Origin of the sequence: Limnohabitans rimovensis (SeqCode) (assembly GCF_965234775.1) — a bacterium.
Taxonomy (GTDB): Bacteria; Pseudomonadota; Gammaproteobacteria; order Burkholderiales; family Burkholderiaceae_C; genus Limnohabitans; species Limnohabitans rimovensis.
The window spans coordinates 1-55402 of sequence record NZ_OZ248568.1 but is presented as its reverse complement, the minus strand read 5'-3'; the positions used below and the strand labels follow the sequence as shown (position 1 = coordinate 55402).

General features: G+C 60.0%; 55 protein-coding genes (1 of these 55 cut by a window edge). 36 read left to right on the top strand and 19 right to left on the bottom strand.

All coding sequences use genetic code 11. The features are described 5' to 3' along the window. Positions 1 to 1144, top strand: partial view of a spermidine synthase gene (locus AC8GFZ_RS13310; protein ID WP_506645390.1) — the 3' portion only. Its footprint begins 926 nt before the window's first position; the window shows 1144 of its 2070 coding nt (coding positions 927-2070); its start codon lies off the left edge, out of view; its stop codon occupies positions 1142 to 1144. A gap of 55 nt (positions 1145 to 1199) precedes the next feature. On the opposite strand, the gene AC8GFZ_RS13305 is transcribed toward AC8GFZ_RS13310, so the two are convergent. From AC8GFZ_RS13305 to AC8GFZ_RS13290, 4 genes are read right to left on the bottom strand one after another with little or no spacing between them, the layout of a single operon-like run. After that, positions 1200 to 2105 carry a DMT family transporter gene (locus AC8GFZ_RS13305; RefSeq protein WP_506645389.1) on the bottom strand — a complete coding sequence of 302 codons (906 nt, stop codon included), beginning with the start codon at positions 2103 to 2105 and terminating at the stop codon, positions 1200 to 1202. An 18-nt stretch (positions 2106 to 2123) separates the two neighbouring features. Beyond that, the gene (locus tag AC8GFZ_RS13300) at positions 2124 to 3125 is read right to left on the bottom strand and encodes a 2-dehydropantoate 2-reductase (RefSeq protein ID WP_506645388.1); all 1002 of its coding nucleotides are present in this window, start codon (positions 3123 to 3125) and stop codon (positions 2124 to 2126) included. Continuing rightward, the gene (locus tag AC8GFZ_RS13295) at positions 3122 to 3916 is read right to left on the bottom strand and encodes a class II aldolase/adducin family protein (RefSeq protein ID WP_506645387.1); all 795 of its coding nucleotides are present in this window, start codon (positions 3914 to 3916) and stop codon (positions 3122 to 3124) included. Before AC8GFZ_RS13295 ends, AC8GFZ_RS13300 begins: the two co-directional genes overlap by 4 nt. A gap of 12 nt (positions 3917 to 3928) precedes the next feature. Beyond that, positions 3929 to 4747, bottom strand: a complete 819-nt coding sequence (locus tag AC8GFZ_RS13290; RefSeq protein WP_506645386.1) for an aldolase/citrate lyase family protein — start codon at positions 4745 to 4747, stop codon at positions 3929 to 3931. Positions 4748 to 4936: 189 nt separating this feature from the next. Between AC8GFZ_RS13290 and radA the strand changes: the two genes are divergently transcribed. From radA to waaF, 7 genes are all read left to right on the top strand, one after another. Further along, positions 4937 to 6313, top strand: coding sequence for a DNA repair protein RadA (radA, locus tag AC8GFZ_RS13285; RefSeq protein WP_506645385.1), 1377 nt, complete (start codon positions 4937 to 4939; stop codon positions 6311 to 6313). A gap of 190 nt (positions 6314 to 6503) precedes the next feature. Next, the gene (locus tag AC8GFZ_RS13280; RefSeq protein ID WP_506645384.1) at positions 6504 to 6902 is read left to right on the top strand and encodes a DUF1924 domain-containing protein; all 399 of its coding nucleotides are present in this window, start codon (positions 6504 to 6506) and stop codon (positions 6900 to 6902) included. Positions 6903 to 7012: 110 nt separating this feature from the next. Continuing rightward, entirely contained in the window at positions 7013 to 7486 is a 474-nt protein-coding gene (locus AC8GFZ_RS13275) for a diheme cytochrome c (protein WP_506645383.1), read from the top strand. Beyond that, positions 7483 to 8130 carry a cytochrome b/b6 domain-containing protein gene (locus AC8GFZ_RS13270; RefSeq protein WP_506645382.1) on the top strand — a complete coding sequence of 216 codons (648 nt, stop codon included), beginning with the start codon at positions 7483 to 7485 and terminating at the stop codon, positions 8128 to 8130. The genes AC8GFZ_RS13275 and AC8GFZ_RS13270 overlap by 4 nt, the downstream gene beginning before the upstream one ends. 29 nt (positions 8131 to 8159) lie before the next feature. Continuing rightward, on the top strand, positions 8160 to 8615 hold the full coding sequence (locus AC8GFZ_RS13265; RefSeq protein ID WP_506645381.1) for a glycerate kinase: 456 nt from the start codon (positions 8160 to 8162) through the stop codon (positions 8613 to 8615). Positions 8616 to 8668: 53 nt separating this feature from the next. Further along, a complete protein-coding gene (locus AC8GFZ_RS13260) occupies positions 8669 to 8869 on the top strand; it encodes a zinc-finger domain-containing protein (RefSeq protein WP_506645380.1) in 201 nt (66 codons plus the stop codon). A 72-nt stretch (positions 8870 to 8941) separates the two neighbouring features. Beyond that, the gene (gene waaF, locus AC8GFZ_RS13255) at positions 8942 to 10060 is read left to right on the top strand and encodes a lipopolysaccharide heptosyltransferase II (protein WP_506645379.1); all 1119 of its coding nucleotides are present in this window, start codon (positions 8942 to 8944) and stop codon (positions 10058 to 10060) included. Positions 10061 to 10083: 23 nt separating this feature from the next. On the opposite strand, the gene AC8GFZ_RS13250 is transcribed toward waaF, so the two are convergent. Further along, entirely contained in the window at positions 10084 to 11082 is a 999-nt protein-coding gene (locus tag AC8GFZ_RS13250) for an NAD(P)H-dependent flavin oxidoreductase (protein WP_506645378.1), read from the bottom strand. Between the two features lie 9 nt (positions 11083 to 11091). After that, positions 11092 to 12465 carry an AmpG family muropeptide MFS transporter gene (locus AC8GFZ_RS13245; RefSeq protein WP_506645377.1) on the bottom strand — a complete coding sequence of 458 codons (1374 nt, stop codon included), beginning with the start codon at positions 12463 to 12465 and terminating at the stop codon, positions 11092 to 11094. A gap of 54 nt (positions 12466 to 12519) precedes the next feature. On the opposite strand from AC8GFZ_RS13245, the gene AC8GFZ_RS13240 reads away from it, so the two are divergent. Continuing rightward, positions 12520 to 13383 (top strand): M48 family metallopeptidase, encoded by an 864-nt coding sequence (locus tag AC8GFZ_RS13240; RefSeq protein ID WP_506645376.1) that lies wholly within the window; start codon positions 12520 to 12522, stop codon positions 13381 to 13383. Positions 13384 to 13388: 5 nt separating this feature from the next. Here AC8GFZ_RS13240 and AC8GFZ_RS13235 read toward each other — a convergent pair whose 3' ends face one another. The 3 genes from AC8GFZ_RS13235 to AC8GFZ_RS13225 form a co-directional block, all read right to left on the bottom strand. Beyond that, positions 13389 to 14594 (bottom strand): ATP-binding protein, encoded by a 1206-nt coding sequence (locus AC8GFZ_RS13235; protein ID WP_506645375.1) that lies wholly within the window; start codon positions 14592 to 14594, stop codon positions 13389 to 13391. 145 nt (positions 14595 to 14739) lie between these two features. Next, positions 14740 to 15444, bottom strand: coding sequence for a hypothetical protein (locus tag AC8GFZ_RS13230; RefSeq protein ID WP_506645374.1), 705 nt, complete (start codon positions 15442 to 15444; stop codon positions 14740 to 14742). A 92-nt stretch (positions 15445 to 15536) separates the two neighbouring features. Next, a complete protein-coding gene (locus tag AC8GFZ_RS13225; RefSeq protein WP_506645373.1) occupies positions 15537 to 16175 on the bottom strand; it encodes an MBL fold metallo-hydrolase in 639 nt (212 codons plus the stop codon). 152 nt (positions 16176 to 16327) lie between these two features. Between AC8GFZ_RS13225 and AC8GFZ_RS13220 the strand changes: the two genes are divergently transcribed. The 9 genes from AC8GFZ_RS13220 to AC8GFZ_RS13180 are packed head-to-tail and all read left to right on the top strand — an operon-like array spanning position 16328 to position 27561. Beyond that, entirely contained in the window at positions 16328 to 17899 is a 1572-nt protein-coding gene (locus AC8GFZ_RS13220) for an ABC transporter substrate-binding protein (protein ID WP_506645372.1), read from the top strand. Next, positions 17899 to 18918, top strand: coding sequence for an ABC transporter permease (locus AC8GFZ_RS13215; protein ID WP_506645371.1), 1020 nt, complete (start codon positions 17899 to 17901; stop codon positions 18916 to 18918). Before AC8GFZ_RS13220 ends, AC8GFZ_RS13215 begins: the two co-directional genes overlap by 1 nt. After that, positions 18915 to 19808 carry an ABC transporter permease gene (locus AC8GFZ_RS13210; RefSeq protein WP_506645370.1) on the top strand — a complete coding sequence of 298 codons (894 nt, stop codon included), beginning with the start codon at positions 18915 to 18917 and terminating at the stop codon, positions 19806 to 19808. The genes AC8GFZ_RS13215 and AC8GFZ_RS13210 overlap by 4 nt, the downstream gene beginning before the upstream one ends. After that, positions 19805 to 20782, top strand: a complete 978-nt coding sequence (locus AC8GFZ_RS13205; protein ID WP_506645369.1) for an ABC transporter ATP-binding protein — start codon at positions 19805 to 19807, stop codon at positions 20780 to 20782. Before AC8GFZ_RS13210 ends, AC8GFZ_RS13205 begins: the two co-directional genes overlap by 4 nt. Further along, entirely contained in the window at positions 20779 to 21786 is a 1008-nt protein-coding gene (locus AC8GFZ_RS13200) for an oligopeptide/dipeptide ABC transporter ATP-binding protein (RefSeq protein ID WP_506645368.1), read from the top strand. Before AC8GFZ_RS13205 ends, AC8GFZ_RS13200 begins: the two co-directional genes overlap by 4 nt. Before the next feature lie 18 nt (positions 21787 to 21804). Beyond that, a complete protein-coding gene (locus tag AC8GFZ_RS13195) occupies positions 21805 to 22725 on the top strand; it encodes an amidohydrolase family protein (RefSeq protein ID WP_506645367.1) in 921 nt (306 codons plus the stop codon). Continuing rightward, on the top strand, positions 22722 to 24275 hold the full coding sequence (locus AC8GFZ_RS13190; RefSeq protein WP_506645366.1) for an FAD-binding oxidoreductase: 1554 nt from the start codon (positions 22722 to 22724) through the stop codon (positions 24273 to 24275). The genes AC8GFZ_RS13195 and AC8GFZ_RS13190 overlap by 4 nt, the downstream gene beginning before the upstream one ends. After that, positions 24272 to 25975, top strand: a complete 1704-nt coding sequence (locus AC8GFZ_RS13185; RefSeq protein ID WP_506645365.1) for an alpha/beta hydrolase — start codon at positions 24272 to 24274, stop codon at positions 25973 to 25975. Before AC8GFZ_RS13190 ends, AC8GFZ_RS13185 begins: the two co-directional genes overlap by 4 nt. Positions 25976 to 26031: 56 nt before the next feature. Then, a complete protein-coding gene (locus AC8GFZ_RS13180; RefSeq protein ID WP_506645364.1) occupies positions 26032 to 27561 on the top strand; it encodes a class I adenylate-forming enzyme family protein in 1530 nt (509 codons plus the stop codon). Here AC8GFZ_RS13180 and AC8GFZ_RS13175 read toward each other — a convergent pair. Together AC8GFZ_RS13175 and AC8GFZ_RS13170 are read right to left on the bottom strand one after the other, a co-directional pair. Further along, complete coding sequence (locus AC8GFZ_RS13175; protein ID WP_506645523.1) at positions 27558 to 28823, bottom strand: TIGR03862 family flavoprotein; 1266 nt, start codon at positions 28821 to 28823, stop codon at positions 27558 to 27560. The genes AC8GFZ_RS13180 and AC8GFZ_RS13175 overlap by 4 nt on opposite strands. Continuing rightward, on the bottom strand, positions 28823 to 29614 hold the full coding sequence (locus AC8GFZ_RS13170; RefSeq protein WP_506645363.1) for an exodeoxyribonuclease III: 792 nt from the start codon (positions 29612 to 29614) through the stop codon (positions 28823 to 28825). Before AC8GFZ_RS13170 ends, AC8GFZ_RS13175 begins: the two co-directional genes overlap by 1 nt. A gap of 11 nt (positions 29615 to 29625) precedes the next feature. Here AC8GFZ_RS13170 and pyrE point away from each other — a divergent pair, with 11 nt between their 5' ends. From pyrE to AC8GFZ_RS13155, 3 genes are all read left to right on the top strand, one after another. After that, positions 29626 to 30327 (top strand): orotate phosphoribosyltransferase, encoded by a 702-nt coding sequence (gene pyrE, locus AC8GFZ_RS13165; RefSeq protein WP_506645362.1) that lies wholly within the window; start codon positions 29626 to 29628, stop codon positions 30325 to 30327. A gap of 179 nt (positions 30328 to 30506) precedes the next feature. Further along, on the top strand, positions 30507 to 30743 hold the full coding sequence (locus tag AC8GFZ_RS13160; RefSeq protein ID WP_506645361.1) for an antitoxin: 237 nt from the start codon (positions 30507 to 30509) through the stop codon (positions 30741 to 30743). Beyond that, complete coding sequence (locus tag AC8GFZ_RS13155; protein ID WP_506645360.1) at positions 30743 to 31150, top strand: type II toxin-antitoxin system VapC family toxin; 408 nt, start codon at positions 30743 to 30745, stop codon at positions 31148 to 31150. The genes AC8GFZ_RS13160 and AC8GFZ_RS13155 overlap by 1 nt, the downstream gene beginning before the upstream one ends. 286 nt (positions 31151 to 31436) lie before the next feature. Here AC8GFZ_RS13155 and gatB read toward each other — a convergent pair whose 3' ends face one another. The 3 genes from gatB to gatC are packed head-to-tail and all read right to left on the bottom strand — an operon-like array spanning position 31437 to position 34753. Beyond that, positions 31437 to 32936 (bottom strand): Asp-tRNA(Asn)/Glu-tRNA(Gln) amidotransferase subunit GatB, encoded by a 1500-nt coding sequence (gene gatB, locus AC8GFZ_RS13150; protein WP_506645359.1) that lies wholly within the window; start codon positions 32934 to 32936, stop codon positions 31437 to 31439. Further along, a complete protein-coding gene (gene gatA, locus AC8GFZ_RS13145; RefSeq protein ID WP_506645358.1) occupies positions 32933 to 34411 on the bottom strand; it encodes an Asp-tRNA(Asn)/Glu-tRNA(Gln) amidotransferase subunit GatA in 1479 nt (492 codons plus the stop codon). The genes gatB and gatA overlap by 4 nt, the downstream gene beginning before the upstream one ends. 3 nt (positions 34412 to 34414) lie before the next feature. After that, positions 34415 to 34753, bottom strand: coding sequence for an Asp-tRNA(Asn)/Glu-tRNA(Gln) amidotransferase subunit GatC (gatC, locus tag AC8GFZ_RS13140; protein ID WP_506645357.1), 339 nt, complete (start codon positions 34751 to 34753; stop codon positions 34415 to 34417). A gap of 174 nt (positions 34754 to 34927) precedes the next feature. Here gatC and AC8GFZ_RS13135 point away from each other — a divergent pair, with 174 nt between their 5' ends. From AC8GFZ_RS13135 to mrdA, 4 genes are all read left to right on the top strand, one after another. After that, positions 34928 to 35971: a rod shape-determining protein gene (locus AC8GFZ_RS13135; RefSeq protein ID WP_506645356.1), complete on the top strand. Its 1044-nt coding sequence runs from the start codon at positions 34928 to 34930 to the stop codon at positions 35969 to 35971. A 97-nt stretch (positions 35972 to 36068) separates the two neighbouring features. After that, positions 36069 to 36986: a rod shape-determining protein MreC gene (gene mreC / locus AC8GFZ_RS13130; RefSeq protein WP_506645355.1), complete on the top strand. Its 918-nt coding sequence runs from the start codon at positions 36069 to 36071 to the stop codon at positions 36984 to 36986. Next, the gene (mreD, locus tag AC8GFZ_RS13125; RefSeq protein ID WP_506645354.1) at positions 36983 to 37513 is read left to right on the top strand and encodes a rod shape-determining protein MreD; all 531 of its coding nucleotides are present in this window, start codon (positions 36983 to 36985) and stop codon (positions 37511 to 37513) included. The genes mreC and mreD overlap by 4 nt, the downstream gene beginning before the upstream one ends. After that, entirely contained in the window at positions 37510 to 39609 is a 2100-nt protein-coding gene (mrdA, locus tag AC8GFZ_RS13120) for a penicillin-binding protein 2 (protein ID WP_506645353.1), read from the top strand. The genes mreD and mrdA overlap by 4 nt, the downstream gene beginning before the upstream one ends. Here the strand turns inward: mrdA and AC8GFZ_RS13115 are convergent. The 4 genes from AC8GFZ_RS13115 to AC8GFZ_RS13100 form a co-directional block, all read right to left on the bottom strand. Continuing rightward, a complete protein-coding gene (locus tag AC8GFZ_RS13115; RefSeq protein ID WP_506645352.1) occupies positions 39599 to 40357 on the bottom strand; it encodes a sulfite exporter TauE/SafE family protein in 759 nt (252 codons plus the stop codon). The two genes, mrdA and AC8GFZ_RS13115, sit on opposite strands and share 11 nt — an antisense overlap. Before the next feature lie 200 nt (positions 40358 to 40557). Next, the gene (locus AC8GFZ_RS13110; protein WP_506645351.1) at positions 40558 to 42282 is read right to left on the bottom strand and encodes a GMC family oxidoreductase; all 1725 of its coding nucleotides are present in this window, start codon (positions 42280 to 42282) and stop codon (positions 40558 to 40560) included. A gap of 40 nt (positions 42283 to 42322) precedes the next feature. Beyond that, positions 42323 to 43828, bottom strand: coding sequence for a CoA-acylating methylmalonate-semialdehyde dehydrogenase (locus AC8GFZ_RS13105; RefSeq protein WP_506645350.1), 1506 nt, complete (start codon positions 43826 to 43828; stop codon positions 42323 to 42325). 37 nt (positions 43829 to 43865) lie between these two features. Further along, positions 43866 to 44624 carry an SDR family oxidoreductase gene (locus tag AC8GFZ_RS13100; protein WP_506645349.1) on the bottom strand — a complete coding sequence of 253 codons (759 nt, stop codon included), beginning with the start codon at positions 44622 to 44624 and terminating at the stop codon, positions 43866 to 43868. Positions 44625 to 44730: 106 nt separating this feature from the next. Between AC8GFZ_RS13100 and AC8GFZ_RS13095 the strand changes: the two genes are divergently transcribed. Both AC8GFZ_RS13095 and AC8GFZ_RS13090 read left to right on the top strand, forming a co-directional pair. Further along, positions 44731 to 45336: a 2-hydroxychromene-2-carboxylate isomerase gene (locus AC8GFZ_RS13095; protein ID WP_506645348.1), complete on the top strand. Its 606-nt coding sequence runs from the start codon at positions 44731 to 44733 to the stop codon at positions 45334 to 45336. A 62-nt stretch (positions 45337 to 45398) separates the two neighbouring features. Next, positions 45399 to 46088, top strand: coding sequence for a dienelactone hydrolase family protein (locus AC8GFZ_RS13090; protein ID WP_506645347.1), 690 nt, complete (start codon positions 45399 to 45401; stop codon positions 46086 to 46088). A gap of 19 nt (positions 46089 to 46107) precedes the next feature. On the opposite strand, the gene hemB is transcribed toward AC8GFZ_RS13090, so the two are convergent. After that, positions 46108 to 47112, bottom strand: coding sequence for a porphobilinogen synthase (gene hemB, locus AC8GFZ_RS13085; protein ID WP_506645346.1), 1005 nt, complete (start codon positions 47110 to 47112; stop codon positions 46108 to 46110). A gap of 303 nt (positions 47113 to 47415) precedes the next feature. On the opposite strand from hemB, the gene AC8GFZ_RS13080 reads away from it, so the two are divergent. The 9 genes from AC8GFZ_RS13080 to AC8GFZ_RS13040 form a co-directional block, all read left to right on the top strand. Beyond that, on the top strand, positions 47416 to 47838 hold the full coding sequence (locus tag AC8GFZ_RS13080; protein ID WP_506645522.1) for a CopD family protein: 423 nt from the start codon (positions 47416 to 47418) through the stop codon (positions 47836 to 47838). Positions 47839 to 47928: 90 nt separating this feature from the next. After that, positions 47929 to 49062 carry a VanZ family protein gene (locus AC8GFZ_RS13075; RefSeq protein WP_506645345.1) on the top strand — a complete coding sequence of 378 codons (1134 nt, stop codon included), beginning with the start codon at positions 47929 to 47931 and terminating at the stop codon, positions 49060 to 49062. Positions 49063 to 49095: 33 nt separating this feature from the next. Continuing rightward, complete coding sequence (locus AC8GFZ_RS13070) at positions 49096 to 49434, top strand: (2Fe-2S) ferredoxin domain-containing protein (protein ID WP_506645344.1); 339 nt, start codon at positions 49096 to 49098, stop codon at positions 49432 to 49434. Positions 49435 to 49440: 6 nt separating this feature from the next. After that, the gene (locus AC8GFZ_RS13065) at positions 49441 to 50100 is read left to right on the top strand and encodes an alpha/beta hydrolase (protein ID WP_506645343.1); all 660 of its coding nucleotides are present in this window, start codon (positions 49441 to 49443) and stop codon (positions 50098 to 50100) included. Positions 50101 to 50162: 62 nt separating this feature from the next. Next, the gene (locus tag AC8GFZ_RS13060; RefSeq protein WP_506645521.1) at positions 50163 to 51266 is read left to right on the top strand and encodes a D-alanyl-D-alanine carboxypeptidase family protein; all 1104 of its coding nucleotides are present in this window, start codon (positions 50163 to 50165) and stop codon (positions 51264 to 51266) included. Positions 51267 to 51468: 202 nt separating this feature from the next. Then, the gene (gene rpsL / locus AC8GFZ_RS13055) at positions 51469 to 51846 is read left to right on the top strand and encodes a 30S ribosomal protein S12 (protein ID WP_506645342.1); all 378 of its coding nucleotides are present in this window, start codon (positions 51469 to 51471) and stop codon (positions 51844 to 51846) included. A 182-nt stretch (positions 51847 to 52028) separates the two neighbouring features. Beyond that, a complete protein-coding gene (gene rpsG, locus AC8GFZ_RS13050; RefSeq protein ID WP_506645341.1) occupies positions 52029 to 52499 on the top strand; it encodes a 30S ribosomal protein S7 in 471 nt (156 codons plus the stop codon). A gap of 149 nt (positions 52500 to 52648) precedes the next feature. After that, positions 52649 to 54751, top strand: coding sequence for an elongation factor G (gene fusA, locus AC8GFZ_RS13045; RefSeq protein WP_506645340.1), 2103 nt, complete (start codon positions 52649 to 52651; stop codon positions 54749 to 54751). Positions 54752 to 54879: 128 nt separating this feature from the next. Further along, a partial coding sequence (locus AC8GFZ_RS13040) for a GTP-binding protein (protein WP_506645339.1) occupies positions 54880 to 55402 on the top strand: 523 nt, incomplete at its 3' end.

Below are 55402 nucleotides of genomic sequence, written 5' to 3'. Positions count from 1 at the left end.
GCCGATTGCCACCACAGTGGGTCTGAACCTGTGCGCCTTTTTTGTGGTGTGCATGGTTTGTCACGGCGAGTTGGCCAAACAGCAACCCGCCAGCCAACACCTCACCATGTATTACCTGATGCTGTCGGTGGGCGGCTTTTTGGGTGGCTTTTTTGTCGGTGTGGTTGCACCTTATGGTTTTGACAGCAACTACGAGTTGTCGGTGGGCCTGGTGCTCAGCGCGGTGGTGGTGATGGCCGTGTTGCTGGGGCGGTACGGCCAGTGGCCCAAAATTGGCCGTGGGCCTTTGTGGGTGGTGGGCTTGGCCTTGGTGCTGGGCTTGGGCGTGGTACGCGTGCAAGACCACCAGGAAGACAACCAGGGCGTGGCCTGGATGGCGCGCAATTTTTATGGCGCACTCAAGGTGTACGAGGTCACCGATGGCGGTTACCTGAGCATGCTGCACGGCCAAATCATCCACGGCCAGCAATTCACCGATGAACAGCGCCGGCGCCAACCCACCAGTTACTACACGCCAAGCGCTGGTGCTGGCATGGCGCTGCTGGCAAAGGCCGCGCAGGGCCCGCTCAAGGTGGGCGTGGTGGGCGTGGGCGTGGGGACGTTGGTCACCTATGGGCGTGCGGGCGACGAGTACCGCCTGTACGACATCGACCCCTTGGTGATCCAAATGGCCCAGCAAAAATTCACTTACTTGCGCGACACCGCTGCCCGCACCGAAGTGGTCTTGGGCGACGCCCGCTTGCAGCTTGAGCGCGAAAGCGCCCAGGGCTATGACGTGTTGGTGGTCGATGCGTTTTCGGGCGACTCGGTGCCCATTCACCTGCTCACCCGCGAGGCCTTTGCGCTGTACTTCATGCACCTCAAGCCCGACGGCGTGCTGGCCGTGCACATCACCAACCGCTTTTTAGACCTGTTGCCGGTGTTGCAAACCGCCGCCACCCACTTTGGCAAAACCGCCCGCTTGGTCGAGCACGATGGCGATCGCAGCGAACTGTCGTTTTCATCGCGCTGGGTGTTGGTCAGTGGCGACGCCACGTTTTTTGACCAACCCGCCTTGCAAGCCGCCCAAGCCATCGAGCCCCGTGCGGGTTTTGTGCCTTGGCGCGATGACTACAGCAGTTTGTTGTCGGTGCTGAAAAATTAGAGATGGACTGGTGCAAAGGGTGCCTTGACAAGCTTGTAAAGCTGCCGCGATCGCCCTAAGCCTTCCTCAAGCCCAGCGCCATCACCGCGCCCACCACCAACACAGCGCCCAAGATTTGGATGGGGGCGATCTGCTGGCCCAGCACCGCCCAGGCCAACACCAGGGCGAACACGGGTTCGACGTTCATGATGGCCGAGTGGCCGGACACGCCCAGTTTGGGCAGCACGGTGAACATGATGGTGAAGGCCGTGCCATATAAAAAAGTGAGCGCCGCCATGCCGCCCCAGCCCATGGTGGTTTGGGGCCAGTGCGGACCACCTTGACCGGCCATCACGGCCAAGGCCACCACGCCGCTCAAGGACATGGTGGCAATGGTGCGCACCCGCCCGTCCATGCCTTGGGTTTCATGTTGGGTCCACACCAAGGCCAGGCCAAACACGGCGCCAGCGGTGATGGCAAAGGCCACCCCCACACCCATTTGCTGCCATTGGTCGGCCGCGCCCAGGCCAGAGCTGGCACCCATCACATCCAGCGCCAGCGCCAGGCCCAACAAAATGACCGGCATGGCTTGCAGCACCGCGCGTTCGGTGCGCCGACCGTACAGCACGCGGTCCCAAAACGCAGTCCACAGCGGGTAGGTGTTGAAACCCAACAAGGCCAAAGCGACGGGCAAGCGCGCCACCGACGAATACAGGCACTGGCTTTGCAAGCCAATCGCCAAGCCCACGATGAGCAAGCCTTTGCGTTGCGAAGCATTGGCTTGCCAGGGCACGCGGCCCAGCCACACCACCACCGCGAGCACGCTGGCGGTGACCCAGCTGCGCACGGCCACGCCCGTGGCCACGTCCATGCCGTCGTTGAAGGCCAGCCGCGCCGCCACATGGTTGGCGCCCATCATCAAAGCGATGAGCATCAGGGTGAAAAAAGCGACCCAGCCAACGGCCCGGGTGGATGCGGTCATGGGTGGGGTCGGTGCGGTTCAGGTACCGCTGGGCGCGGGGTATAGGCCCAGGCCTTGGGCATGCACGCGGCTCAAGCCCAGCAAGGCATCGGTGAAGGGCGTGTCCACACCGGTGCGTTGACCCAGCTCGCGCACAGCGCTGACCAAGGCGTCAAGTTCTACCGCGCGGTGCGCCTCCACGTCTTGCAGCATGGACGATTTGAAGGCGCCCAGCTTGGCGGTGATGGCGTGGCGGTCTTCGGGCTGTTGTTCGATGGGCAGGCCCAGCTTGGCGCCAATCTGTTGGGCCTCGACCATGACGCGCGACATGAAGGCGCGCACCAGCGGGTCGGCCAGCAGCCGGTCGGTGGTGGCGCCAGTGAAGGCGCTGATGGGGTTGACCGTCATATTGCCCCACAGCTTGTACCAAATGTCTTTTTGGATGTGGGTGGACAAGGTGGCGTCAAACCCCGCCGCGCACAGCAGGGCCACGGTGTGTTCGGCACGTGCGCTGCGCCCACCGAGGGGCTCGCCCACGATCAAACCATTGCCAAAGTGGTGTTTGGCGTGGCCGCGCCCGAGCAAGGCACAGCTGGCATGCACCACGCCGCCCAGCACCTGGGTGGGGGGAATGGCGCGCTCGATCACGCCCTCGGGGTCGATGGTTTGCAGCCGGGTGTGGCCCGCAGCCGCAGATTGGCCGTGCAAAAACCACCAGGGCACACCGTTCATCGCGGTCAGCACCACGGTGTGGGGGCCGATCATCGGGCTGAGTTGTGCTGCCACTTCGCTCAGGGCTGGGGCTTTGAGCGCCACCAGCAACAGGTCTTGCTCGCCCAAATCGTTGGCTTTGTTGCTGGCGTGCACTGGGGCTTGCAGGTGTTGCCCGGCGATGTTCAGTTGCACGCCGTGGGCGTTGATGGCTTGCAAGCTCTCGCCGCGCGCCAACACACTGAGGGCGACAGGGGTATGGGTTTGCTGCGCCAAGCGCGCACCCAGCCAGCAGCCAATGGCGCCGGCGCCAACCAAACCGACCTTCATGCTTGAAAGCCCGCGTCTTGGCGCAGGGCCAAGCGCACCATGGCGTCGAACACGTCTTGCCCCGCGCCATGTGCGGGGTGAAATTGCAGCGCATCTTGGGCGCAGCGCGCGGCCACCTCTGGGCCGATGGGGATGGCGCGGCCCATGGACAGGGTGGCCAGCTGCACATCGCAAGCGCGTTGCAGCGTCCACAGCAGCACAAACGCTTGGGGCAAGGTGCTGCCCCAAGTGAGCAAGCCGTGGTTGCGCAAGATGAGCACCTGCTTGTGGCCCATGTTGCGCAGCAAGCGCGGGCCCTCGTCGGCGTGCACGGTGATGCCTTCAAAGTCGTGATAAGCCACCATGCCATGCAGTTGGGCACTGTAGAAGTTGTCGGGCTGCAAACCGCCTTCATAACAAGCCACGGCCAAGCCTGAGGTGGTGTGGGTGTGCATCACGCAATGGGCCTGATCGAGCGCGGCGTGGATGGCGCTGTGCACCACAAAGCCAGCCGGGTTGACGCGCTGGGCCGAGCCGTCCACCACCTCGCCCTTCAAATTGATTTTCACCAAGTTGCTGGCGGTGACCTCGGAGTAGTGCAGGCCAAAGGGGTTGATCAAAAAATGCTTGTCACCCCCACTCACCGAGTCGGGCACGCGCAAGGTGATGTGGTTGTAAATCATCTCCACCCAGCCGAGCATGGCAAACACCCGGTAGCAAGCGGCCAGATCTTGGCGCGCCGCCCACTCGTCGGGGTGAAAGTGGGCTGGGCAGGGCGGCAGTGCCATGCCGCTGGTGGTGGTGTTTGACATGGCCGTGCCGACTCAGTACGTGCCGCCTTTGGCCGGCGCGGCGCTGGGGGCGCCGGGGTTTTTGAAGCGCTGGCACAAGGCGCTGGTGTGGCGCGCAAGCAGGTTGTTGTCCAAGCCCACGGCCATGAACAAGCCGCCGTGGCTCAAGTAGTGGCGCGACAGGTCTTCATCAGGCGTCAAGATGCCTGGGGCTTTGCCGGCTTTGAGGATGCGGCGAAACGCGTCTTCAATCGCGGCTTTCACCTCGGGGTGGGTTTGATTGCCCACATGGCCCATGGATGCCGACAAATCGGCAGGCCCGATGAACACGCCGTCCACCCCTTCGACAGCGGCAATCGCGTCGAGGTTTTTCAAGGCAGTGGTGGTCTCGGCTTGCACCAGCAAACACACCTGTTGGTTGGCTTCTTGGGCGTATTGCGGGTAACGGCCCCAGCGCGAGGCGCGGGCGCCGCCCATGCCGCGAATGCCGTGCGGCGGGTAACGCATGGCTTCGACCAAGGCTTTGGCTTGTTCGGCGGTGTCGACCATGGGCACCAAGATGGTGGACGCGCCCACGTCCATGTACTGCTTGATCAAGGTGGTGCCGGCGTGGCCGTGGCCCACTGGCACGCGCACGATGGGGTGGGTATCGGGATAGGCAGCGATGATTTGCAACTGCATCAAGATGGATTGCAAGTCGTTGGGTGCATGCTCACCGTCGAGCAACAACCAATCAAAACCGGCACCGGCGCAAATTTCAGTGGAATAGGCGCTGGCCAAACTGGTCCACAGCCCGTATTGCACTTGTTTGTTTTGAATGGCTTGTTTGAAGCGATTGACCGGTGTTTTCATGGTGTCTCCGTTGTCTGACCCGGCGCATCATGGCCTGGGCAAGCTTCGCATCCTACACACACCGATGTGGCGCGCACACCGGGCAAACGCCTTGCCGCCTGGCCCCACACCAAAGCAGGCGACGAAAATCCTTGGGGCCCTCCCCGCGACTACCCCGGCCACTGTCTATTCATACAGTTATCATGCGCCATGGCCAAAGACAAAACCCATTACAGCTGCACCGAGTGCGGCGGCACCAGCCCCAAGTGGCTGGGCAAATGCCCGCATTGCGAGGCTTGGAACACCTTGGTCGAGGCCGTCTCAGCGCCTGACGGCGCGGCCAAAAACCGCTTTGCCCCGCGTGCCGGCTTGGCCCCGGCTTCGGCGGTCACGGCCCTCTCCGACATTGAAGCCCACGACGTGGACCGCACGCCCACCGGCCAAGACGAGCTGGACCGCGTGCTCGGCGGGGGCATGGTCGAAGGCGGCGTGGTGCTGATTGGCGGTGACCCGGGCATTGGCAAATCCACCTTGTTATTGCAGGCCTTGGACGGTTTGCAGCGCAGCGGCCAAACCACCTTGTACGTCACCGGCGAAGAGTCTGGCGCGCAGGTCGCACTGCGGGCGCGGCGCTTGGGCCTGGACAACAGCCGCGTGCAGGTGCTGGCCGAAACCCAGCTCGAAAAAATCATCTCGACCTTGCAAGCGCAGTCGCCGCACATCGCTGTGATCGACTCCATCCAAACTGTTTATTCAGACCAACTCACCAGTGCGCCGGGGTCTGTCGCGCAGGTGCGCGAATGCGCCGCTCACCTCACGCGTTTGGCCAAGGCCAGTGGCATCGCCATTGTGTTGGTCGGTCATGTCACCAAAGAGGGCGCATTGGCAGGACCTCGGGTGCTGGAACACATGGTCGACACGGTGCTCTACTTTGAGGGCGATACGCACAGCAGTTTTCGCTTGGTGCGGGCCATCAAAAACCGCTTTGGCGCGGTGAACGAGATTGGCGTTTTCGCCATGACCGAAAAAGGGCTCAAGGGGGTGAGCAACCCCAGCGCGATTTTTCTCAGCCAACACGCCGAGCCGGTGCCGGGCAGTTGCGTCATGGTCACCTTGGAGGGCACCCGCCCTTTGTTGGTGGAAATCCAAGCGCTGGTTGACAGCGGCGGCCCAAGCCCCCGCCGCTTGAGTGTGGGTCTCGACCGCGACCGTTTGGCCATGTTGCTGGCGGTGCTGCACCGCCACGCCGGTGTGGCTTGCATGGACCAAGACGTGTTTGTCAACGCCGTGGGCGGGGTGCGCATCAGCGAACCTGCTGCCGATTTGGCGGTGTTGCTGGCCATCACCTCCAGCTTGCGTGGCAAGCCCCTGCCCAAGGGCTTCATCGCATTTGGCGAAGTGGGTTTGGCCGGCGAAGTGCGGCCCGCGCCGCGCGGTCAAGAGCGCTTGAAAGAAGCCGCCAAGCTGGGTTTCAGCGTGGCGGTGATCCCCAAGGCCAATGCGCCCAAAAAACCCATCGAGGGCATGACCGTGCACGCGGTCGAGCGGGTGGAAGAGGCCATGGCGGTGGTGCGCGGATTGGGCTGATTCAGCCTGTGATGGCCTCACACACGGCGGCGGCCCCAGGGGTCACTGTTGTGGTGTGAATGACACCCCACTGAGACCAATTGCGCATCGTTTGCGCTGGCGCAAAGTGCGCTGTCTCAGCGACGCCTACAAACGGGGCATGACACATGTCCCCTGGAATGAACTTCCCCCAATATGCACACCATCACCCATGGCCCGCCTCACAGCGCTGGCATGCTTTGCGCTGACACTGGCCAGTGCCACTGCGCCCGCATGGGCGCTGACCCCTGCCGACATGCTGGCGGGCTATGCCCAAGCGTCGGGCCAAGCGCCCCAAGCGGTTCGCGGCCAACAGTTTTTTGGCGCCACCCATGGCAAAGAGTGGAGTTGCAGCACCTGCCACACCAAGCAACCCACTGCCGAGGGCACGCACGCCAGCACCCGCAAGGCCATTACCCCGCTGGCCCCGTCGGCCAACGCCAAACGCTTCACCGACAGCGCCAAAACCGAAAAATGGTTTCGCCGCAACTGCAACGACGTATTGGGCCGCGAATGCACTGCCGCTGAAAAGGCCGATGTGCTGGCCTGGCTGATCGACCTCAAACCATGAAACACAGCTCCCCCATGAAACACATTCGCGTCAACCCGTTACCCACACATCACCCAATGCCATCGCCACAGTTACAGCCTCAACCACAACCACCCCACAAGGGCGACAGCATGAAAACCCATGGGCCCAGCTGGGCCTTGATCGGGGCTTTGTTGGGGACTTTTGGTGGCATGGCCCACGCCGATGATGCGGTGCATGCCCCAGCCTTTGCGCTGTACACCCAAGAGTGCGGCAGTTGCCACATGACCTACCCCACAGGCTTGCTGCCGGCGGCCTCGTGGCAGCAAATCATGCGCAGCCTGAAAACCCATTACGGCCTGGACGCCTCCTTGGACGAGACCAGCCAGTTGACCCTGACTACTTGGCTCACCGCCCATGCGGGCACGGGCAAATACGCGCGTGAAGCCCCCAAGGACCAGCGCATCACGCTGTCGGCGTGGTTTGTGCGCAAACACCGCGCGGGCGAGGTGCCCAAGGCTGTGTGGCGGCGCAAGTCGGTGGGCAGCCCGGCCAATTGCGTGGCCTGCCATGCCGATGCCGAGCGCGGCGACTTCAATGAAGACAAGGTCAGGATTCCCCCATGAGCGATCCATCCAACGCACCGGTTGTGAAGCCCACGCCCCCTGTGGCCGAGGTGTTGGTGTGGGACGTGCCGGTGCGGGTCTTTCACTGGATGCTGGTGTTCAGCGTGGCGGGGGCCTGGCTCAGCGCCGAGAGCGAGCGTTGGCGGTGGTGGCACGAAACCCTGGGTTACACCGCCTTGGGTTTGATGGCGTTTCGCTTCGTTTGGGGTTGGGTGGGTTCGCGCCACGCCCGCTTTGCCGACTTTGTCCGCCCACCCGCCGTGGTTTGGGCCTATGTGCTGAAGATGGTGCGGCTGCGGGCCCCGCGCCATGTGGGCCACAACCCCTTGGGGGCCTGGGCGGTGTTGGCCTTGATCGCTTTGACCTCGCTCACCGGCGTGAGCGGGTGGCTGATCGCCGACGGCGATGCGCCGGGCTGGTTGGAGGAAGCCCACGAGTTGGCCGCCAACGCGTTGATGGCCACCATCGCCGTCCATGTGCTGGGGGTGTTGTTCAGTGGCTGGTTGCACCGCGAAAACCTGGTGCGCGCCATGCTGACCGGGCGCAAACGGGCCACCGCCGATCAAGCCATTTCCGCTGCCTGGGCCGGGCTGGGGGTGGTGATGGTGGTGGCCGTGTTGTGGTTTTGGTGGTCGCAGCGCTGAGGCCCGCTGGCTGCTGAGACAATGGCAGCATGAAGCTGCAACAGATTGGAATTCCCGTGGCCGCCGTGGCTGGTTTGGCCTATGGCTACCACGCCTTGGAATGGATGGGGTTTTTCTTGGTCTTGGGCGGCCTGGTGATGTGGGCCTTGCTGCACTTCACCCGCTTGGTCAAGGTGCTGGAGCGAGCGGCCAACCGCCCCATCGGCCATGTGGACAGCGCGGTCATGCTCAACGCCAAGCTCAAAACCGGGGTCAACTTGATGCATGTGATTGCCCTCACCCGCAGCCTGGGCGAGTTGACCTCGCCCAAAGACGAACAGCCCGAAATTTACCGCTGGCGCGACAACAGCGCATCCCTGGTGACCTGTGTGTTCCAAGGCGGCCGATTGCACAGCTGGGCCTTGGAGCGCCCCGCAGCGACCCCAGACACCGCCCCCAACCAGCCTCCCCCCAGCCTGGGCGGGCCGACCAGCGGCGCACCGTAAAATTGGTGTGTTGACCCACATCTTTTGCCCCACGACCCACAAGGATGCCTGACATGAAAGCGCCGATTGAATTGCTGGCCAAAGACCTCAACGGCCACGGCGGCGTGTTCTGCCCCAACCCCAAAGCCGACATGAAGTTGTGGAACAGCCACCCCAAGGTCTACCTGGATGTGGCCCACACCGGCCACGCCAAGTGCCCGTACTGCAGCACCGAGTACCAGCTCAAAGACGGCGAGCACGTTAGCGCCCACTGAGGCGTTGATCGCCTTGCTGCATCGCTCGACCCCTGGCTTCATGGCCCTCGGCTTGGCCACAGGCCGCCCCCCATGACCCGCTCTTTGTTCATCGCCCCGCAGTGGATTGGCGACGCCGTCATGAGCGAGCCGCTGCTGCGCAGCTTGCACATGCGCGGTGAGGTGGTCACCGTGGCGGCCTTGCCTTGGGTGGCACCGGTGTTTCGCGCCATGGGCGCGGTGGCCGCCGTCATCGAGCTGCCTTTCCAGCACGGCGGTTTGCAGTGGTCGGCGCGGCGCGCCATGGCGCGCCAACTCAAAGGCCAGTTTGACCGGGCCTATGTCGGCCCCAATTCCCTCAAAAGCGCGCTCTTACCGTGGTGGGCGGGCATTCCGGTGCGGATCGGCTACCAAGGCGAGGCGCGCTGGGGCGTGCTGAACCGGCGCTTGCCCAACCCGCCGCGCAACCAGCGCCCGCCCATGGTGGGCCACTACCTGGCCTTGGCCCAAGTCGATGCACCCGCCCACCTGGGCCCGGCTGGCGCGGGCGACTGGGCCAGCTCGGTTTTGGGCGCCACCTCGTTTCAGCCTGGCGCCGGACAGGACAGCGCCATGGGCTTGCGCGCCCCGCGGGTGGACCCGCGACCGCGTTTGCAGCGCAGCCCCGCGCAAATGAAAGCCAGCCTCCACAGCTTGGGCCTGGAGGCGCAGGCCTATGTGGTGATGGTGCCGGGGGCCGAATACGGCCCGGCCAAGCGCTGGCCGGCGGCTCACTTCAGCGCCCTGGCGCGCTCATTGGGCCTGCCCACCGTGCTGATGGGATCGGCCAAAGAGGCCGCGTTGTGCGACAGCATTGCCGCACCCGTCAATGCCGAACAAGCCCAACAGGTGCGCAACCTGGCTGGGCAAACCGACTTGCTCAGCGCGATGGACGTGATGGCCAGCGCCCGGGCCGTGGTGAGCAACGACTCGGGCTTGATGCACGTGGCTGCGGCTTTTGGGGTGGCGCAGGTGGCTTTGTTTGGCTCGTCCAGCCCAGAGCACACGCCCCCGCTCAACCCCCAAGCCCAGGTGCTGTGGCTGGCCCGCGACGACACCTACACCCCAGCCCTCAACTGCGCCCCGTGCTTTGAGCGCCAATGCCCACTGGGCCACACCCGCTGCTTGAACGACATCAGCCCGGAGCGGGTGCGGCAGGCGTTGGGGATGTGAGGATGCTTTTTGTTCCAACCAACTCAAACGCGGATGTGCACCGCCTGCGCCGTGATGCGCGCGATCAAGTCGTGCGCCGCGGGCAGGTCGTGGATCAGGCCGGTGGCTTCGCCCACCGTGGCGTGGGCGCGGTCAAAGTCACCGGCTGCCACGCCGGCTTGGTAGTCGGCGCGGGCGGCTTCTGGGTCGGCGCGCAAGGCGTCGATGCGGTCTTCCCATTGGCGGTGCAAGCCGTTGCGGATGGCGCGAAAGTCGTAAGGGGCGGGCCAATTTTTTTGGCGCAAGATGTCAAACACCGCGCTGCGGGCGGTGCCGTCGCCATCGGTGACCACCGCTTGTTGTTTGGCCGCTTCGCTGGCCAGGCTTTCGCGGCTGGCCCACAGGCGCGAGCCAATCAACGCGCCGTCGGCTCCCAAGGCCAGCGCCGCCGCCAGACCGCGTCCATCGGCCACGCCACCGGCGGCCAGCAGCAGGGTGTGCGGCGCGTGGGCGGCCAGCCAATCGGCGGCCTCGGGCACCAGGGCAAAGGTGCCACGCCCCAGTTGGGCGTTCATGCCATGGCCGCCAGCTTCCATGCCTTGCACCACCAGCACAGCTGCACCGGCTTCCACTGCCCACGGAATTTGCGCCAGGCTTTGCACTTGGCAGATCAGCGGCACGCCTGCCGCTTGCAGCCGGGCGCGGTAGGGGCGCGGGTCGCCAAACGACAGCATGATGGCCGCTGGTCGATGCGCTTGTTCCAGCATGGCGTCCAAGGTGCTGGCGTCTTTATCCAAACGCCAGGTGATGAAGCCGCAGCCAAAGCGCGCCAAGGCCTCGGGCTGGCCGCTCAAAGTTTGTAGCGCCAAGCGGTGTTCGCGCAGCGTCCAATCCAGCTCGCCATAACCCCCGCCCAACAAGCCCAGTGCGCCGGCTTGGGCGCAGGCCGCGCTCAGCGCGCCGCCGCTGGCCAAGGCCATGGGGGCCAAAGCGATGGGGGTGGTCAGGCCAAAGGCCTGGGTGAAGCGGGTGTGCAAATGCATGGCGAGGTCTCAAAAAGGCAATGGGGTTTGGCTGTTGGCTTTGGGCGCGGGGTCATCGCTGCGTTGCGCGCGGCTGGCCAGCCACACCAGCACCAACACCGGCAAGCCGAGCAAGGCGGTGCTGATGAAAAACGCCTCGTAGCCCCAAGCGTCAACATACTGGCCCGAAAAGCCCGCCACAAATTTGGGCAGCAGCAGCATGAGCGAGCTGAACAAGGCGTACTGTGTGGCCGAGTACTGCACGTTGGTGAGCGACGACAAATAGGCGATGAAGGCCGCCGAGGCAATGCCGCTGCTGAGGTTATCGGCCGAGATCACCCAAATCAGCGCGGTCACATCGTGGCCGTGTTGGCCCAGCCAAGCAAACAGCAAGTTGCTCAGGGCCGACAACACAGCGCCGATCATGAGCACGCGCATCACGCCCCAGCGCAGCGCCATCGCGCCACCCACAAACGCACCCAACAAGGTCATCACCACGCCGTACACCTTGGTTACGGCGGCCACCTCTTCTTTGGTGTAACCCATGTCGACATAAAACGGGTTGGCCATGATGCCCATCACCACGTCGCTGATGCGGTAGACCGCGATCAGCGACAGCACCAACACCGCATGCCAGCGGTGGCGTTGCCAAAAGTCGGCAAACGGTGCCACCACGGCGGACTGCAACCATTCGCCCACATTGCGCGCGGGCGCGATGGCCACGGGTGCAGGCTCTTGAGAAAACGCCACCGTCACCAAACCCACCACCATCGACGCGGCCATCACCAAGTAAGCGGCTTGCCAAGCCAGCTGTTGGTAGCCGCTTTGGCCCACGGCCTCTTGGTGGGCGGCGATCCACAGCACGCCAGCGCCGGCCCAAATCATGGCCAGGCGGTAACCGGTTTGGTAGCTCGCGGCCAGTGCGGCTTGAAGCCGTGCATCGGCCGATTCAATGCGAAACGCGTCCAGCGCAATGTCTTGCGTGGCCGACGCAAACGCCACCACCAAAGCGCACACCACCAAGGGCGTCAAGCCATCGCGCGGGTCTTGCCAGGCCATGCCCGCCACCCCGGCCATGATGGCCAATTGCGACAGCAGCAGCCAACTGCGCCGCCGCCCCAGCCAAGGCGTGAGGAACGGCAGGGGCAAGCGGTCCACCAGGGGGGCCCACACCCACTTGAAGCCATAGGCCAAACCGACCCAACTGAGGTGGCCAATGGTGCTGCGGTCAATGCCCGCTTCGCGCAAGCGAAAGCTCAGCGTGCCCAGCACCAACAGCAAAGGCAAACCCGCGGCAAAGCCCAGCGCCAGCATGCGCAAGCTGGCCGGTTGGCCATACACCTTCAGCGTGTCCCACCATTTCACCGGTGCCACCGCAGTGGCTGGACTTGATGTATCGTTCATGGCCCCTATTGTGAAGGGCTTGCACAGCAGTACACCACCATGGCTGGAGGCCTCATGAAACCCACCCCAATGACCGTTGATACCCACCGACGTGGTTTTTTGCGCGGCTGCGCCTTGTGCGCGGCAGGCGCGGGCTTGTTCTCACCTCTGGTGGTGGATGCCCGCGAAGGCGTGGAGGTGGGCAAAGAGTCGGCCTTTGCCAAGCTGGTGCCGGCCGAAGAGGTCGAGGCCACGGCGCGCCAGCAGTATCAGCAAATGCTCAAACAAGCGGCCGAAAAAAAGGCCTTGGGCCCGGACAACCACCCCGAGGTGCTGCGCCTGCGCGGCATTGCCCAGCGCATCATCCCGCACAGCTACGAGTGGAACCCGCGTGCCCGCGAATGGAAGTGGGAGGTCAACCTGATTGGCTCCAACCAAGTGAATGCGTTTTGCATGCCTGGGGGCAAGATCGCTTTCTATTACGGCATCTTGAAAAAACTCAACCTGAGCGACGACGAAGTCGCCATGGTCATGGGCCACGAGGTGGCGCACGCGCTGCGCGAACACGCCCGCGAGCGCATGGGCAAAACCACCGCCACCCAAGGCCTGTCGCGCATTGGTGGTGCGCTGGTGGCGGGCATCTTTGGCATCGACCCACGCATCACCGACATGGTGGCCCAGCAAGGGGCCAATTTGCTCACCTTGAAGTTTGGCCGGGAAGACGAATCCGAGGCCGACCTGATCGGCATGGAGCTGGGGGCCCGCGCCGGTTTTGACCCCCGCTCGGGTGTGACGTTGTGGGAAAAAATGAGCGCCAACAACCAAAACGCCCCACCCGAGTGGATGAGCACCCACCCCTCGGGCAACAGCCGCATCCAAGAAATGCAGGCCAACATGGACAAGGTGCTGCCTTTGTATCAGCGGGCCAAAACGCCTTGAGTGGGCTAATGGGCCTTGAACACATTTGCCAATTCCAGCACAGACGCCACGCTGACCGCATAGGCCGTGTCGGTTTGCAGTGGCCATCCTTGCGCCACCGGGGCCACGACGTAGGCCGCGTCAACGCCCACGTCGGTACAAGCTTGCCAAAAACCTCGGGTGACTTTGGGTGCTGCGGAAAACTTGATTTCAAAGCCCACTTTGCGGCGGCCCCAAGCCACCACCACATCCAACTCGGCCCCGGCGGCGGTGCGGTAAAAACCAATGTCTGCGCCAGCAGGGGCCATGGCGCATATGTGCTCGATCACCAAACCTTCCCATGACGCGCCTGCGCTGGGGTGTCCAGCCAAAGCGTTCAAGTCGCTGATGTGCAACAAGGCATGCAACATGCCGCTGTCACGAACGTACACCTTGGGCGACTTCACCAGGCGCTTTCCCAAGTTGACAAAATGCGGTTCCAAGCGGCGCAACATCATGGTGTCAACCAAAGCGTCCAGATAGCGACCCACCGTGGTATGTGAAATCCCGCCCAAAGCGCCTGCAATTTGTGATGCGTTGAACAATTGCCCGTGCAAGTGCGCAGTCATGCGCCAAAACCGCTGCAAGGTTTGGGCGGGCACATTCAGGCCAAACTCGCGCAAGTCACGGTTGAGAAAGGTGGCCATGAAATCTTGCCGCCAAGCCAAAGACTGCGCATCCGTGGCCGCGGTGAAGCTCAAGGGAAAGCCGCCGCGCAACCACAACTGTTGCAAGGTGTTCAGATCAGTGGTGGCGGCTTGAGCGTCTGGGGCGAGCGGCATCACCTCACTGGCCAAAAAAGGCGTGAGCTCCAAATAACTCACCCGCCCGGCGAGCGATTCAGAGCTTTGTTGTAGCAGTTGGCCAGAGGCCGAGCCGAGCAACAAAAAACGCCCTGCGCGGCGGTCGGCGTCAATCTCGGGGCGCAATTGGGCAAAAAGTTCAGGCACGTACTGCACTTCGTCCAGCACCAGCAGGCGGTCTCGGTGGGCCGCCAAAAAACCGCTGCCCGCGCTTAACTTGGCGCGGTCGGTTTCAAGCTGCAAGTCCAGGTGTAAAGCGGCGGGATGCGCTTGGGCCATCGCCTTGGCCAAGGTGGTTTTGCCCACCTGACGGGGGCCCAGCAGCACCAAGCCGGGCGAATACGACAGCCGTTCATGTGCCGATTGAAAAAGGGCGCGAGAGATGTCCATTGGCAACACCGATATAATTTAACCTTGCATTTTGCCTGTTGAATGGGCAAATTGCAAGGTTAAATGGTGGCAAACCAGCTTCCAAGGCCATGTCGGTCGATGTGTTGCCGCATAACCAGCGAGCCAAGCCGCCCAAAGAGGCCGCTTAAAACACGTAGCCCAAACCGATTTTGATCACCGGCAGGCCCGGCAGTTTGGATGCGTCGTCGTTGAGTTTCTGTTGCTGGGCGGCAATGTCGGCCTGGGCTTGCGAAGTGCTCAGCGCCGTTCCCGTGCCGCTCAAGGTCGCTTTGGGCGAGCCAATGGCCAGCCCCAGGTCGAGCACAAACTTAAAGCCTTTTTCTAGCGGCTTGCCCAAGCCCCAGCCCAGGCCCACATAAGGCATGAAGCTGGGAAACTCAAACTTGCCGCTGAGTTGGTCGTTGGTGATGTTGTAGGTGGTGTTATTGACAGTGATGGTGGTGGCCGACGCCGGCGTGGCCAACATCTGGGCACTGGGCGATTTGAGCAAAGCCCCCACCGTGCCCCGAAACACCCCAGAGAAAGGTCGGTAATCGGCGTACACCCCCAACGTGCCCAAGCTCAGGTCCAGGTTGTAGTTGGTGCCGTCTTGGCTCAGGCTTTGGCTGCGGGTGTAGGTAGAGATGTCAGCGCGCAGGCTCCACTTGTCAGACCAGCCATGCACCACCCCCACCCCCCAGCCGTTCAGCCCCAAGGTGGTGTACATGCCCCAGGTTTTTTGCGACGCCTGCAACTCGTCTAAGGCGGACACCGTGACGGCAGAGGGCGCTGCTTGCGCCATGGCCAAAGCGGGGGCCAGCAGGAGAAGGGGGAGGTGTTTCAGGTTCATGGGGTAAGTCGAGCCAGTGCCCTTGGTAAATCGAAGGGAGCCAGTCTATCAAGGACAAAGGATTCGATTGACAAAAGCTGGCAGGACATGCGTTACGTCCCACCCACATAAGGGTTGCTGCGCCGCTCACGGCCAAAGGTGCTCTCGGGGCCATGGCCGGGGATGAACACCGTGTCGTCGCCCATGGGCCACAGGCGTTGGGTGATGCTGTCGATCAAATCTTGGTGGTTGCCTTGGGGGAAATCGGTGCGGCCAATGCTGCCAGCGAACAGCACATCGCCGACAAAAGCGCGCTGTATTTCGGGCGAATAAAACACCACGTGTCCTGGGGTGTGCCCTGGGCAGTGGCGCACCTGCAAAGTGTGCGCCCCCAAGGTAACGGTGTCGCCGTCACTCAGCCAGCGGGTGGGTGTGAACGCGCGTGAGGGTGGGAAACCATAGTTGGCCGCAGCGTCTTTCAAACCATCAATCCAAAACTGATCGCCGGGGTGTGGCCCGATGATGGGCAATTGCAAGGTCTCAGCCAATTCAGCGGTGCCACCCGCGTGGTCGATGTGCGCATGGGTGATCCAAATCGCCACCAATTTGACGCCCAGTTGTTGGCAAGCGTCTTGGAGCACATCCAGGTCGCCACCCGGGTCGATGATGGCCGCGGTCATGCCCTCGTCCTCCCAGACCACCGAGCAGTTTTGTTGAAAGGGCGTGACGGGGATGGTTTCGTAGTGCAGCATGGGTGTTGAGAGCGAGACAAAAGCCAACCAGATCAACCAGGGTTGGCAAACATCGCAAGATGGGCCGGGGTTGTGATTGTTGCAGGCTCGTAAAAAGTGATAGCTGTTGTAAGCGTTGCAATGCATAGAATGGCCTTTTTTGGAGCATCCCCATGATGAAAACGTTTGCGAAGGCGATGGTTTTGGTGCTCGGCTTGTGGGCAACACTGGCCACACAGGTCGTGGCGCAAGAAAAAACCTTGGTCATGGCCATGTCGGCCACCCCCAAAGGCTTTGACCCTGACATTTGGGTGCCCGGTCAAATTGAGGCGGCGGTAAACCTGTATGAAGGCTTGACGCGCTACGGCACGCGAACCGGCGCCAATGGCAAGTTGGAAGTGGACCCGTCAAAAATAGAACCCCACTTGGCCGAGAGCTGGACCGTTTCGCCCGACGGTAAAACTTACCTTTTCAAGCTCAAGCGAAATGTTCGCAGCCCCTTTGGCAACGAGCTGACAGCGCAAGACATCGTGTGGACGTATGAAAAGTCGGCGGTACAAAAGCGCACGGGCCAGTTCATGCGCACGGCTGCGCGCATCGACAAAATAGAAGCGGTGTCTAAATACGAGGTGCGTTACACACTGAGTGACGCCAACCGCATTTTTTTGGGCGCGCTGACCTTGCACTTGCCCGCCATTTTTGATTCGGTCGAAGCCAAGAAACACGCCACGCCAGAAGACCCCTACGCCACCAAGTGGTTGGCCTTGAACACGGCTGGGTTTGGCCCCTATCACTTGCAGACGCTTCAGGGTGGGCAGCAGGCGGTGTTTGTGGTGAACCCCAATTACGCCTTCAAAAAACCCTATTACACAAAAATGATTTGGCGGGAGGTTCCCTCCCCTGCCACCCGTGTGGCGTTGATTCGCACCGGACAAGTGCAGTACGCAGAGCAAATCCCTTTTCAGCAGTTGACGGCATTGCGTGCCGACAACAGCGTCAAGGTGGAAAGCGTCCCAGGGTTTGGTGGGGCCACGGTGCGGATGAACCCACGTTACCCGCCATTTGACAAGGTCAAGGTCCGTCAGGCCGTGGCTTATGCGACCGACTACGCGGCCATTGGCGAGGCGGTGTTTCTGGGTCAGGGCACGCGCTCGCGCTCCATGCTCAACTCGCCCATTGCCGGTGCAGTCAACGCCTACAAATACGAGACCGACTACAACAAGGCCAAACAATTGCTGGCTGAAGCGGGCTATCCCAACGGCGTGGATGTGACCTTGGAATACAGCACCAATTGGTGGTGGGAAGAGCCCTTGGTGCTGCAAATGCAAGCTTCCTTGGCCAAGGCCGGCATCCGCGTCACGCCCAAAAGAATTCCATCCACCGAGATGTTGGCCCGGCGCACCATCAATGTGTGGACAGTACCGTTTTTGACCCATTTGACATCGAGCTTTGTGCCCGACCCGTCCTACAACATGTTCCTGACCGCGCATTGCCGGGGCTCGTCCAACGTCAACGCCAACTGTGACGCCGCCATGGACAAGCTGATTGACGCGTCTGTCGTTGAGCGCGATCAAAAAAGGTGGTTGTCTTTGTTAGAGCAAGCGCAAAACCTGCAGGCCGACTCCGCCACCTTCGTCGAAACGTTTTTACCGGGCACCCATGAGGTTTTCGCCGCCTGCATGAAGGGTTACGTGTGGAAACCCCACAACCGACTGGTGTGGAAAGATTTGAGTTGCGGTTCTTGATGGGTGAGACAGGCGCTCGCATTGCCAAATTCCTGCTGATGCGGGTGGCGGTGTCGGTGCCTGTCATATTGGGGATTGTTTTTTTGACCTTCATGCTCATCCGCTTGGGTGGGCAAGACCCCGTGGCGATGTTGGCAGGCCCGATGGCCGATGAGGCCATGTTGACGGCCCTCAGGGCTCAGTTGCAACTTGATCAACCCTTGCTGTTGCAATTTGGGCATTACATGCTTCGATTGGCCCAAGGGGATTTGGGGGTTTCATGGCAAGGCGGCATTCCGGTGTGGGGCGAAATACTGCATTTGTTTCCCGCCACTTTGGAGCTGGTGTTGTTGTCGGTGGGCCTGGCCACGCTGATCGGCGTGCCCATTGGCATGCGAGCTGCCACACACCCCAACGGATGGTTTGATCAGATTTCCCGCTTTGGCTCGCTGGCAGGCTTTTCGATGCCCACCTATTGGATGGGTTTGATGGCCATCTTCGTGTTTTTTTATGTTTTGCGTTGGGCCCCCCCGCCCATGGGGCGTTTGTCGATCGAGGTGGTGGCACCAACGGTCGTGACGGGCAGCATTTTGGTGGACTGCATGTTGGAGGGCAATTGGCGTGCCTTGGGCTCAGCCTTGGCGCATTTGGCATTGCCGGTGGCCTGCTTCACCCTCTTGGCTGCGGCCCCGACGATCAAGCAAAGCCGGGCCATTTTGATTGAGATCATGAACAGCGACTATGTGCGCTATGCCCGCGCCAATGGGTTCTCCAAGGCGACGATCCGAAAAATGGCCTTGCGCAATGCGGCCACGCCGTTGCTGACGTTTTTGGGTTCAGAGCTGACGTCTTTGCTGGCGGCAGCGGCCTTGGTGGAATACATTTTTTCTTTGAGTGGCTTGGGCCAATGGGGATTGAACGCCATCTTGCTGGGCGACTTTGCGGTGGTGCAAGGCTATGTTTTGACCTTGGCGCTTTTTTCGGTTTTTATTTTCATGGTCATTGATTTGATCGTGATGCTTTTGGAGCCACGGCGATGAACCCATCCGTGACAACAGTGGCCGCTTCACCCACCCACCGCCATTGGTTGGCCTATCCGCTGGGGCTGGCAAGGCGCAGTCCCACCTTTGTCGTGGGCTTGGGCATCGTGGTATTTTTTTTGCTGCTGGCGGTTTTGGCCCCCGTCATTGCCCCATTCAACCCGACCCAGTCTTTCTCGTATGAGGTCTTGCAAGCCCCCAGTGGTCGATTTTTCTTCGGCAGTGATGGCAATGGCATGGATGTTTTTTCGCGGGTCATCTATGGCAGCCGTTACGCCTTTGGCATTGCCATTCCCGCCGGGCTGATCATGATCGGCATTGGCATGCCTTTGGGGCTGTTGGCGGGCTACAAGGGCGGCTGGCTGGATGAGGTGTTGCTGCGCACCTTGGATGTGTTGCGTGCATTTCCCACCATCATCTTGGCGCTGGCCGTGGTGGCGGCAACGGGCCAAAGCTTGGTCAGCATGGTGGTGGTCATTGGTTTGCTGGACAGCCCTATCTTTGCGCGGGTGGTGCGGGCAGAGGTGTTGACCTTGCGGTCATCGACCTTTGTGCAAGCGGCCATTGCTGTGGGCAATCCCGCTTGGCGGGTGATGTGGGTGCACATCCTGCCCAATGCCATCTTGGGGGCGACAGCACAGCTGCCCATGCGAATGGCGTGGGCCGTGCGCATCAGTGCCACCTTGGCTTTTATCGGCGTGGGCATCCAAGCACCCACGCCGGAGTGGGGCGCCATGATCCGACAAGGTGCCGAATATGTGATCACCGGTGAATGGTGGGCGGCGTTGTTTCCTGGCTTGGCGCTGATGACGCTGGTGCTGGGGTTTAACCTGTTGGGCGACGGCCTGACGGACTTGTTGGACCCCAAACGCAGGGGTGTTGGCAAATGAGTTTGCTATCGGTGGACAACCTGCATGTTCATTTCATTGCCCGGGGCATCAACAACCAACTCCGAACTGCCAAGGCCCTGAATGGGGTGTCGTTTGAATTGGAGCCCGGACAAGTGCTGGGCTTGGTGGGCGAGACCGGTGCGGGAAAGTCATTGACCGCCTTGGCTTTGTTGGGTTTGTTGCGCCCACCTGCCCAAGTGGTGGCAGGAAAGATTCAATTTGAAGGTCAAGAACTGGTGCTGTTGGACAAACCCGGTGGAGGGCCCGCGCGTGGCAAAAGCATCACCTTGATACCGCAGTCGCCCAAAACGTCCCTGGACCCCACGGCCCGCATCGGAGAGCAGCTCATTCGCATCCAGCGTGAACACGGCCAGACCGATATGGCCAAAGCGCATGCCAGGGCCATCGAGATGTTGGAGCAAGTCCAAATCCCAGACCCTGTGCAACGCATGAAGGCCTGGCCCCATGAGTTGTCGGGGGGCATGGCGCAACGCGTTCTGATTGCTGCGGGCCTGATCAACTCACCGCGTTTGGTGATTGCCGATGAGCCGACCACGGGATTGGATTTGACGGTGCAAGCCGAAGTGCTGGACATCTTTAAGCGCTTGGTGTCTGCCAACGGCATGAGCGCCATCATCATCACCCACGATTTGGGCATCGTGGCCCATTATTGCGACCGCATGGCCGTCATGTTTGCGGGAACCATCATTGAAGAAGGGCCGGTGGGCAAGGTGTTTGCTGAGCAAAGGCATCCCTACACCCAAAGCCTGATTGCTTCAACCCCCAAGCAAATTGCGGTGCATGGGTTTGCCAGTGCGGTGGGGTCGCCGCCCAACCTATACGACTTGCCCAGTGGTTGTATTTACAAAGATCGATGCCCCAAGGCACAAGCCGTTTGTGACGCGAGCTTGCCCACCCTTGAGATGGGCGCAACGCACCGCGTGCGGTGTCACATACCGAACGGCAAGCCATGAATCGCCCATTGATCGAACTGCATGAGGTGGTGAAAAAGTTTCCGGCAGATGGGGGCGCTCAGGTCACGGCGGTGGACCGTGTGAGCCTGAGCATCCAGCCGGGTGAATCGGTGGGGTTGGTGGGCGAGAGTGGTTCGGGAAAATCAACCCTGGGATTGCTCATGACCCGCTTGACCCCGGTCAGCTCAGGACGGATCCATTTTGATGGGCAAGACATCACCCACTTGTCGGACGAACAGATGCGCCGGCTTCGTTCGCAAGTTCAAATGGTTTTCCAAGACCCCTGGGGTGCATTGAACCCACGCATGACGGTGGGCCGATCCATGGCGGAGCCCTTAAAGCTGCACACATCATTGAGCGAAACCGAGCGAAAGCAAGCGGTTCATGCGTTGGCTGAGCGGGTGCATTTGCCCATGGCGTCGCTCAATCGGTTTCCGCATGAGTTGTCGGGCGGGCAGTTGCAGCGCGTTTGCATTGCCCGCGCGATCGCATCAAAGCCTCGCTTGCTGGTGCTCGACGAGCCCACCAGTTCACTGGATTTATCGGTTCGTGCCGGCATATTGGAACTGTTGGATGCCATCCGAAAAGAAACCGGCGTGGCGCTGCTCTTGATCAGCCACGATTTGGAAACAGTTGAGTTGATGACACAGCGATTATTGGTTTTGTATTTGGGCAAGGTGGTCGAGCAAGGACCCACCCGAGAGATTTTCAACAACCCCGCGCACCCGTACACGCAAACGCTGATGTCGGCGCATTTGCCCGCCGACCCCAAGGCGGTTTTGTCTCGCCTGCCGACTGTGGGAGAAATACCCAGCCCGTTGAACTTGCCTTCTGGGTGTTTGTTTTCATCGCGTTGCCCGTTGGTGCGACCGCAATGCCAGCAGGTTTTCCCTTCATTTTTCACCCTCAACGGCGGACCCGCACATGCCGCAGCCCATGACGTCGCTTGCAACCGCGTGCCAGACGCAACGAATTGGTTGTCAAGCGCAGCGCAAAGAAGTTAAAACACCAGGAACCCATCCATGAACACGCCCATTCAATCCAGTGCGCCCCATGCCTACCCCTTCAAACCCGAAAACACCAAAAGGGGGTACGGGGCCATTGACATCGTGGTCAACATCTATACGCCCGAGGCGATTGCAGAAAACCGCATTCCCACCGACGCCAACTTCATTGACAAGGTGAGGCTCAACTCGGCTTACAGCAACGGCGTGACCATGGAGCAATACCTGGAAAAAATGGATCGCGCAGGCATAGAGCGCTCATTGCTCATCGCCACCCGCTGTGGCGATTTGCGGGTGCGCGGCTCGACTGAAATTCCGTATGAATGGGTGGCCGAAATATGCGCCAAATACCCCGATCGTTTTTCTGGCTTGGCCGGCTTGGACCCGACCCGAGGCATTGCGGGTTTGAAAGAGTTGGACGTGGCGGTCAAGACATATGGTTTTGTGGGTGCGCATTTTTACCCACATTGGTTTGACGAGGCACCCGACAGTGCGGTCTGGTATCCCTACTACGCCAGGTGCGCCGAATTGGAGATTCCCATCATGATGCAAGTGGGGCACTGCCTGGTGTACCAAAAGGACCGCAGGCTGCCAAACGTCGGGCGCCCCATGACGCTGGACCGGGTGGCCATGCATTTCCCCGAGCTGAATTTGATTGGCATCCATCTGGGTTACCCATGGACCGACGAGATGATCTCGGTGTGCTGGAAGCACCCCAATGTGTACATGGCCGGGGACGCTTATGCGCCCAAACACTGGCCGCCCGCCGTGATTCACTATGCCAACAGCTATGGGCAAGACAAGTTTTTGTTCGGTACCGACTGGAAAGTCATTGACCCCGAGCGCGCCATGTCCGACATCGACAACTTAAATTTTCGTGAACATTCGTTGCGGAAAATTCTTCGCGACAACGCCATGAAACTTTTCAAACTCCCATGAGCCACCCACTGCCCACGGCGCTTTTAGACGCGCTTGCCGCCATTGTGGGCAAGGGCGATTTGTTGCTCGACCCCGTGAGCTGCGCCGCTGCTGCCGCCGACATCTTTGTGTGGCCTGATGCTGTGGCAGCGCAAGCGGTGATTCGCCCTGGGTCCACCGAACAAATGTCGCAAGTGATGCAAGCCTTGGCCCAAAGCGATGTGGCGGTGGTGCCGCGTGGTGCTGGCCTGTCATACACCGCGGGCGTGGTGCCGGCGACGGCGGCCGTGGTGGTGGATTGTTTGCGCTTTAAACAAATACAAGTGTTTGCGCAGGACATGTACGCCATCGTCGGTGCGGGCACCACTTGGCTGGAGCTTTACGAGGCCCTCAAACCCCTTGGCTTGCGTGCTGCACAAATCAGCCCCATCTCTGGCAGCCACAGCACCATTGGGGGCGCCGCATCCCAAAACCTGCCTGGTGGTTTGGAGCACTTCATCGGGCTGACGGTGGTGCTGGCAGACGGCACGGTGGTGACCACGGGGTCGGCGGCCAAAAGCGGGGCCAATGCGTTCGCCCGCTATGCAGGGCCTGACCTGACTGGACTTTTCCTGGGCGACTGCGGTGCTTTTGGCATCAAAACCGAATTGGTGGTTCGCCTCACCGTTGAGCGAGAGGCCGCCTTTGCCTCTTTTCAATTCGACACCCATGAGGACATGTTGGATGCGCTGATTCACTTGCGCCAGCGGGAGTTGGTGACCCGCGCTTTGTCCATGGATCAGCTCAAAGCCAAATCGGCCACCCAAGTGGATGTGGGGGAGGCCTTGGGTGTGGCCAGGGCGGTGATCGGTGAATCCAAGTCGCTGGGTGGGGCGATCAAAGACCTGACCCAATTGGCGTTTGGCAGAGGTGAACTCCAACGGGCCAAGTGGTCACTGCATTTGACGGTTGAGGCGGCCACAACAGAGATGGCCGAATCGCAAATGGCCTTGGCCCGGGGCGTGTGCCAGGGCAAAGGACAAGAGATCGACAACATGATTCCCAAAGCGATGCGGGCCAAACCCTATTCCATCAGGGGTTTGGTGGGCCCAGAGGGTGAGCGCTGGGTGCCTGTGCATGCCATATTGCCGCTCACGCGGGCGCAGGCGTGCATGCGCGATTTGGTGGCCCAACTCCAAAGCCATGAGGACCAGTTTCAAGCGGCGGGGGTGTTTTACTCGTGGATCATTTCCACCTTGGGGGCGTACATCACGATTGAACCCATGTTTTATTGGAAAGACCAGTTGGACGCTGTCCACATGGCGCATTTGTCACCCCGCAACCAAGACCGGTTTTCCAGCTTTGAAGTGAATGAAAAAGCCCGAGCATTGGTGGCGCAGGTGCGCGAGCAACTGCGCCAGACCATGGGCGAACATGACGCCGTGCACGCCCAGATGGGCCGGTTTTATCCGTACCTTTCGGGTCTGACGCCGGGCACGCAAAGCCTGGTGCGGCATATCAAGACAGCCCTGGACCCCCGTGGGGCATTGAACCCCGGGGTTCTCGGTTTGAATCGAGGATCCAACCCGTGACGACAGCCGACATCCAAAAACACTTTGTGACGGTGAAAAACCGGCGCGTCCATTATTTGCGTTGTGGGACTGGGCCGGTGCTGGTTTTGTTGCACGCATCGGCTTGCTCTGCCAAGGTGATGCGCGATCACATGGTGTATTTCGGACAAAAGTTCACCGTGATCGCCACCGATACCCCGGGGTTTGGTTTGTCTGATTTGTTGCCGATCGAGACGGTCACCACAGAAGATTTGGCCGATGCATTGGCCGACACCTTGGACGCCCTGGGCATTGCGCAGGTGGCGGTGTATGGGCGGCACACGGGTGCGCAAATCGCTGTGGAGTTTGCGGCCCGGCATCCCCACCGTTGCGCCATGGCGTTATCTGATGGGTTCCCCATCTATACCCTGCAAGAGCGCGAGCGCAGGCTGTCGACTTACCTTCCGCCGATAGTTCCCAGCTTTGATGGCAGCCATTTGCTTTGGCTGTGGTTTCGCTACCGGGAGCAACATGTTTTCTGGCCTTGGAACGCGCAAGACGCGGCACACCGTGCAGACACCGATGTGCCGGATGTGCATTTTTTGCATCGCGGTGTCGTCGAAATGCTCGAGGCGGGTGATGGCTATCGGATTGGTTATGCCACAGCCTATCGGCATCGGGGCGTGGACGCCTGTGCCGATTTGAAGGTGCCGGTGTGTTTCGCGGGGCGCCCGGGCGACAGCCAGGGGCACACGCCCCAAATGATGCCTGCTGGTTCGTGGACACACATGCTGCCCAGGGACAAGCACTCGTCCATGCCTGTGGAGTTGGAGATTTTGCTGCGCCATGTGCCCCAAGGTGTGGCGCCGATAGCGCCAGTTTGCTCAGACATACCTGGGCGCACAACCACGCAGTACATCGACCTGGATGGCGCGCAGATATTGGTGCGCAGCATGGGCAACATCCATCAACAAGCTCCCTTGGTGTTGTTGCATCACGCGCCCGGATCGTCCGCGCTGTTGGACGGGTTGTTGTGTGCTTTGGGTCAATACCACCCTGTCCTGGCATTTGACCTGCCAGGCCATGGTGAATCCAATCCGATGGACGGCGAAATGCAGGATGTGGGCCATTGGGCACAAACCAGTGTGAAGATATTGGCGGCCTTGGGGGTGGATGCGTTTCACCTGTATGGGCACAACACGGGTGCCATGTTGGCGGTTGAACTGGCCCATGTGGTGCCCACCCGTGTCAAGAGTTTGGTCCTCGATGCGCCTATGTGCCTGACCCCAGATCAGCGCACCCAATGGACGCCCAAATGGTTAGAAGGTGTTGACCCCGTGTCACCCACATGGGATGGCACGCATTTGCTTCGCATCTGGCACATGCGCCGTGACATGGGTTTGTGGTGGCCTTGGTTTGAAAAAAACCACGCCCATCAAAAAACAGGGGCGCTGCACATGGACCCCCAGGCGGTGCATTTGGAGGTGCGGGAAATGGTCAAGCAAATGTCTTCCTTTGTGCCAGCTTGGCGTGCAGCCTTGGCGTATCCCATGGGCGAAGCCCTGGCCAAGACGCATCAGGCCTGTTTGATGATGTGCGCCGACAAAGACCTGTTTCAACCCTGTTTTGAGCAGGCCGTGACTGCTCGTTCAGATGCCAAGGCACTGCGTTTGACGGGCGATGAGAATGCCAAGGCCGAAGCGATTTTGGGGTTCATCCACGCCCAGCCGACCGCGCATTGAAAGCGATGGCAGTGAAGGGTCAATTGACGACGTTGCGATTTTTTAAAGACCAGAACATGCAAACCCCCATCAGAAACGGCGCATCCAAATCGATTTTGATTGCCGATGGCATTCGCGCATCTTCTTTGCGCACACCCCACAAGACGGCCATCACAGAGTCATCCAGATCCTTGACCTACCGGCAATTGATCGACCGAATTGACCGCGTTTCGAACCTGGCCCATGCTGGATGGGGGCTGCGCCATGGGGACCGCGCTGCCTTGATGATGCGCAATCGTCTGGAGTACATGGAGCTGGTCTGCGGCTTGTCGTCGGCCGGTGTGGCTGTGGCCACCATTGGGCCGGCATCTGCGATGCCCGAGGTGCGATTTTTGTGTGAAGACGCCGGCGCACGGGTGTTGTTTGTGGACGCAGACCTCAAGGACTTGGCCATGGCCAGCATCCCCGCTTGTGTCGAACGCGTCATCGTGATGGGCGATGAATATGAGGCGCTGCTGAAAAACGCATCCAACGCCATATTGGATGTGGGTGTGACGGAAAACGACATTTTTTCCATTCCCTACACCTCGGGCGCCACAGGAAGGCCCAAGGGGGTGATGCTGTCGCACCGGGGGCGCGTGCTGGCTTGTTACGCCATGGCCTCTGAGCATGGGGCGTATGGCCCCGATGATCGGGCCGTCGCCACAACACCCATGTTTCACGGTGCGGGTTTTTTGATGGCCTTGGTGCCCATATTTTTTGGGGGCTCCGTTGAAATCATGCCCAAATTTGACATCGAGCGCTTGATGTCCACCATTGAGCGCACGCGTGCCACCAGCACTTACATGGTGCCAACGCATTTTGCAGCGCTGTTTTCTGGGGATGCCAAGGCCAGGTCGTATGACACCTCGTCGCTCAAAGCGCTGATCTCGGGTACCGCACCCCTGGCGCAAAGCATGAAGTCAAAAATCATTGACCACTTTGGCGATGGCGTTTTGTTCGAACGCTATGGAACCACTGAGACGAATATCGTCACCGCCTTGAGGCCAGCAGACCAATTGCGAAAAATTGCTTGTGTGGGCCAGTGCTTGCCGGGCACGTACATCCAAATTTGGAACGACAACGGTGAGGTGGCCAGCAGCGATACGGTGGGTGAATTGGCCGTGGCCTCACCCTATTGTTTTGCGGGGTATCACAACCTGCCCGAGGCCACTGAAAAAGCCAAAAGGGGAGACTGGTTCATCACCGGGGACTTGGCCAAGATTGACGACGAGGGGTATTTGTACATTGTTGACCGCAAGAATGACATGATCATCACCGGCGGTGAAAACGTGTACCCCCGAGAGGTGGAGGAGTTGTTGCTCAGCAACCCATCGGTGGCCGAATGTGCGGTGGTTGGAAAGCCCGATCCCTATTGGGGCGAAGCCATCCAGGCGTTTGTCGTTGCCAAACCAGGCCTGACCATCACCGCACCAGATTTAACGGCCTTTTGCCGTGCATCCTTGGCGCCATACAAAGTCCCCAAAGGGATCCATTTTGTGAGTGCACTGCCGCGCAACAGCATGGGAAAAATATTGCGCAGAAAATTACGCGACGACTTGGCTTAGTGCCGCAAAAACCCCAACACCCCTTGCCCCGCCACATGGCCACTGGCCCAGCAGGCGGTGAGCAAGTAGCCGCCGGTGGGGGCTTCCCAGTCGAGCATTTCGCCGGCGCAAAAGACGCCGGGCAGTTCGCGCAGCATGAGTGCATCGGTCAATGACGCAAAGCCCACACCGCCCGCGCTGCTGATGGCCTCAGCGATGGGACGTGGCGCATGCAGGGTGATGGGCAAGTGGCCAATGGCTTGGGCCAGCAGGGCAGGGTTGTTCAAGGTTTCTTTGGCCAGCACTTCGTGCAGCAGTGCGGTGTGCAATTTGGTCAGGCCCACACGGCTATGTAAATGGCTGCTGAGAGTGCGCGACCCGCGCGGGTGCGCCACCTCTTGGCGCATGCGCTCGGGCGTGAAGTCGGGGCGCAGGTTCAGGTGCAGGGTGGCGCTGCCGTGGCGTGCGATGGCGTCGCGCAAATGGCTGGATGCGGCATAAACCAAGCTGCCCTCGATGCCAGCTTCTGTGATGATCATTTCGCCCACGCGATCAAACACCACAGCGCCATCGACTGCAAATGACAAGCCCACGTTTTTCAGCACCTGGCCGGCGAAGTGTTGGCGCAAATGCGGGCTCCAGCCCAAACGCTCGCCCACGCGCACATCAAAACCGCAATTGCTCGGTTGCAAAGGGGCCACGACCACACCTTGTTGTGCGAGCCACGGCACCCAAGCGCCATCAGACCCCAAGCGCGGCCAACTGCCGCCGCCCAAGGCCAGCACCACGGCCTGGGCTTGGGCGACTTGCTCGCCGTGGGGTGTGTCAAAACGCATTTGCCAGCCTGTGTCGGTGGGGTGGAGGTCACCCAGCCAACGGTGGCGCATGTGGAAGCTCACGGGCACGCCCTGGGCGGGGTGGCGCAAGCGGTGTAACCAAGCGCGCAGCAAAGGCGCGGCTTTCATGTCAGCAGGAAACACCCGCTGCGTGCTGCCGACAAAGGTGTCGATGCCCAAGCCATGCACCCATCGGCGCAACTCGGCGGAGCCAAAGTGGTTCAGCCAAGGGGCGATGGTGTCGGCGCGTTCGCCGTAGCGCCCGGTGAACAGCGACAAGGGTTCGGCATGGGTGATGTTGAGCCCACCTTTGCCCGCCAGCAAAAACTTGCGCCCCACACTGGGCATGGCGTCATACACATGCACGGCCACACCGGCCAAGCTCAGCACTTCTGCGGCCATCAGGCCCGCAGGCCCGGCGCCGATCACGGCCACGCTGGGCGGCATCACCAGGTCATCTCGTAGTCGATGCTCAGGGGCGCATGGTCAGAGAACTTTTCATCTTTGTAGATGTGGGCGCTGCGGGCCAATGCGGCCGTGGCCGGTGTGGCCAAGTGGTAGTCCAAACGCCAACCCACGTTGTTGGCATAGGCTTGGCCGCGGTTGCTCCACCAGGTGTAGCAGTCGTCGGTGGTGTCGGGGTGCAGTTGGCGGTACACGTCCACCAAGCCGCCGTCGGTGGTGAGGCGCGTCATCCAAGCGCGTTCCTCCGGCAAGAAGCCGCTGTTTTTTTGGTTGCTGCGCCAGTTTTTGAGGTCAATGTTGTGGTGGGCGATGTTGATGTCACCGCACAGCACAAACTCACGCTTTTTCTTCAGAGCCGCCAAATGCGGATCAATGGCATCCAAAAACCGGTACTTGGCTTCTTGCCGTTCAGGTCCCGAAGACCCGCTGGGGAAGTAGGCGCTGATGATGGAGAACTTGCGTTGCGGTGTGTCAAAGCGCAGCTCCACATAGCGGCCTTCGCTGTCGAACTCGCCGCCGTCAAAGCCCACCACCACTGTGCTGGGGCTGTGGCGGGTGTACAGGCCCACGCCCGAGTAGCCCTTTTTTTCGGCATATTGAAAGTGGCCGTTCAAACCCGCCAAGGAGTCGAACTGGCCCACCACATCGGCGGCTTGGGCTTTGACTTCTTGCACACAAATACAATCGGGTTTGGCTTTTTCAAGCCAGGCTTCAACCCCCTTGGTGGTGGCAGAACGGATGCCGTTGAGATTGAGGCTGGTCAGTTTGAACAAGGTTTTTTCCCATGACAACAAGTGCGCAGACCAGCACCGCGCTGGCCCAGTCGTTTGTGCAATTCTCGCTGGATTGTGGCGTGCTCAAGTTTGGCAGCTTCAAAACCAAGGCCGGGCGCATCTCGCCTTACTTCTTCAATGCCGGCTTGTTTGACGATGGCGCCAAGCTGGGCCACTTGGCCGCTTGCTATGCACAGCGGCTGCTCGACAGTGGCATGGCGTTCGACATGATATTTGGGCCGGCCTACAAGGGAATCCCTTTGGGCGCTGCGGTGGCGGTGGAGTTGGCGCGTTTGGGCAAAACCGTGCCGTTTGCCTACAACCGCAAAGAGGCCAAAGACCACGGCGAAGGCGGCAGTTTGGTCGGCGCGCCATTGAAGGGTCGGGTGTTGATCGTGGACGACGTGATGAGCGCAGGCACGGCCGTGCGCGAATCCATCGCACTGATCCAAGCCGCTGGCGCCACGCCACATGCCGTGGTTATCGCTTTGGACCGCCAAGAAATGGCCACCGAGGTGCAAGCCGATGGCCGCGTGCAAGACGTGCCCTACAGCGCGGTGCAATATGTGCGCGAGCAATTGGGCTTGCAGGTCTGCGCCATCGCCACCCTGGATGACCTGGTGGGTTATTTACAGGGGCAAACCACCCCCGGCATGGCCGAGCATCTGGCACAGGTGCAGGCTTATCGCGAGCGGTATGGGGTGGTGGCTTAGGGCGGGCTCTATGCCCAGAGGTTCGCGGTGAAGCGCAGACGCAACCCAAGGTTTTTCACCAGAGGACAGAGCGTCTTTAGCGGGGAACCGAAGCCGCAGAAACAGCCATCTTGTCGCGCCCTGTTTGAGCGAATCGCGACATCTGATAGGATGTACGTGTGCACACACCAGGGGCCTTCATGACCACCACCCGATTGTTCAAAAACGGCAATTCACAAGCCGTTAGGATTCCTGCAGAACTTGCGTTTCCCACCAGCGACATGGAGCTGGTGATTGAGCGCGTGGGTGAAGAGCTACGTATTCGCCCTGCACAGCGCCGAATGGGCAATGTCATGAAGGTGCTTTCAAGCTTTTCTCCCAACTTCATGTCAGAAGACAGGGGCAATCAGGAGCAAACCGATCGTGAGGCCCTGTGATGCCTCGTTACATGCTCGACACCAACATCTGCATCTACCTCATGAAGCACCAACCACCTGAGGTGGCAGAACGGTTTGCACAATGTTATGTCGGCGATGTGGTGATTTCCGCCATCACACAGGCCGAGTTGGAATATGGCGTTGCATGTTCGGGCACTCAACGAGCACGCAACCGAAAAGCCTTGGACGCCTTCTTGCAAGAGGTGCCTGCCGCACCATTTGATGGTGCGGCCGCGGCTGTCTATGGCCCTACCAGGCTGGCCACACGCGAGAGACAACGCGATGCGCTGGACAAATTGATCGCCGCACACGCCCTAGCCCTGGGCGTCACCCTGGTCACCAACAACGTGTCAGATTTCGCGGCCTATTCGAAGCTGAAGGTGGAGAACTGGGTTGGGGGGCATTGATCGTTCAAGAAGCCTATCCCTGCTTATTTAATTGGCCAGGATCAGGTAAGGTGACCGCGAGTGGCGCTCACCGTTTAAGTAACTTTGCGTCCTGTGTGGGTCGAGTAAGCGTGATAGAGATTCACTCATCGAGTGGACTGCTAAACACATAGTTGCCCGAGATTCGTAACGACATGGCAAATATGAGTTGTATGAATCTAAACCCTCTTGAATTCTTTATTCAAGAGATTTATTTCATACTTTCATGCCGATTACTCTTCATCGGCAAGAAAATTTGTATCAAACCTTAGGAAAGCTTCTTCAAGAGCAACTCATTCACCTGCGCCGGATTGGCCTTGCCCTTGCTGGCTTTCATGATGGGGCCGACCAAACCGTTCAATGCTTTGGCGTTACCGGCTTTGAACTCTTCGACGTTCTTGGGGTTAGCAGCTAGAACCTCGTCGATGATGGCCTCTAGTGCACCGGTGTCGTTGATTTGTTTCAAGCCTTTGGCTTCGATGATGCTGTCAATCACGGAAGCGGTCTGCGTGACATCTTGCATGTTGTCACCAACCACTACCTTACTTTCGCTCCACAAGGCATCGAACACCTGCTTGGCCGCGTTGTTGCTGATGGTGTTGTCGCTGATGCGGCCAATCAAGGCGGCCAGCTGTGCGGCGCTGACCGGCAAGCCCTCAAACGACACCTCGCCGCTATTTAAGCGCCTGGATACCTCACCCATGATCCAGTTGCTCGCCAACTTGGGCTGACCGCAAGCCTTGGCGGTGGCTTCAAAGTAAGCCGCCATCGCCTTGCTTTGGGTCAGTTGTGTGGCGTCGTACTCGGGCAAGCCGTATTGCGTGACAAAACGCTCGGCCATCACACGCGGCAATTCGGCCATCTCGCTTTTCACACGCTCCACCCAGTCGCGGTCAATCACCAGCGGGGGCAAGTCAGGGTCGGGGAAATAGCGGTAATCGGCGGCGTCTTCTTTGGTGCGCATGGCGCGGGTCTCGCCCGTGTCGGGGTTGAACAGCACCGTGGCTTGCTGGATGGCGTGACCGTCTTCTATTTGCTCGATCTGCCAGCGCACCTCGTAGTCGATGGCTTGCTGCATGAACTTGAAGCTGTTCAGATTTTTGATTTCACGCCGCGTGCCCAAAGGTGCACCGGGTTTGCGCACCGATACATTGGCGTCGCATCGGAAGGAACCCTCTTGCATATTGCCGTCGCAAATGCCAATCCAGGTGACGATTTTGTGCAGCTCTTTGGCATAGGCCACGGCCTCGGTGCTGCTGCGCATGTCGGGCTCGGTGACGATCTCCAACAGCGGCGTGCCAGCGCGGTTTAAATCGATGCCTGATTGACCAATAAAGTCCTCGTGTAAAGACTTGCCCGCATCCTCTTCCAAATGCGCCCGCACCAACCGCACGGTTTTGCGCACCGTCTCTTTGCCCAACTCCATGAAGAACGACACTTCACCGCCTTGCACCACGGGAATTTCAAACTGGCTGATTTGGTAGCCCTTGGGCAGGTCGGGGTAGAAATAATTTTTACGCGCAAAAATGCTGCGCTCGGCGATGTGCGAACCCAACGCCAAGCCCAGCTGAATGGCGCGTTCCACCGCACCCTTGTTCATCACTGGCAGTGTGCCAGGCAAGGCCAAATCCACCGCGCAAGCTTGGGTGTTGGGCTCGGCGCCAAAAGCGGTGGAGGCGCGGCTGAAAATTTTGCTTTGCGTGGAGAGTTGGGCGTGGGTCTCAAAGCCAATGACAACTTCGTAGCCGTGAACGAGTGGGGCACTCATGCGGCACCTCTGGGTGTTTTCAAATGATGGTCGGTGTGCAATTGGTATTGATGCGCCACATTCAACAACTTGGCCTCTTGCAAATAGTTGCCAATCAGCTGCATGCCCACCGGCATGCCCGCGTCGCCAAAGCCCACGGGTATGCTCATGCCGGGCAGCCCAGCCAGTGAGGCGGGGAGGGTGAAGATGTCGGCCAAGTAATTGGCCAATGGGTCGTCTGACTTGTCACCCAACTTCCATGCGACGGTGGGGGCGACTGGGCCGGCGATCACATCACATTGCTGGAAGGCTGCTTGAAAGTCATTTGCGATCATGCGGCGAATTTTTTGCGCTTGCAAATAGTAGGCGTCGTAGTAGCCGTGCGAGAGCACATAGCTGCCAATCATGATGCGGCGTTTCACCTCGTCACCAAAACCCTCAGAGCGGGTTTTTTCATACATGTCGGCGAGGTCGGTGAAGTCTTTGGCGCGGTGGCCGAACTTCACGCCGTCAAAGCGACTGAGGTTGCTCGACGCTTCGGCGGGAGCGATGATGTAGTAAACGGGAATCGACAGCGATGTTCGCGGCAAAGCGATGGGCACCAGGGTGGCGCCTTGTCTCTTCAGGCCTTCAAGTGCTGCATCGACGGGGCCACGCACATCGGCCGCCAAACCATCTGCAAAAAACTCGTGCGGCACACCCACGCGCAAGCCCTTCAATGGCTTCTTTAAGTCGCGCGAAAAATTTTCCGCCTTCACATCCAACGATGTCGAGTCGCGATCCAGATCAGGACCGCACATCGCGCTCAAAAGTAACGCGCAATCTTCGGCGCTGCGGGCCATCGGGCCGGCTTGGTCGAGGCTGGACGCGAACGCCACCATGCCATAGCGAGACGCCCGACCATAGGTGGGTTTGATGCCGGTGACGCCGCAAAACGCCGCGGGTTGACGAATCGACCCGCCGGTGTCGGTGCCGGTGGCGGCAGGGGTCAAGCACGCCGCCACGGCGGCGGCGCTGCCGCCTGAAGATCCCCCAGGGATGCGGCTCACATCCCACGGGTTGGTGACGGCCTGGGGTTTGGCCGAGGGAACGGCCACGTTTTCGTTGGCCGAGCCCATGGCGAATTCATCGCAACTGAGTTTGCCCAAGTTCACCATGCCTGCATCAGCCAAGCGCTGCACCACGGTGGCGTTGAAGGGCGAGCGGTAGCCTTCCAAGATGCGCGAACCGGCAGTGGTGGGAAAGTCGGTGGTGACAAAAATGTCTTTGTGGGCAATGGGTACACCCAGCAGGGGCGAGGTGTCGCCCGCAGCAATGCGAGCGTCTGCCGCCTTGGCTTGCGCCAAAGTGACTTCTGAGTCCACGCTCAAAAAAGCGTTATGTGGGTTGCCGCCCAAACGCGCGAGCATGCGGGTGGCGAGTTCAACTGCGCTCACCTCTTTCTTTTGCAACAGCGCCGAGAGTTGCGCCACGCCCAAAGTGTGCAGATCACTCATGGCTTACTCGATCACTTTCGGCACCAAGAACAGACCGCGCTCAACCGCTGGTGCGCTGCGTTGGTTAGCTGCGCGTTGGTTGGTCTCGCTCACCACATCGTCGCGCAAGCGCAAAGCCATGCCATCGGAGGCGCTGGGGGCTGCGGTGGCCAAATCGGCCAAGGGCATGGCGTCGATGGGGTGGGCCATGGGCACCACGCCGGTGGTGTCAACCTCGCGCATTTGCTCGACGATGGCAAAGAAATCGTTCAAGCCCGCCAGAAGGCGCTGGCTGGCAGGGGGGTCAAACGAAAGGCGGGAGAGATGCGCCAGGCGCTGAATGTCGGTGGAGGTCAAAGACATGGCGAATTGATCAAAAAGTAGGCAAACAGCTGGGCAAATCCGTGTTTTGCCAATGTGGCAAAAGCCTTGGTTGACAGGGCGATAGGGTATTATCTCGCCTTTGTGACCCGCGCCCTGCGGGTGAATTGATAAGCAACGCACAAGGGTGCATTGAGCGCCCCCGTTAGGACAGACATGTTTGGATCATTTCGTCGGTATTTTTCGACCGATCTGGCAATCGACTTGGGAACCGCCAACACCCTTATTTTTGTGCGCGACCGAGGCATTGTGTTGGACGAGCCGTCGGTGGTCTCGATTCGCCACGAAGGCGGCCCACAAGGCAAGAAAAGCATACAAGCCGTGGGCCACGAAGCCAAGGCCATGCTGGGCAAGGTGCCCGGCAACATCGAAGCCATCCGCCCCATGAAGGACGGCGTGATCGCCGATTTCACGGTCACCGAGCAAATGCTCAAGCAGTTCATCAAGATGGTGCACCCGCGGTCGCTGTTTCGCCCCAGTCCACGCATCATCATTTGTGTGCCCTGTGGCTCGACCCAAGTGGAGCGCCGCGCGATTCGCGAGTCTGCTTTGGGCGCTGGGGCTTCCGAGGTGTACTTGATTGAAGAGCCCATGGCCGCGGCGATTGGCGCCGGTTTGCCCGTGTCCGACGCCTCGGGCTCGATGGTGGTCGACATCGGTGGCGGCACCACCGAGGTGGGCGTCATTTCCTTGGGTGGCATGGTCTACAAAGGCAGTGTGCGCGTGGGTGGCGACAAGTTCGACGAGGCCATCATCAACTACATCCGCCGCAACTACGGCATGTTGATTGGCGAGCCCACAGCAGAGTCGATCAAAAAACAAATTGGCTCGGCCTTTCCCGGCAGCGAAGTCAAAGAAATGGAAGTCAAGGGCCGCAATCTGTCCGAAGGTGTGCCCCGCTCTTTCACCATTTCGTCCAATGAGATTTTGGAAGCACTGACCGATCCGCTCAACAACATTGTGTCTGCCGTGAAAAACGCCTTGGAGCAAACCCCGCCTGAGTTGGGTGCAGACATTGCCGAGCGCGGCATGATGCTCACGGGCGGCGGCGCGTTGTTGCGCGACCTGGACCGCTTGCTGGCCGAAGAAACGGGCTTGCCGGTGTTGGTGGCCGAAGACCCACTCACCTGTGTGGTGCGCGGTTGTGGCTTGGCCCTGGAGCGCATGGAGCGTTTGGGTTCCATATTTACCAGCGAGTGAGCATCTGCTTGCACAATCCACGGGCACCCCAGGGTGACCCCATGGGCCCACGGCGTTGGGCCCTTTTCTTTGTCCAGCTTTGAACCATTGAACCCCTATGCCACTGGGCACCATTGACCGAAAACCCCCGGCTTTTTTCAAGCATGGGATGTCTTCTTTGTCCAAGTTGGTGGTGTTTTCCATCTTGTCTGTGGTGTTGATGGTGGCCGATGTCCGCTATGGGGTGACCCAGCCTTTGCGGGCCACCATCTCTTTGATGCTGTACCCCATGGAGTGGTTGTCGATGCGGCCGCAATGGTTGTTCGATGTCGCTGGCCGGTTTTTTGAAGGGCGCGATGATGCCCAAGCCCAGGTGCAAGCCATGACGCTCAAGCTACAGCAGCAGGCATTGCGGTCTGGCCAGGTGGAGCAACTGGCGCTGGAGAACCTGCAACTGCGCCGCTTGCTTGAGTTGCGCGAACGCCTGACCTCCAGCACCTTGGCCGCCGAGGTCTTGTATGACTCGGCCGACCCCTTCACCCGCAAAGTGGTGATCGACAAAGGCGCTTTGCAAGGGGTTCAGCCCAGCTCGCCCGTGATGGATGACGCCGGGGTATTGGGGCAGGTGACGCGTGTCATGCCCTTGGTCAGCGAGGTTACCTTGGTCATTGACCGCGAGCAGTCCATCCCGGTGCTCAATGCACGGACCGGCGCGCGGGGTGTGGCTTATGGCGAGGCCGGTGGCGCGCCATTGCTGGAGTTGCGCTACATGGCGGCCAATGCCGACATTGAGGTGGGTGACTTGCTCACCACCAGTGGGGTCGATGCCATTTATCCCCCGGGTGTGCCAGTGGCGGTGGTGGTCAAGGTGGAGCGGCGTGCGGAGTCGGTGTTTGCGCGTATCTTGTGCCAGCCGCAAGGGCGTGTGCAGGGCGCGCGCCATGTGATGGTGCTTGAACCCTTGGGCAAACAAGTGCCGGCGAGACCGCCTTACGAGCGGCCAAGCACCTTGCCCATCAAAGGAGGGCCGCGATGATCATGCCGCGCGGTCAGCAATTGTTGCTGCCAGCCAACCCATGGTTTATTTATTTGAGCTTGCTGTCTGCCCAGTTGCTCAACATGGTGCTCAACATGCTGCTGGTGGGCAATGCGGCTTGGACGCCCGACTTTTTGGCCGTTGTGCTGGTTTTTTGGTGCGTTCATCAACCGCAACGGGTGGGCATCGGGGTGGCATTTTTCTTTGGCATCTTCAACGATGTGCAGCATTCGTCGTTGCTGGGCCAGCATGCTTTGTCGTACACCGTGCTGGGTTACTGTGCGGTGCTGATCCATCGCCGGTTGCTGTGGTTCAAAGAGCCCTCGCAGTCCTTGCAGGTGTTGCCTTTGTTTGTGCTCGCCCATGTGTTGGAGCTATCGGTGCGCATGCTCTCGGGCAGCTTGTTTCCTGGCTGGTGGATCCTGTTGGCCCCGGTGTTGGAAGCCTTGGCTTGGCCGCTGGTGTCGGTGTTTTTGCTGGCCCCCCAACGGCGTGCGCCTGACCCCGACGAAAACCGACCGCTATGAGCATTCTTCGCAACGTCGAAGTCGAATTGCGCCGTTTTCGCTACCGCATCTTGGTGGCATCGGTGGCGGTGGTGGTGGCTTTTTCCTTGCTGGCGTTTCGCTTGGCCTATTTGCAAATCTATCGCTACGAGGATTTGAACGATCAAGCCGAAGGCAACCGCACCGCCATTGTCCCCATCGTGCCCAACCGGGGCGTGATCATGGACCGCAACGGCATTGTGTTGGCCACCAATTACTCGGCTTATACCTTGGAGATCACGCCCTCCAAAGTGACGCAGCCCCTGGACGCCCTGATTGATCAATTGGCCACGGTGGTGGAGATCCAAGGCCGCGACAGGCGCCGCTTTAAAAAGCTGATTGATGAGTCGAAAAGTTTTGATTCGGTGCCCATTCGCACCCGCCTCACCGACGAAGAGGTGGCGCGCTTTGCCGCGCAGCGCTACCGCTTTGCAGGGGTTGAAATCCAGGCCCGTTTGTTCCGCAACTACCCCTACGGCGAACTGGCCAGCCATGTGATTGGCTATATCGGGCGCATCAATACCAGCGAAAAAGCCAAGATCGAAGACTCAGATGACGCCGCCAACTACCGGGGTACCGACTACATTGGCAAGCTGGGCGTGGAGCAAAGCTACGAGCGCGAACTGCACGGCATCACCGGCGTGCACGAGATGGAGACCTCGGCCCGCGGGCGAGCCGTGCGGCGCTTGAGCAGTATCCCAGCCAAACCCGGCGACACGGTGATGTTGGCCATCGACATCAAGCTGCAAAAGTTGGTGGAAGACCTGTATGGCAATCGCCGCGGCGCCTTGGTGGCCATCGACCCCAGAACCGGCGAGGTGTTGGCCTTTGTCAGCAAACCCACCTTTGACCCCAATTTGTTTGTCGAGGGCATTGACGTTGAAAACTGGCAAGCGCTCAACGAGTCCTTGGACAAGCCTTTGCTCAACCGGGCTTTGCGCGGCACCTACCCACCTGGTTCCACCTACAAGCCCTTCATGGCCTTGGCGGCCTTGCAAACGGGCAAGCGCAACCCTGCGCAACAAATTTCTGACCCCGGGTTTTTCCAGTTTGGCAACCACCGTTTTCGCGACGACAAAGAGGGTGGCCACGGCATGGTGGACATGTATAAATCGGTGGTGCAGTCGTGTGACACCTATTACTACTTGTTGGCCCGCGACATGGGCGTGGATTTGATCCACGATCAAATGAAGCCCTTCGGTTTTGGCCAACTCACCGGCATTGACATTTTGGGCGAGTCGCGAGGCATCTTGCCCTCCACTGAATGGAAGCGCACCACCTACCGCAAGCCTGAGCAGCAGCGCTGGTATTCGGGCGAAACCATTTCCTTGGGCATTGGCCAGGGCTACAACAGCTTCACCATGCTGCAACTCGCACATGCCACCGCCACCTTGGTCAACAATGGCTTGAAAATGAAGCCCCACCTGGTGCGCGAAGTGATGGATGTGGAGACCAAAAGCGCAACCCCAGTGGCCAAAGAGCCGATTGGCCAATTGGCCTTGACGGCTGAAAACCTAGACTTCATTCGCAAGACCTTGGTGGGTGTGAACATCGAGGGCACATCGGCTTCGAGTTTTGCGGGAGCCCCTTACACCAGTGGCGGAAAAACCGGCACGGCCCAGGTTTTCACCGTCAAGCAAAACGAAAAATACAACGCCGCGCGCATTGATGAGCGCTTGCGCGACCATGCCTTGTTCATGGCCTATGCCCCAGCCGAAGAGCCACGCATTGTCTTGGCCATGGTGGTGGAAAACGCGGGCTTTGGGGCGCAAAATGCCGCTCCGATAGCGCGACGTTTGTTCGACTTTGTGATCCAAGGCCTGTACCCGGCTGAGGAGGACATCTTGGCTGTGCAGCGCGGGCAAGCGACGCGGCCCACGGGCAAACCGCGTGAGGTGGCCACCATGCCTTGGCCGCCGCGTCCCGTTGCCCCTAAAGAAGAGATGCCCACCGATGCCAAGGCAGCACCCAGCCCCGCTCTGGCGCAACGTTCATCGCCATCTGGGGCGCGGACTCCATCAGCGAGTACCGCAGAGGCCAGCGCTGGTGTGCGCGTGGCCCAGCGCGTCAGCGAATAAATGCGTCCCAGCCGGTCTTGACAATCAAGGCCGAGACCACCAACACAAACACCCAGCGCACAAAACCGGCGCCATGCTTCAAGGCCAAGCGCGTACCCAGCCAGCTGCCCATCACATTGGCCACGGCCAGATAAAACGCAATTTGCCACCACACATGACCCTTGAGGGCAAACAACAGCAAAGCTGCCAAGTTGCTGGCGGTGTTGAGCACTTTGGCATGGGCCGATGCGTTTAAAAAGTCATAACCCAACACCCGCACCAGGGCAAACACCAAAAAACTGCCGGTGCCGGGGCCAAAAAAACCATCATAAAAGCCGAGCACCACGCCCAGCACGGCAAAGGCACTGGCTTCGGTTCGCCCCACCCAGCGCGGGGCGTGGTCGCGACCCATGTCTTTGCGCGCCAAGGTGTAGATCAGCACCAAGAGCAGCACCACGGGCAAGGCGCGGCGCAAAAAAGTGGGGTCAATGACCGTCACCGACCACGCACCCAGCCAGGCCCCGATCAAGGCCGCGCCGGCCCCCGGCACCACGGCCGACCAACGCAGATCGATGCGCCGGCTGTATTGCCAGGTGGACCAAGAGGTGCCCCACACCGATGCACTTTTGTTGTTGCCCAACAAGGTGGCTGGGTGTGCCAGCGGGTAAGTGGCAAACAAGGCCGGCACCAAGACCAGGCCACCGCCGCCCACAATCGCGTCGATGAAACCGGCCAAGGCCGCCGCCACAGAAACCAGCAACACATCCATGGGCACATTGTCCTTGCTGTCTGGGCACAAAAAAAAGCACCGCCGCAGCGGTGCTTGGGTATCGAACACCTGGGTGGTGTTTCTCGGGATGTGTCTCCTCGGACCCTCGGTCTGGGCGTGAACGCCCAAACGAGTGATGCCAATGTAAGCCCTGAATGAGGCCTTTTTTCTAGGTGCTTTCCCGCGCCGGTAAAGCCCGGCTACGCCTGAGTTTCAGCTTCCAAAGCCAGCCATTCAGCGGCTTTTTCCGCCAGCATCAGCACCGGGCTGTTGGTGTTGCCACTGGTGATGGTGGGCATCACACTCGCGTCCACCACCCGCAGGCCCTGCACCAGGCCGCCGCGCCCATCGCGCACCCGCAACTCGGGGTCGACCACCGCCTGTGGGTCGTCCAAGCGGCCCATGCGCGCTGTGCCCACGGGGTGGAAGATGGTGGTGCCAATGTCACCCGCCAAACGTGCCAAGTCCGCGTCGCTTTGGAACTGGGTGCCGGGCTTCCATTCCTCGGGCTGGTATGGGGCCAATGCGGGTTGTGCGGCGATGCGTCGGGTCAGGCGCAGCGAGTCGGCAGCCACTTGGCGGTCGGCGTCGGTGGACAGGTAGTTGGGGGCAATCAGCGGGGCTTGTTTGAAGTCGGCGCTTTGGATGTTGACCGTGCCTCGGCTGGTCGGGTTCAGGTTGCACACGCTGGCGGTGAAGGCGGGGAAGGGGTGCAGCGGTTCGCCAAATGCGTCCAGGCTTAAGGGTTGTACGTGGTATTCGACATTGGGCCAAGGCTGGGACGGGTCGCTGCGGGTGAAAGCACCGAGTTGCGAAGGCGCCATGCTCATGGGGCCGCTTTGCTTGAACAGGTATTCCAAGCCAATCGCTGCCTTGCCCCACCAGCTGTTGGCCAAGGTGTTGAGTGTTTTCACGCCCTTCACTTTGAACACCGCGCGGATTTGCAAATGGTCTTGCAGGTTTGCGCCCACGCCGGGCAAATCCACTTTCGGGGTGATGCCATGCTGTTGCAGCAAAGCGCCTGGGCCAATGCCTGAGAGTTGCAAAAGTTGCGGCGAGCCAATCGCCCCAGCGGTGAGCACCACCGATTGGGTCGCCAGCGCCGTCACCATCTCACGGCCGTTCCACACCTCAACGCCTGTGCAACGCTGCTGGCCATTGGGCAAGGTTTCCATGAGCAACTTGGACACCTGTGCCGATGTCCACATTTCGAAATTCGGGCGCCCATAGCAGGTCGGGCGCAAAAACGCTTTGGCGGTGTTCCAGCGCCAACCGCTTTTTTGGTTCACCTCGAAGTAACCCACGCCTTCGTTCGAGCCTCGGTTGAAGTCGTCGGTAGCGGGGATGCCCGATTGCACTGCAGCTTGGGCAAAGGCATCGAGAACGTCCCAGCGCAAACGCTGTTTTTCGATGCGCCATTCGCCACCGGCGTTGTGGTGTCTCAGGGTCTGGTGGTAAACGCTTTGGCCTTGGGTGAGGACATCACTTTTGTGGCCCTTGGCGCCGTGCAAGGCGTTGGCACCCAGGTAATGGTCTTCGTGCAATTTGAAGTAGGGCAGGCTGCTGTCCCAGCGCCAACGGGGGTCGCCCGTCACTTCGGCCCAGTGGTCGTAGTCGCGCGATTGGCCGCGCATGTAAATCATGCCGTTGATGCTCGAGCACCCACCCAACACCTTGCCACGCGGGTAGCGCAGGCTGCGCCCGTTCAGGCCAGCGGCAGGTTCGGTGTGGTAGAGCCAATCGGTGCGCGGGTTGCCAATGCAATACAAATAGCCCACAGGGATGTGCACCCAGTGGTAATCGTCTTTGCGCCCCGCTTCGATCAACAACACCCGCTTGCTGGCGTTGGCACTCAAGCGGTTGGCCAGCAGGCAACCAGCCGTGCCAGCACCCACGATGATGTAATCAAAAGTGGAGTCGTTCATGCGGGTGATTGGCGTTGTGTGCGGTGGTGGAGCAGGCGGATTATTTCGAGGTCGGCATCACAAACTCAGCGCCTTTGCCAATGCTCTCGGGCCAGCGCTGCATGATGGACTTTTGCTTGGTGTAGAAGCGCACGCCTTCTTCGCCATAGGCGTGCATATCGCCAAACAGGCTGCGCTTCCAACCGCCAAAACCGTGCCACGCCATGGGGACAGGGATGGGCACGTTGATGCCCACCATGCCGACCTGAATACGCCGGCTGAATTCACGCGCCACATTGCCGTCGCGGGTAAAGCACGACACACCATTGCCAAACTCGTGGTCGTTGATGATCTTTACCGCAGTGGCAAAGTCGGGCACGCGCACACAGGCCAGCACGGGGCCGAAAATTTCTTCTTTGTAAATCTTCATCTCGGTGGTCACGTGGTCAAACAGCGTGCCGCCCATCCAAAAACCATTGTCGCAACCGGCACCGGCTTGGGCGCCGTTGAATCCGCGTCCATCCACCAGCAACTTGGCACCCTCTTTTTCGCCTTGCGCGATGTAACCGGTGATGCGGTCGTGCGCAGCTTGGGTGACGATGGGGCCCATCTCGGCGGCGAGGTTTTCGCCGTTGAGCACCTTCAGTGTTTGGGTGCGCTCGATCAGTTTGGGCATGATGCGCTCGCCCACATCGCCGACCAACACCGCCACGGAAATGGCCATGCAGCGCTCACCGGCCGATCCGTAGGCGCTGCCAATCAGGGCGTCGACCACTTGGTCCAGGTCGGCGTCGGGCATGACCACCATGTGGTTTTTCGCGCCGCCCAAAGCCTGCACCCGCTTGCCATGGTGGGCGCCGGTCTCGTAAATGTAGTTGGCGATCGGTGTCGAGCCGACAAAGCTCACCGCCTTGACATCGGGGTGCACCAACAGCGCATCCACCGCTTCTTTGTCGCCTTGCACCACGTTGAACACGCCATCGGGCAACCCGGCAAGTTTCAGCAAATCGGCCATCATCAGCGCCGGCGTGGGGTCGATGGGGCTTGGTTTCAATACAAAGGTGTTGCCCGCCGCAATGGCCACCGGGAACATCCACATGGGCACCATCACGGGAAAGTTGAACGGCGTGATGCCGGCCACCACACCGAGGGGCTGGCGCAGGGTCCAGTTGTCGATGCCGGTAGAGACTTGCTCGGTGTAGTCGCCTTTCAAAAGCTGGGGGATGCCGCAAGCAAATTCCACAATTTCAATGCCGCGGGTGACCTCGCCTTGGGCGTCGGTGAACACCTTGCCGTGTTCGGCAGTGATGGCGTGGGCCAGGGCGTCGCGGTGTTGGTTGACCAGTTCTAAAAACTTGAACATCACGCGGGAGCGGCGCAGCGGGGGCAAATCGGACCAGGCCGGAAAAGCCGCTTGGGCGGCGGCCACGGCTTGGTTGACATCGGCGGCCGACCCCAAAACCACTTCTGCGCTGACCGTGCCGGTGGCTGGGTTGGTCACGGCTTGGCGCCGCTGGCCTTGGCCCGCGTCAGCCTTGCCGTGGATGTGATGGGTGATGGTGCTCATGGTGTTCCTGTGTGTTGCGTGGGTTGAAAGGGGGCGCTCAGCGCCCGCCGGCGGCTTCGATGATGCCACCAGTGGAGTAACTGGATTTTTCGCTCAGCAACCAGAGGATGGCCTGGGCCACTTCTTCGGCGGTGCCAGGCCGTTGCATGGGGATTTGGGGGGCCAGCAAGTGGGCGCGGTCTGGTTGGCCGCCGCTGGCGTGGATGTCGGTGTCGATGATGCCTGGTCGCACCGCATTCACGCGGATGCCGTCGGCGGCCAGCTCGCGAGCCAAGCCCACGGTGAAGCTTTCAATCGCCCCTTTGCTGGCGGCATAGTCCACATACTGGCCAGCCCCGCCCAGTCGGGCTGCCACGCTGCTGAGGTTGACGATGGACCCGCCTGGCCCGCCGTGTTGGGTGGACATGCGCCGAATGGCCTCGCGGGCGCAGACCATGGAGCCGATCACATTGATGCGCATCATGCGCTCAAGCCGCTGCACGCTCATGGCCTCGACCCGTTGGGCTTGGTCGACCACCCCCGCCGAGTTGACCAAGCCCGCCCAGCACGCGCCCCATGCGGGCAGGGCTTGATCGATATGCGCAAACATGGCCATCACCTGGGCCTCATCGCCCACATCGGCTTGCACCGCCATGGCCTGTCCGCCAGTGGCTTGGATGCGCGCCACCACGGCTTGGGCCGCAGCAGCGTCTTGGGTGTAATTGACAGCCACGGCCCAGCCTTGCTGGGCGGCCAGCACAGCCGTGGCCGCACCGATGCCGCGGCTGCCACCGGTGACCAGTACAACGGGTTTCAAAGGGTGTCTCCTGCAAGAAATGTGCGCTGGGGGTACAAACGGGACCTTGGCCTGGCGAGGGCCCGCCCAGCTCATGACCAAAAACATAACACAAGTGGAGAACAGCATGCCTTTGACAATTGATTACTACTTTGCCCCGCAAAGCCCTTGGACGTATTTGGGCCATGCCCGCTTGACCGACTTGGTCGCACAGTTCAAAGCCCAGGTGAATGTGTTGCCAGTGGATTTGGGCGGCAAGGTGTTTCCCATTTCGGGTGGTTTGCCCTTGGGCGCGCGGGCACCCCAGCGGCAGGCATACCGTTTGGTGGAGTTGCAGCGGTTTAGCGAATTTTTGAAGCAACCCCTGCACATCAAGCCCAAGTATTTCCCAGTCGCAGGGGACGATGCGGCGCGCTTGATCGTGGCGGTGCGCCAGCACGATGGCGATGCGGCCGCCATGAAGATCACTGGTGCTGTGCTGTCTGCCGTGTGGGCGCAAGAGCGCAACATTGCCGACAGCCAGGTGTTGGCGGCATTGCTCAGTGAACAAGGTTTGCCCGCGGCCCGTTTGGAGCAGGCGTTCAGCCAAAGCGCGCAAGTGGCCTATGAGGCCTACACCCAGCAGGCGATTGATGCCGGGGTTTTTGGCGCCCCCAGTTATGTGGTGGATGGCGAAATTTTTTGGGGCCAAGATCGCCTCGGGTTTTTGGAGCGCCGCTTGGCCCAGGGTTGACCCCCTGGTTTGGGCGCAAGCTGTGCCTATGATGCGCAATGTTTTTTTGACAGGAGATGAAAATGGGAAACATGATTGAACTCAAAGCCGCTGACGGCCACACTTTTGCGGCTTATGTGGCCCAGCCTGCCGGCAAAGCCAAAGGGGCTGTGGTGGTATTGCAAGAAATTTTTGGCGTCAACGCCCACATCCAAGAGGTGGCCGATGGCTACGCCCAAGCCGGGTATGTGGCGGTGGCGCCAGCCACCTTTGACCGCCAGCAGCGCGGCGTGAACCTGGGCTACAAGCCCGAGGACATGAGCGCCGGCTTTGCGTTGAAAACCGCCATCGAGGCCTTGCCCGCTCCAGGCGTGATTGCCGACATCCAAGCCGCTGTGGACCATGCAGCCAGCGTGAGCGGCGGCAAGGTGGGTGTGGTGGGTTATTGCTGGGGCGGCTTGCTGACTTGGCGCGCTGCCTGTTTGGTCAAGGGTGTGGCTGCGGCTGCGCCCTACTATGGCGGCGGCGTGACGACGGCGGCTGAAATCGCTCGTCAACCGCATTGCCCTGTGCAAGCGCACTTCGGCGCCAAAGACCATTGGATTCCTTTGGACACGGTGGAGGCGTTTCGCCAGGCCCATCCCCAAGTGGAGGTGCATGTGTACGACGCCGATCACGGCTTCAACTGCAACCACCGCGCATCGTTCGACGCCGCTGCAGCCGATCAGGCCCGTGCGCGGGCTTTGGCGTTTTTCGCCGCCCACGTGGGCTGAGTGAGGCCCGCCAGGGAGCTCACTGCCCCTTGATCAAGCGTGCGGCGTCGATGGCGAAATAGGTCAGCACACCATCGGCACCGGCGCGCTTGAAGGCCAATAGGCTCTCCATCATCACTGCGTCGTGGTCGAGCCAGCCGTTTTGCGCGGCGGCTTTGAGCATGGCGTATTCGCCCGAAACTTGGTAGGCAAAGGTGGGCAGGTGAAACTCGTCTTTGACGCGGCGCACGATGTCCAAGTAAGGCATACCGGGTTTGACCATCACCATGTCCGCGCCTTCGGCGATGTCCATGGCGACTTCGCGCAGGGCTTCATCGCTGTTGCTCGCGTCCATTTGGTAGACCTTTTTGTTGCTCTTGCCTAAGTTGCCTGCCGAGCCCACCGCGTCGCGAAACGGCCCATAAAACGCGCTGGCGTACTTGGCGCTGTAGGCCATGATGCGGGTGTGGATGTGGCCATGTGCTTCCAAGGCCTCACGGATGGCAGCGATGCGCCCGTCCATCATGTCGCTGGGCGCCACGATGTCCACGCCGGCCTCGGCTTGGGTGAGCGCTTGTTGCACCAATACTTTCACCGTTTCATCGTTCAAGATGTAGCCGGTCTCGTCCAGCCAGCCGTCTTGGCCGTGGCTGGTGAAGGGGTCGAGTGCCACGTCGGTCATCACGCCCAAGTCGGGAAATTCTTTTTTCAGCGCCTGCACCACACGCGGCACCAAGCCTTTGCGGTTGGTGGCTTCCATGCCGTCGGGCGTTTTCAAACTGGGGTCGATGACCGGGAACAAGGCCATCACGGGGATGCCCAGCTTCACGCATTCTTCGGCCACGGGCAACAACAGGTCGAGGCTGAGGCGTTCCACGCCGGGCATGGAGGCCACGGCTTCGCGCTTGTTGGCCCCATCCAGGACAAACACCGGGTAGATCAGGTCGTCGACCGTGACATGGTTTTCGCGCACCAAGCGGCGGGTGAAGTCATCGCGGCGCAGGCGGCGCAGGCGGGTTTGGGGAAAAGAGGTGTGGAGGTTCATGCGGAAAATTGTGCCTGATGACCTGCACCCTGTCTGTCGCGTGGGCCCCGCAGGGTGATTCGGGAAAACCAGAGGTTTGAGTACTTTGTAATTTATAAACCGCTTCGTCAAACATTAAATTTGACAGTAATCTGATAAATTCAATAGCGAACGGCTTGCCGTTCCCCGCTTCACCTCCCTGAGCGGGAGCCGTTTGTTTCAAATGGCTTTGCAGCCCGACCGCTAGGTCGGGCTTTTTTTTGGCGCATCAGCAAAATGGTTTTGAATGGAGTTTGTGCCGTGGCACCCACTACACTGGAACGCATGCTGTGGATCAAATCTTTTCACATTGTTTTCGTGGCCAGTTGGTTTGCGGGCTTGTTTTACTTGCCCCGCATCTTTGTGAACCTGGCCATGGTGCCCGCCGACTCCCACGCCGAGCGTGAGCGCCTGTTGTTGATGGCAAGCAAGCTGTTGCGTTTCACCACCATTTTGATGGTGCCCGCCGTGGCCTTGGGCTTGTGGCTGTGGTGGGGTTATGGGATTGGCCAAGGGGCGGTTTGGATGCATGCCAAATTGACCGTGGTTGCTTTGGTGTTGGCTTACCACCACCAATGTGCGCGCCAATTGCGCTGGTTGCGCGAGGGCTCCTCAAGCCACGGCCATGTTTGGTACCGCTGGTTCAATGAACTTCCGGTGCTGTTGTTGGTGGTGGCGGTGGTGTTGGTGGTGGTCAAGCCTTTTTGAGTTGCCAATGCCCTCCCAGCGCATCAAGCTTTTAGCAAAGCACTTGGCGGGTGAGGGCAAGCTTCAACAAGCCGCCTGGGGTGTGGCTTGTTGAGGCGGCGTCGCAACACCGTGGCTTGGCCTTTGACGTGGGCCTATTTGGCTTTGGTGGCTTATGCCAGCTTGTACCCGTTTGGACCTTGGCGCGATCAGGGCTTGAGCACTTGGAGTTTTTTGACCGCGCCGTGGCCGCAGTATTGGGGCGCATTCGATGTCTGGGCCAATGTGCTGGGTTATGGGCCCTTGGGATTTTTGGCTGCGCTCAGCGCCACCCGTATGGGCCTGCGCCGCCAGGCCTGGTGGCTGGCCAGTGGCGGTGCGGCCTTGGTGTCCTTGCTGATGGAGGGCCTGCAAAGTTATTTGCCTGTGCGGGTGCCATCGGTGGCGGATTTTGGTCTCAACACCTTGGGCGGCTTGCTCGGCGCTTTGCTGGCCAATGGCTTGGAGCGGTTGGGTGCGATTGACCGTTGGAGCCGGTTTCGTGAGCGCTGGTTCACCGAGGATGCTGCCGGCGGCATGGCCTTGCTGGTGCTGTGGCCGTCGGCCTTGTTGTTTCCTGCACCCATTTGTTTGGGTCTGGGTCAAGTGGGGTCTAACTTGCGGGCTGAAGTGGCGCAATGGTTACAAGCGAGCCCCTTGGGCACATGGTTGGCTTTTCAACACCCACCCACTGCAGCGCTGAGCGACGAGATATCCTTTTTTCTGGTGCTGATGGGGCTTGCCTTGCCTTGCTTGACGGGCTTTGCGGTCATCCGCGGCTTGGGGCAACGGGTCGTGTTTGCTGTGCTGGCGCTGTCTGTGGGCGTGGGTGTGAGTGCTTTGTCTGCGGTGTTGACCTACGGACCGGGTCACGCTTGGGTGTGGTTGGATGCGGGCCAGGCCTGGGCTTTGTTGGCTGGTGTGCTGGCGGCTGTGTTGTTGGCACCGTTGCCCCGCTGGGCACATGCGGGCCTGTTGTTGCTGGGCCTCATGGTGTACCTGTCGGTTATCAACCAAGTGCCTGAGAGCACCTACGTCACGCTCAACCAGCAGCAGTGGGAGCAGGGCCGCTTCATCCGTTTCAATGGCTTGGCCCAATGGCTGGGCTGGGTGTGGCCTTATGCCGTGTGGTTGTGGGCGCTGGTTTTGTTGTTGCGCATGCCCTTTCAGCACAAGTTTCAAAGCGTGTTTGGCGCGGATCGGTGAGGGCGTGGAAGGTACCGCACCTAAAATCAAGCCATGACACAAGCTAACTCTTATTACCAGCGCCACATTTTCTTTTGCACCAACCAGCGTAGCAATGGGGATGCGAGTTGTGCTGACCACCCTGCCCAGCAAGCCTTTGACCACTGCAAAGCCAAAGTGAAGCAAGCCCAACTCAACGGCCCTGGCGGCGTGCGGGTCAACAAAGCGGGATGCCTGGACCGGTGTGCTGGTGGGCCGGTGGCGGTGGTCTACCCAGAAGCCGTTTGGTACACCTTTGTTGACATGGCAGACATCGATGAAATCGTCACCAGCCATTTGCAAGACGGGCGCGTGGTCGAGCGCTTGGTGTTGCCCCCGAACGTGGGCCGCTGACGCGCCATGAACCAGCAAACCCAGCGCCTGAGCTTTCAGGGCCAGGCGGGTCGCATGGAGGTGTTGCGTGACGACCCGATGGGATCGCCCTTGGGCTGTGCTTTTGTCGCCCACCCCCACCCCTTGTTTGGCGGCACCATGGACAACAAAGTGGTGCAAACCTTGGCGCGAGCCCATGTGCAAGCGGGGTGGACGGTGTTTCGTTTTAATTTTCGTGGCGTGGGTGCCAGCGAAGGCGTGCACGACGCCGGCCTGGGAGAGTGCGAAGATTTGCTCAGCCTCATCGCCCAAGCCGCGCCGCAAGGTGATTTGGCCTTGGCCGGGTTTTCGTTTGGCTCTTTTGTGGTCAGCCAAGCGCTGAACCGCTTGCATGGGCAGCGTGAGGTGCGCAGTTTGGTGTTTGTCGGTACAGCAGCTTCGCGTTTTGCAGTGGCCGATATACCCCCCGATTGGGCGCCGCGCCTGTTGGTTTTGCATGGTTTGGACGATGACACGGTGCCCTTGCAAAGCGTGTTGGACTGGGCCAAGCCGCAAAATCTGCCGGTCACCGTGGTGCCGGCGGGCGGGCATTTTTTCCATGGCCAATTGCCGCAACTGCGCCGTTGGGTGCACCGACATGTGCAAGCCATGGCTTTGGAGGCTGCCGTGGCAGCCCCCGTTTCTTGAGGATGAAGATGCGCGACACATTGACTGCATGGTTGGCAGCTTGTTTTTTGTGCCTGACGGGCATGGCCTGGGCACAGGCCCCTGAACCACCCGAGGTGGCCGCTCGCGCTTATTTGTTGGTGGACCTGACAGCCAACCAAGTGCTGGTGGCCAAAGGGGCCGATCAACCGCTGGAGCCGGCATCGCTGACCAAGCTGATGAGTGCCTATCTGGTGTTTGACGCCCTCAAGAGCAAAAAAATCAGCCTCGAGCAAACCTTCCCGGTCAGCACGCGGGCTTGGAAAATGCCTGGTTCTCGCATGTTCATCGACCCCAAGATGAATGTGCCCGTGGAAGACTTGCTGCGCGGCATGATCGTGCAATCAGGCAACGACGCCACGGTGGCATTGGCCGAAGGGGTGGCGGGCAGCGTCGAGCGTTTTGTCACGCTGATGAACGAGCAAGCCAAGGCCTTGGGCATGAAGGACTCGGCATTTAAAAACCCAGAGGGCTTGACCGAACCCGGCCACACCACCACCGCCAACGACTTGGCGTTGTTGGCAGGTCGCTTGATGGTCGACTTCCCCCAGTACATGGGTTATTACGCGCTCAAAAAATACCGCTACCCGGGCACCCCGGCGGCGAATGAAAACAACCGCAACTTGCTGCTGTTTCGCGACCCATCGGTGGATGGTTTGAAAACGGGTCACACAGAAGCGGCGGGTTACTGCTTGGTGGCCACCGCCCAAAGAACATTGCCCCAAGTTGGGCCCAGGCGCTTGCTGTCGATTGTGCTGGGCGCGTCCAGCGAAAACGCGCGTGCTGCCGAGTCGCAAAAATTGCTCAACTGGGGCTACACCGCTTTTGAGGCAGTGCGGCTGTTTGATGCCGGGCAGGCCGTGATCACCCCTCCGGTCTGGAAGGGCCGTGAAGCCAACGTCAAGTTGGGCTCGAATCGCCCCATTGTGGTGGCCCTGCCTGCGGGACAGGTGGCGCGCATGACCACCCAAGTAGCGCGCCCCGACCCCTTGGTGGCACCCATTGCGCGAGGCCAGTCAATTGGCCAGTTGCAGGTTTTGCTGGACCAAAAGGTGTTTGCTGAAATTCCGTTGGTTGCTTTGGGTGGTGTCGAGCAATCGGGGGTTTTGGGGCGTGCGTGGGACGCCATACGGCTATGGGTCAAGTAGTGAGTACATGCAAACATTTGTGGGCGTGGCGGTTTTGCAACGCCAAAGGCAAGCCCCACGCCGATTGATGGCGGCCAGACTATCGGGCGGGCACTCAAGGCGGGTTTGTCATTCGACCGCAACAATGCTATAGTCTTGGGCTTTTCGGGTCTTTCATAGAGAAGGGCCCTTTTTGTGTTTCAAGCGTTGAGGGACGTTTTCCATGCCAACCATTAATCAACTCGTGCGCCACGGACGGGAAGTCGAGAAATCGAAATCCAAGAGCCCGGCCATGCAAAACTCGCCCCAACGGCGCGGTGTTTGCACGCGCGTCTACACCACCACACCCAAGAAGCCCAACTCTGCGCTGCGCAAAGTGGCCAAGGTTCGTTTGACGAACGGCTTTGAGGTGATTTCCTACATCGGCGGCGAAGGCCACAACCTGCAAGAGCACTCAGTGGTGCTGGTGCGTGGTGGTCGTGTCAAAGACTTGCCCGGCGTGCGCTACCACATCGTGCGCGGTTCGCTCGATTTGCAAGGTGTGAAAGACCGCAAGCAGTCGCGCTCCAAATATGGTGCCAAGCGGCCCAAGAAAACCTGATCTTCGGATCGGTGATGGGCGCGAACCGGCCCTGACAGGCTCAAGGTGCTCATGGCGTCAGGCAGATGCTGTGAGCGAAGTGACCCGAAGCGCAGATGTTCTGTGTGGGTCGAGTAAGTGAAGGGTGATATCGCCTTTCGCGATCGCTGAAAAGTGATCAACTGAAGCAATAAGGAAGAAACATGCCACGTCGTCGCGAAGTCCCTAAACGTGAAATCCTGCCCGATCCCAAGTACGGCAATGTCGAGTTGTCCAAATTCATGAACGTGATCATGGAGGGCGGCAAAAAAGCCATCGCTGAGCGCATCATTTACGGCGCATTGCAGCAAATGGAAACCAAGTCTGGCAAAGACCCGATCGAACTCTTCAGCTTGGCCATCAACAATGTCAAGCCCATGGTGGAAGTCAAATCTCGCCGCGTGGGTGGTGCCAATTACCAAGTGCCTGTGGAGGTTCGCCCCGTGCGTCGCTTGGCTTTGTCCATGCGCTGGCTGAAAGAAGCCGCTCGCAAGCGCGGCGAAAAATCCATGGCGCTGCGCTTGGCCAACGAGCTGATTGAGGCCTCAGAAGGCCGTGGCGGCGCGATGAAAAAGCGCGATGAAGTTCACCGCATGGCCGAAGCCAACAAGGCGTTCTCACACTTCCGCTTCTAAGAGCACTCGCACAGCGGGTCTCGTGTGTTTTGGCGGCGTGCGCGTGATGTCACGGTTTTTACGCACTGCCTCTCTAGACTGAGACCTGCTCGCTACCCCACCTGGCGTGGCGATTTTTTATGTTGAATTGATTCCCCAAGAGGTTGACCATGGCACGCAAGACTCCTATCGAGCGCTACAGAAACATTGGTATTTCTGCCCACATTGATGCAGGCAAAACCACCACCACTGAGCGCATTTTGTTTTACACCGGTGTGAACCACAAAATCGGTGAAGTGCACGATGGCGCGGCCACCATGGACTGGATGGAGCAAGAGCAAGAGCGCGGCATCACCATCACCTCGGCAGCGACCACGTGTTTTTGGAAAGGCATGGACATGTCTTTCCCCGAGCACCGCATCAACATCATTGACACCCCTGGCCACGTGGACTTCACCATTGAAGTCGAGCGCTCCATGCGCGTGCTCGATGGCGCATGCATGGTGTATTGCGCGGTCGGTGGCGTACAACCCCAGTCTGAAACCGTTTGGCGCCAGGCCAACAAATACAAAGTGCCGCGTTTGGCCTTTGTCAACAAAATGGACCGCACGGGCGCCAACTTCTTCAAGGTCTACGACCAAATGAAGTTGCGCTTGAAAGCCAATCCCGTGCCCATCGTCATCCCCATTGGCGCTGAAGAAAACTTCCGCGGCGTGGTCGATCTGCGCAAGATGAAAGCCATCATTTGGGACGAGGCTTCACAAGGCATGAAGTTCAACTTCGAGGAAATCCCTGCCGAGTTGGTGGCGGAGTCCAAAAAGTGGCGCGAGACCATGGTCGAGGCAGCTGCAGAAGCTTCTGAAGAGTTGATGAACAAATACCTGGAAGAAGGTGATTTGACCGAAGAGGAAATCACGTTTGGTTTGCGCACCCGCACCATCGCCAGTGAAATTCAGCCCATGTTGTGCGGCACCGCCTTCAAGAACAAAGGCGTGCAACGCATGTTGGACGCGGTCATCGAATTGATGCCTTCGCCCATCGATATTCCGCCCGTGGGCGGCACCGACGATGACGAAAAAGAAGTTCATCGCAATGCCGACGACAAAGAAAAATTCTCCTCATTGGCATTCAAGCTGATGACCGACCCCTTTGTGGGTCAACTCACCTTTGTGCGCGTGTACTCCGGCGTCTTGAAAAAGGGCGACACGGTGTACAACCCGATCAAGGGCAAGAAAGAGCGCATCGGCCGTATCGTGCAAATGCACGCCAACAACCGTGAAGAGGTCGATGAAATTTGCGCGGGCGACATCGCTGCTTGCGTGGGCTTGAAAGATGTCACCACCGGCGAAACCCTGTGCGACCCCGACAACATCATCATGCTCGAGCGCATGGTATTCCCTGAGCCCGTGATTGCGCAGGCCGTGGAACCCAAAACCAAAGCCGACCAAGAAAAAATGGGCATCGCCTTGCAGCGTTTGGCGGCAGAAGATCCTTCTTTCCGGGTCAAAACCGACGAAGAATCCGGCCAGACCATCATCGCCGGTATGGGCGAGTTGCACCTCGAGATTATCGTCGACCGCATGAAGCGCGAGTTTGGCGTGGAGGCCAACGTCGGCAAGCCCCAAGTGGCTTATCGCGAGACCATTCGCAAAACCGTTGAAGACAGCGAAGGCAAGTTCGTGCGCCAGTCGGGCGGTAAAGGCCAGTACGGTCACGTGGTGTTCAAAATCGAACCCAACGAGGCCGGAAAAGGTTTTGAGTTCGTCGACGCCATCAAGGGCGGCGTGGTGCCCCGCGAGTACATCCCTGCGGTGGAAAAGGGCGTCATTGAAGCCCTGACCACCGGTGTGTTGGCCGGTTATCCCGTGGTTGACGTGAAAGTCACCTTGCATTTCGGCTCTTACCACGATGTGGACTCTTCCGAGCAGGCTTTCAAAATGGCCGCCATCTTTGGCTTCAAAGAGGGTTGCAGAAAAGCCAGCCCCGTCATTCTCGAGCCGATGATGGCCGTGGAAGTCGAAACCCCAGAAGACTATGCCGGTAACGTGATGGGCGATTTGTCCTCACGCCGCGGGATGGTGCAGGGCATGGAAGACATGGTCGGTGGTGGCAAAGCCATCAAGGCCGAGGTCCCCTTGTCCGAAATGTTCGGTTACTCAACCACCCTGCGCTCGATGTCGCAAGGGCGAGCCACCTACACCATGGAGTTCAAGCACTATTCCGAAGCACCCCGCAACGTGGCAGAAGCCATTGTGTCGGCCCGCTCGAAGTAAGGCCTGTTTGAACTGAAGTTTCAGCCTGTCTGCGACGTTGCGCCGCCCTGTCACCCGTGCGGGGCGAACCAGCAGCATCGTGCAGACATTAAACCTGTACACGGGCACTGTTCTTTGGAGATTTGAAAATGGCAAAAGGCAAGTTTGAGCGGACCAAACCGCACGTGAACGTGGGCACGATTGGCCACGTTGACCATGGCAAGACGACGCTGACGGCGGCGATCACGACGATTTTGTCGGCAAAGTTTGGTGGTGAGGCCAAGGCCTACGACCAAATTGACGCAGCACCTGAAGAGAAGGCGCGCGGCATCACGATCAACACAGCTCACGTGGAATACGAGACGGCCAACCGCCACTACGCCCACGTGGACTGCCCCGGACACGCTGACTATGTGAAGAACATGATCACGGGTGCGGCTCAGATGGACGGCGCGATTTTGGTGTGCTCGGCCGCTGACGGCCCCATGCCCCAAACCCGCGAACACATTTTGTTGGCCCGCCAAGTGGGCGTGCCTTACATCATCGTGTTTTTGAACAAATGCGACATGGTCGACGACGCTGAACTGCTCGAACTCGTTGAGATGGAAGTTCGCGAGTTGCTCGACAAATACGATTTCCCTGGCGACGCCACCCCCATCATCCACGGCTCAG

What these genes read in the sequence shown, in the direction of transcription:
- AC8GFZ_RS13305 (WP_506645389.1), bottom strand. Translation starts at nt 2,105, where the DNA reads ATGACCGCATCCACCCGGGCCGTTGGCTGGGTCGCTTTTTTCACCCTG.
- AC8GFZ_RS13300 (WP_506645388.1), bottom strand. Translation starts at nt 3,125, where the DNA reads ATGAAGGTCGGTTTGGTTGGCGCCGGCGCCATTGGCTGCTGGCTGGGT.
- AC8GFZ_RS13295 (WP_506645387.1), bottom strand. Translation starts at nt 3,916, where the DNA reads ATGTCAAACACCACCACCAGCGGCATGGCACTGCCGCCCTGCCCAGCC.
- AC8GFZ_RS13290 (WP_506645386.1), bottom strand. Translation starts at nt 4,747, where the DNA reads ATGAAAACACCGGTCAATCGCTTCAAACAAGCCATTCAAAACAAACAA.
- radA (WP_506645385.1), top strand. Translation starts at nt 4,937, where the DNA reads ATGGCCAAAGACAAAACCCATTACAGCTGCACCGAGTGCGGCGGCACC.
- AC8GFZ_RS13280 (WP_506645384.1), top strand. Translation starts at nt 6,504, where the DNA reads ATGGCCCGCCTCACAGCGCTGGCATGCTTTGCGCTGACACTGGCCAGT.
- AC8GFZ_RS13275 (WP_506645383.1), top strand. Translation starts at nt 7,013, where the DNA reads ATGAAAACCCATGGGCCCAGCTGGGCCTTGATCGGGGCTTTGTTGGGG.
- AC8GFZ_RS13270 (WP_506645382.1), top strand. Translation starts at nt 7,483, where the DNA reads ATGAGCGATCCATCCAACGCACCGGTTGTGAAGCCCACGCCCCCTGTG.
- AC8GFZ_RS13265 (WP_506645381.1), top strand. Translation starts at nt 8,160, where the DNA reads ATGAAGCTGCAACAGATTGGAATTCCCGTGGCCGCCGTGGCTGGTTTG.
- AC8GFZ_RS13260 (WP_506645380.1), top strand. Translation starts at nt 8,669, where the DNA reads ATGAAAGCGCCGATTGAATTGCTGGCCAAAGACCTCAACGGCCACGGC.
- waaF (WP_506645379.1), top strand. Translation starts at nt 8,942, where the DNA reads ATGACCCGCTCTTTGTTCATCGCCCCGCAGTGGATTGGCGACGCCGTC.
- AC8GFZ_RS13250 (WP_506645378.1), bottom strand. Translation starts at nt 11,082, where the DNA reads ATGCATTTGCACACCCGCTTCACCCAGGCCTTTGGCCTGACCACCCCC.
- AC8GFZ_RS13245 (WP_506645377.1), bottom strand. Translation starts at nt 12,465, where the DNA reads ATGAACGATACATCAAGTCCAGCCACTGCGGTGGCACCGGTGAAATGG.
- AC8GFZ_RS13240 (WP_506645376.1), top strand. Translation starts at nt 12,520, where the DNA reads ATGAAACCCACCCCAATGACCGTTGATACCCACCGACGTGGTTTTTTG.
- AC8GFZ_RS13235 (WP_506645375.1), bottom strand. Translation starts at nt 14,594, where the DNA reads ATGGACATCTCTCGCGCCCTTTTTCAATCGGCACATGAACGGCTGTCG.
- AC8GFZ_RS13230 (WP_506645374.1), bottom strand. Translation starts at nt 15,444, where the DNA reads ATGAACCTGAAACACCTCCCCCTTCTCCTGCTGGCCCCCGCTTTGGCC.
- AC8GFZ_RS13225 (WP_506645373.1), bottom strand. Translation starts at nt 16,175, where the DNA reads ATGCTGCACTACGAAACCATCCCCGTCACGCCCTTTCAACAAAACTGC.
- AC8GFZ_RS13220 (WP_506645372.1), top strand. Translation starts at nt 16,328, where the DNA reads ATGATGAAAACGTTTGCGAAGGCGATGGTTTTGGTGCTCGGCTTGTGG.
- AC8GFZ_RS13215 (WP_506645371.1), top strand. Translation starts at nt 17,899, where the DNA reads ATGGGTGAGACAGGCGCTCGCATTGCCAAATTCCTGCTGATGCGGGTG.
- AC8GFZ_RS13210 (WP_506645370.1), top strand. Translation starts at nt 18,915, where the DNA reads ATGAACCCATCCGTGACAACAGTGGCCGCTTCACCCACCCACCGCCAT.
- AC8GFZ_RS13205 (WP_506645369.1), top strand. Translation starts at nt 19,805, where the DNA reads ATGAGTTTGCTATCGGTGGACAACCTGCATGTTCATTTCATTGCCCGG.
- AC8GFZ_RS13200 (WP_506645368.1), top strand. Translation starts at nt 20,779, where the DNA reads ATGAATCGCCCATTGATCGAACTGCATGAGGTGGTGAAAAAGTTTCCG.
- AC8GFZ_RS13195 (WP_506645367.1), top strand. Translation starts at nt 21,805, where the DNA reads ATGAACACGCCCATTCAATCCAGTGCGCCCCATGCCTACCCCTTCAAA.
- AC8GFZ_RS13190 (WP_506645366.1), top strand. Translation starts at nt 22,722, where the DNA reads ATGAGCCACCCACTGCCCACGGCGCTTTTAGACGCGCTTGCCGCCATT.
- AC8GFZ_RS13180 (WP_506645364.1), top strand. Translation starts at nt 26,032, where the DNA reads ATGCAAACCCCCATCAGAAACGGCGCATCCAAATCGATTTTGATTGCC.
- AC8GFZ_RS13175 (WP_506645523.1), bottom strand. Translation starts at nt 28,823, where the DNA reads ATGCCGCCCAGCGTGGCCGTGATCGGCGCCGGGCCTGCGGGCCTGATG.
- pyrE (WP_506645362.1), top strand. Translation starts at nt 29,626, where the DNA reads ATGACAACAAGTGCGCAGACCAGCACCGCGCTGGCCCAGTCGTTTGTG.
- AC8GFZ_RS13160 (WP_506645361.1), top strand. Translation starts at nt 30,507, where the DNA reads ATGACCACCACCCGATTGTTCAAAAACGGCAATTCACAAGCCGTTAGG.
- AC8GFZ_RS13155 (WP_506645360.1), top strand. Translation starts at nt 30,743, where the DNA reads ATGCCTCGTTACATGCTCGACACCAACATCTGCATCTACCTCATGAAG.
- gatB (WP_506645359.1), bottom strand. Translation starts at nt 32,936, where the DNA reads ATGAGTGCCCCACTCGTTCACGGCTACGAAGTTGTCATTGGCTTTGAG.
- gatA (WP_506645358.1), bottom strand. Translation starts at nt 34,411, where the DNA reads ATGAGTGATCTGCACACTTTGGGCGTGGCGCAACTCTCGGCGCTGTTG.
- gatC (WP_506645357.1), bottom strand. Translation starts at nt 34,753, where the DNA reads ATGTCTTTGACCTCCACCGACATTCAGCGCCTGGCGCATCTCTCCCGC.
- AC8GFZ_RS13135 (WP_506645356.1), top strand. Translation starts at nt 34,928, where the DNA reads ATGTTTGGATCATTTCGTCGGTATTTTTCGACCGATCTGGCAATCGAC.
- mreC (WP_506645355.1), top strand. Translation starts at nt 36,069, where the DNA reads ATGCCACTGGGCACCATTGACCGAAAACCCCCGGCTTTTTTCAAGCAT.
- mreD (WP_506645354.1), top strand. Translation starts at nt 36,983, where the DNA reads ATGATCATGCCGCGCGGTCAGCAATTGTTGCTGCCAGCCAACCCATGG.
- mrdA (WP_506645353.1), top strand. Translation starts at nt 37,510, where the DNA reads ATGAGCATTCTTCGCAACGTCGAAGTCGAATTGCGCCGTTTTCGCTAC.
- AC8GFZ_RS13115 (WP_506645352.1), bottom strand. Translation starts at nt 40,357, where the DNA reads ATGGATGTGTTGCTGGTTTCTGTGGCGGCGGCCTTGGCCGGTTTCATC.
- AC8GFZ_RS13110 (WP_506645351.1), bottom strand. Translation starts at nt 42,282, where the DNA reads ATGAACGACTCCACTTTTGATTACATCATCGTGGGTGCTGGCACGGCT.
- AC8GFZ_RS13105 (WP_506645350.1), bottom strand. Translation starts at nt 43,828, where the DNA reads ATGAGCACCATCACCCATCACATCCACGGCAAGGCTGACGCGGGCCAA.
- AC8GFZ_RS13095 (WP_506645348.1), top strand. Translation starts at nt 44,731, where the DNA reads ATGCCTTTGACAATTGATTACTACTTTGCCCCGCAAAGCCCTTGGACG.
- AC8GFZ_RS13090 (WP_506645347.1), top strand. Translation starts at nt 45,399, where the DNA reads ATGGGAAACATGATTGAACTCAAAGCCGCTGACGGCCACACTTTTGCG.
- hemB (WP_506645346.1), bottom strand. Translation starts at nt 47,112, where the DNA reads ATGAACCTCCACACCTCTTTTCCCCAAACCCGCCTGCGCCGCCTGCGC.
- AC8GFZ_RS13080 (WP_506645522.1), top strand. Translation starts at nt 47,416, where the DNA reads ATGCTGTGGATCAAATCTTTTCACATTGTTTTCGTGGCCAGTTGGTTT.
- AC8GFZ_RS13070 (WP_506645344.1), top strand. Translation starts at nt 49,096, where the DNA reads ATGACACAAGCTAACTCTTATTACCAGCGCCACATTTTCTTTTGCACC.
- AC8GFZ_RS13065 (WP_506645343.1), top strand. Translation starts at nt 49,441, where the DNA reads ATGAACCAGCAAACCCAGCGCCTGAGCTTTCAGGGCCAGGCGGGTCGC.
- AC8GFZ_RS13060 (WP_506645521.1), top strand. Translation starts at nt 50,163, where the DNA reads ATGGCCTGGGCACAGGCCCCTGAACCACCCGAGGTGGCCGCTCGCGCT.
- rpsL (WP_506645342.1), top strand. Translation starts at nt 51,469, where the DNA reads ATGCCAACCATTAATCAACTCGTGCGCCACGGACGGGAAGTCGAGAAA.
- rpsG (WP_506645341.1), top strand. Translation starts at nt 52,029, where the DNA reads ATGCCACGTCGTCGCGAAGTCCCTAAACGTGAAATCCTGCCCGATCCC.
- fusA (WP_506645340.1), top strand. Translation starts at nt 52,649, where the DNA reads ATGGCACGCAAGACTCCTATCGAGCGCTACAGAAACATTGGTATTTCT.